A 57,671-nucleotide genomic window follows, 5' to 3' on the forward strand; every position below is an offset into this window, starting at 1 on the left:
TTGGAACCTGTATAGTAGAGTCTTTTTCCATCTTCGGAAAACTTGGGGTTCATATGGCGATATTCATCGTCCACACGCAGATCTTCCAAATCCCCTCCCCGGTTCGGTAACGCATAGAACTGTGTTAATTCATTTCCATCATGATCAAAGCTTGCCAAAATGTATTGTCCATTCGGCTCGTATTTCAGTGCATGACAGCTCTGGTTTTTGAAGGTCATCGGATATGGATAGTTATTGGGTAGATCCATCCCCCATAAATTGTAGTGACCAGTCAGGTTTGTGCTATAGACCAACTGAGTCTCATCAGGGCTTACGGTGAAATCCTGAATATTAAACACTCGAAAAAATTGTTCCACTTCGGGCTTTTTAAAAGCTAGCATAAATGATTCCCCTTTCATAAAAAAATGCTCTCCCCATTTTATTTCGGGACACAAATAAAAATTCCTGCAACCCTTCTGAAGTTTCGACGGTTTTTGCAAAGAAAGGATAACAAAAATAGGGAAAATGTATTATAGTGGAAGATAGATTAGAATAAAAGGGGTCAATATCGTGAAAGCAAAATGGAAAATAGTATTACCAATCCTATTAATCTTACTAATAGGAGGCGCATTTTCAGGACTATTATTAAACCAGTATAATAACTCATCCTCCAAAACGGAGAATGAAGCACCGAAAGAAGTAAAAGCGCATCAGAGTAAGCAAGTGGAAGCTGCGGAAAAATCCTACCGTACAGAAGCTACCATATCCGCTGTTGGAGACCTTCTCATACACAGTACGGTTTACGATGCTGCACAAATCGGGGAAAAAAGCTATGATTTCAACCCAATGCTTGAACGTGTAAAGCAATACTTGCAGGAAACCGACATCTCCATCGCCAATCAGGAGACGATCATAGGAGGAACAGAAATCGGTTTATCCAATTATCCAAGCTTCAACAGCCCGTTTGAAGTGGCAGATGCACTGCAGGACGCTGGCATTGATATTGTAAGTATTGCCAACAACCACACCTTGGATCGCGGAGAGAAGGCAATCATGAATGCCATTAACCACTATGAAACGATTGATATGCAGTATGTGGGCGGATATAAAAGCGAGGAAGACCGTGCCACGCTTCGTACCATTACAGAAAACGGTATCACCTTTTCTTTCCTTTCCTACACATATGGTACAAATGGGATTCCTGTACCAGAAGGCAAAGAGTATTTCGTCAACCTGATCGACCGTGAGAAAATCGAACGCGATGTGAAGGAAGCAAAAGCGAATTCTGATGTAGTGGTAGTAGCCATGCACTGGGGTGTCGAATATATATTACTTCCCAACAGTGAGCAGGAAGACCTTGCTGATTTCCTGGCTGGCTTGAATGTGGACATTGTCATTGGTCATCATCCACATGTATTGCAGCCAATGAAATTCCTGGACCGTCCTGATGGCAAGAAGATGTTTGTTGTGTATTCACTAGGAAACTTCCTCTCTGGCCAAAAGGATGATTATAAGGATATCGGCGGCATTCTTCAGCTGCGAGTAGAGAAATTCGTGGACGGAGCTAAAACAAACATCGATATCAAAGTGGATGACTTTATCCCGACCTATGTTTCCCAGGTCAATCCATCCAAGTATCACGTAGTACCGCTGAAGGATGCTTCAAACTTCGGTTTTCCGAATGGTGCGGCGAAGCATGAAGAAATGATGGAGCATATGTATCAGTGGATTAATGAGGATGCGGGGAATTAATGCAAATACAAAAAAGTCTCAGAGCAGAGGTATGCTCTGAGACTTTTTATCTTGTTTCTGAAATATGCCCCCAGACAACTTAGAGTTCTGTTTGTAAAAGCATATCTACATGAGGGATATTATCTTCTAAATATGTTTCGGTAATAGCTTTGAATCCAAATGATCCATAGAATTTTCTTAGATAATCCTGTGCTTGTATTTTTACAGTATCTTCCTTCAATTCAACATGGATAAAATCGATTCCCCTTCTTAAGAGTTCTTCTGCTAATCCTTGGCCTCTATATTCTTTTTTCACTAACACTCTACCAATTGAAGCTTCCTTATAGGAAACACCTGCAGGCAAGACTCGTAAATATGAGATAATCTCTCCATTCTCCTCTTTAAAAAGGTGATAAGATTGTGGGTCTTTGCCATCAACCTCAGGATAAGGACAATTTTGTTCCACAACAAACACCGAAGTTCTTTCTTTTAATATTTCATATAGCTCCTGATTTGTTAATTCATTAAATCTTTTTAATTTCCATCCCATAGAAAGTGCACCTCATATTATGTAGCGTTGTCAAAAATTATATAACATTTCTACAGCAGTTTCCCCATATAATATTCATCCACAAAATCCCCATCAACCCACAAAGAGTGCTTTTTCACACCCTCTATTTCAAATCCCATCTTTTTGTACAAATTTATTGCAGCTTCATTATTTACCATGACAGTCAGCTCTAATCTGTGGAGGTTTCTATTCTTCGCCCATTCCTCCACCTGGCAGAACAATTCTGTCCCTACCCCTTTACCGCGTGCAGTTTCCGATACCCCGACTACGAGATAAACGGAATGTGCTGTCCTTTGTGTTGTTGTTCCGATTGAAAATAGGTATCCGATCAGTTCTTCCCCATCAACAGCAACAAAGATTGTGGAGGATTGGTCATTTTCCAAAGGTTCAATCCGGTGTCGTCTTAATTGCTCCCCTGTCACTTTTCTTTCACCAGGATTAAAGAGCATAAAGTTTGATTCTTCCACCTTTTTTATGAGATCGGCCAAATTATCAGCATCTTCAGGAAGTACTTTTCTAACAATCATTTCCTATCGCTCCAATTCGATGTACTCGCGGATCAGTTTCCATTCATGGTTTTCTTCCCGCCAAATGAACATGCATTTGGCAGGGTATTCCGCTCCGCTTATCTCTGCTGTTTCACGTCCCATGACAATATATTCTTGTCCATTTTTACGGGAAGAGATGGATTCGATCTCAAAATTTTTCTTCGCATCCTGGTACTGTTTCAATACTGATACTAGGTCATAATGATAATCATACTGCTCTGGCCTTTCCAACCCTGAGTGCGCCCAGTATCCAACAAATTTCACTGACATGAAACGCTTTATTTCCGAAGGATCCTTTGTAATAAATGCCCTATCCCATGCACAAAAATAATTATCCACTACATCTTTGATAGACAACATTCTTCACCATCCAATATTAAAGTCTAGCAATCTTTAAATCTTATAAAAATAAAAATAGTTCTCTTCCTTCTTGAAACCTATTCTCTCATATAGTCGCTGTGCATTAACATTATCTTGCATCGTCTCTAGGAGTACTCCTGCTGCACCTTTGCTGTCCGCAAACTCGATTGCCTTGTTCACCAGCTGCTCCCCAAACCCTTTTCCACGATGCTCCTCGTGTACAAACAGATCATTCAATACCCATGTCCGCTTCATTTGGACGGACGAAAAGGTCGGGTAAAGCTGGGTGAAACCCACTGCCTGCTCTTGATCATAAGCCAGAAAGATGACTGATTCATCATTGGAAATCCTTTCTTGCAGAAAATTGACCGCTCCCTCCATATCTGATTTTTGCTCATAATAAACTCGATAAAGATTGAATAGATGCGCCGCTTCTTTTATATGTTCCAACCTAGCTCTTTTAATGGTCATTTTGTTCTCCCACTCCTTTAAATTTAGCTATTTTACCCCTAGAAAGCTGTAGGGAACACTTCTGGCAATGCTTGGAATACCTATGTACTCTTTCGCTTGAGCAAAATCCATCCATACCACCTCTTCTATTTCATCAGGAAAAGATATCCCGATCTCTCCGCTATTTATCTCTGCATGAAAATAATAGAATACAGCATGGTGGCCTCTTTCCTCAAAAAATGCCTCGGAAACCCCGGCGAGCCCATTTGTCTCTACAATCAGGCCCGTTTCCTCCATGGCTTCCCTTCTGGCAGCCTCCTCCAAGGTTTCCCCGTGCTCCACTGCCCCGCCAGGTAATGTGTAATATGACCCCTTCGTTCCTTTATTCTTCACCATCAGAATTTTCTCCTTGTTCTCGCTAAGGAGAATCACATATGCCACGTCCACCCTTTTCACATTACAGACCTCCAAATTGCGAATTATGCAAAAACTCCCTCAAGAACTTAACCTTTAATAACCAGAACCAACTGGAGCGAAACTTGATTGCTTTTCTGATGATTGAATGATTGATGGGGACAACTTTCTCAATTGATAATCCAATATTTCTCCATCGACCGAATAGGTGAATGCATGCTCTTTTGGGGGTTCCGCTCCTAATATTTCTGGCAAAAAGATAGGCATATTACTTACCACTTGATCTGAAGCTTTGATCCATTCAAGCGTCTTCCATTCCAATCTTCCTTCTGGACCTTCCTGGAGGGTTCCTTCCATCTCCGTCCCGGTAAAGACATACATCCCGCCTTTGTTATTCCAGGATACGATGCCCCGGAAGGTTAGATCTTTAATTAATAAACCTGTCTCCTCAAACGTTTCACGGAAAACGGCATGATATGGGGTTTCACCTTTTTCTATTTTTCCTCCTACACCATTCCATTTTCCCTTGTTCGGAGCTTTGTTACGATGTAGCAATAGAATGGAATCTCCGCGCTGTATAAAGCATATTGTGTATGGCAGTTCCATCGCTTTCCCCCCTAAGTGGTTTCGTTTGGTTCATCTTGTGGAAATTAGTTATAATAAGAAAGTACATAAAAACCATGTATTTTTTCTAATGGAAAACTCCAAAGCCATAAAAAAATTCATGCAATCGATTAATGAGGAGTTGCTCTTATGAAAATGACTATGTCTCAACAGGCAGTAGACTGGTATAAAAATGAACTGGACCTTAAATATGGCGACAATATCCGCTTTCACATCCGTTATGGCGGGTGCAGCACCGTCCAAAAAGGATTTTCATTGGGAATTATACAGGAAAATCCCGATCAGCCAGCTGCAAGCGTCGAACAGGATGGCCTTACATTTTTTGTAGAAAAAAAGGACGAATGGTACTTTGATGGCCATGACCTGCATATAACGATGGACGAAGAATTGAACGAGCCGAAATTCGGTTATGAATGAAAAGAAAGAATTAGGATGAATCTGTCCTAATTCTTTTCTTTTTGAAAAAACCGCTCTATCTGATCCACTTGGTTTTCAGAGATTAAAATCTCCAGCTGTTTGTCGCCAATCAGATCAAAATGAGGGTATTGGTCACGATTATGTATCCACTCTTCCTTCAGGCCGTAGGAATGACCCCATGCGATCAGCTTTTCCAGGTCACTGCAGCCTGCCTTTGTAACAGTCTTAATGCCCTCAAAACGTGGATGGATCCAGTAATGGGTGATGAATGCCATCTTCCCTTTGGAGACTTGCTCCTTCCACTTTTTAAGTTCTTCTCGAGCAATCCCGAAGGCCATTATTATTACTCTCCTTGCTTTTTCGCATTCTCATAAGCCTCATGCCATTCCGGATATTTTTTACGGATAATGATTGGCTTAAAACTTTCCTTCTTCACGCAGACATGTGACGAACTGCCGATAAGTGCGATCTCCTCATCCGGAGTCAATACTTTATATCCATAGACGACCCTGAATCCATCATAGGTTTCGATCCATGTTTGAATCGTCGCCACTTCCCCGTAGCGAAGTGGTTTCTTATAGGTGACATTTATATCAATCACAGGAGAAATCACGCCGTCCTGCTCCATTTGAGCGTAGGAGAAGCCAAGATCTTTGATAAGCTGCGTTCTGCCGAGCTCCATCCATACGAGATAGTTGGCATGGTATACCACACCCATCTGATCCGTTTCTGCGTATCTTACTTCTATTTCTTTCGTTGATACTAACATCCTCTTTCCCCCATTTGCTTAGAAAGTATCCTATTATGATACCATAAATGAATATTTTTCCACATCAAAAAAGATGAGCATTGTTAAATGCCCATCTTTTGTCCTATAGATTACTGAAAGCCGTTTTCACGAGAGCTAGCTTCGTCCTTTATTTCGGAACGGAATGCTGCGATGCTTTCTTCACGACGATGATTTTTTGCCTCGATCTTCTCTCTTTCCTCTGGGCCGGCAAATTGCATGGATTCCTGAGCTTCTTCGATATTTTCAATCGTATTCTGGACCATGCTTTGTAGCTTCTCTACATTGTCACTGCGATCATCCGGGTTTGGACGGTGTTGTTGATTTTCTGCCATTGCTTAACGCCTCCCTGGTATCATGAAGATATACTACAAACTCTAGTTTGTGCAAGTTGAGTGATTTACACACTTGAAAAACTTGGATAGGCTATTCGCCTTTAGTCTGAATGACTTGAGCATGCTTGCCTGAAGTGTCCTGCATCTGCTTCCCCTTATTGCCTCCCGCTTCCTGCGGTTGTGTACCAATATGGTTTGGCATAAAATGCTTTCTGCTTCCTTTTGGATTACTCATAAAAACATCCCTCCTACTTTTACTATCTCTAAGTGGAGGGATAATCATAACAAGAAATATTTGAAAGTTATTCTGCCTTATTCAACATCTTCTCTTCCAGACGGTCTTCAATCTTACGGAGAGCTTCCTCATCTTTTAACAGCAGCTGCTTATTTTCCAATACAAGCTCTTCAAAAGAACGTTTACGGATTCTTCTCATTAATATCACCTTCTCACTTATTATTGTAATAGTATTAATGTCCATAATTCTTTAAAATTATGATAACTTTCCGACAAATTGTGAAATTCTCAGTCTTTGGAGGCTATTCTTGGAGTAATTTTTTTCAAAAGGGGATATTTGTGCCAGTTAATCAAGATATAGCCGTTTTCATCAATACGGAAACTGGTAGATAGAACCAGTCAAAAAACACGAATATACGTTCTTGTCCATTATTATTTCTTAAGATATAGTATAGAAGTGAGAAAATTTCGAAAGGATGTATTCATATGAGTAACTTGAGCCTGAAGAACTACGAGAAGAATAGAAAATATTTTCTATCCCTTCACACTTTACCCGAAGAAAAATTAATGAAAAATACGGAGCACATTAAGTGGAGTATCAGGGAAATTATCGGCCATATTTATTACTGGGACAAATTTTTGCTTGATGTTATGGTACCAGAGATGTATGAAGGTGCTGCTCTTCCTGAATTTCCAGATCATGATACCTATAACGAAAAATCCATGAAGCACATTATTAAATTTACATCCACAAATGAATTGATAAATGAATTTGCCTTAACACGAGAGAATCTGCTTCAAAAAATTGAGGCGATACCAGCGAATACAGCATTTACAATCGGAAAAGGAAAGAGAGCATTTTCGCCAAACACATTTATGGCGATGTTTGTAGAACATGATGATCACCATATCAAGCAGATAGAAGCATTTTTGAAGAGACAAAACAAGAATTCGTGTTAAAATATGGATAAAAGCAAGAATTTTCTTTTTTTCGAGGTGATGCTGTGAAGAAAAAACTTATTTCAATTTTTGCTGTAGTATCAATAGGTCTTATAGCTTTTCTTTTCTTATTTAGAGACGGGATTATTCTTGATCATATAGGCCTCCATGTTGAGTTTCCATTCGGAAATGCTATGGAGGTGCCGGCAGAATTTTCAGAAGTGGATACTAATAGCAATGATATCCCCGATCCACTTGATGTTGTTAGGACAGCTCGTGGCGAAGTCGATCGGCGTACAACATACAAAAGCGTTTATTATGATGGAGGATATCCCCCTGAAGAAGAAGGAGTATGTACGGATGTTATTTGGCGGGGATTGATGGGAGCAGACATCAATCTGAAGGACCTGATGGATAAGGATATAGCGGAAAACACGGGCCTTTATCCCCGAGTCGGAGGAAATCCTGACTCAAATATTGATTTCCGGAGAGTTCCCAATCAGGACGTCTTTTTCCAGCGGTTTGCTGAATCGTTGACAACGGAGTTGATTCGAAACGATGTGGAAAATCTGAAGCAATGGCAGCCAGGGGACATAGTTGTTTTCCTTGGAGGGGACTTTGATCATGTAGGAATAGTTTCCGACAGAAGAGCCAAGGACGGTACGCCCTACCTTATTCACAATACCTACCCATTTGCTGCGGAAGTGAAATTGTCATCCTTTAGATCCCCTATTACAGGTCACTACAGATGGAAATATTAAAAGGAGCAGACCAACAAAACGCGGTCTGCTCTTTTTTATCATCAGTTCATCTTCTTTACTTGCTCTTCCATCAACTCATACGTCATTGGTCCAAGATGCCGGTAGGAGATGATTCCTTCCGTATCAATGAAGAACGTCGTAGGCATGGTCAATACGTCATAATAACGGAACATTTCTTCCTGATCGAGGAGAATAGGGAATGTGTAGCCACCCTCTTCCACGTACTCCTGAATATTATCAATCCCAGGCTCCGAAGTAGTGAGGTTTACGGCCAATATTTCCACATCCTTGTTCTCTTCCGAATACTTCTGCATCTCAGGCATTTCGGCTCGGCATGGGCCACACCAAGTGGCCCAAAAATTGAGGATTACTTTTTTGCCCTGATAATCCGAAAGCTTGGCAGTTTTGCCGTCAAGGGTGGTCAGTTCAAAATCTCTTGCCATTTCTCCCTCTTTAACCCCGACTGCAGGTTCTTTTTCTGCAAAGACCTGGAATATCGCATATCCGCTCAAAGCCACCAAAAAGGCAATAGCAATTATTTTTTTCACAAGATCTCCATCCTTTATATGAAATACATCATTCCATAATAGCTCGCCAACACAATAGCGGCACTTACGATGACTTTTGTTGTCAGTTGTCTAATATGTAAACCTGAGCGATACGCTTTCCAATAGAAAAGGAAAAGCGCTACAATGCTCGCCAGATAAATCCCTTTAGTCCCTCCGGTAAAAAATATTATCCCAAATGGATTGGTCCAGATAATAGACGGTCTAAAGAGAAGAATACTAAATTTAAACACTAAAATCCACCATATGGCCGCACTCATCAGATGTTGCTCCATGATCCTTAATGTCTCAGACTGTTTTCTAAATATGATGGCCATATATAAATATGCAAGGAGCAAAGAGAAAAGAAGGACAAGGATTGATTTTTTGAGAAGCAGCGGTCCTAATTGAATGGCATCCATCGTATTTACCTCGTTTACTTTAATTAAATCATATTCATGTCTTTCCTTTGATTCTTCATGTGTCTATTTTATAACAAATGTGATTGGATGAAAAAAAGCCGGCCCCTCCATCTGGAGGGGCCAGCTTCGTTTTTGCACTATTACGCTTTTAACTTGTCACGTAATACCATTCTTAAGATACCACCATGACGGTAGTAGTCGATTTCCACTTCGCTGTCGAAACGAACAAGTGCTTCAAACTCTTTCTTGTTGCCATCTTCGTCAGTCGCTGTAACTTTTACGAAGTCACGTGGTTTAACTGTCTCATCAACAGCCACTTCAAATGTTTCTGTACCAGTTAAGCCAAGGATTTCAGCATTTTCGCCGTCTTTGAACTGTAAAGGTAATACGCCCATAAGAACAAGGTTGCTGCGGTGGATTCTTTCGAAGCTTTCCGCGATAACAGTCTTGATTCCAAGCAGGTTTGTTCCTTTTGCAGCCCAGTCACGGGAGCTTCCCATACCATAGTCTTTACCAGCGATAACCATTAGGCCAGTTCCGTCCTCTTTGTACTTCATGCAAGCATCATAGATGGACATTACATCGCCAGTTGGCCAGTAAGTCGTCCAGCCGCCTTCAGTACCTGGAGCCACTTGGTTACGGATACGGATGTTCGCAAACGTTCCACGCATCATCACTTCATGGTTACCACGACGGGAACCGTAGGAGTTGAACTCACGTGGAGTAACACCGTTAGCTTGCAAGTATTTACCTGCAGGCGTATCTTTCCCGATGGAACCAGCTGGTGAGATATGGTCAGTTGTTACGGAATCCGCGAATTTACCAACTACACGCAATCCTGAAAGTGGTTCTACAGTTCCTGCTTCAGGAGTCAACCCTTCAAAGAATGGCGGGTTTTGGATGTATGTGGAATCATTATCCCATGTATAAAGAGCTTCATCGGAAGTCTCGATTTGGTTCCAACGCTCGTTGTCATCAAATACTCTTTCATATTCTCTACGGAACAGTTCAGGCGTTACAGTAGCTTTTACTACTTCCTTCACTTCATCTTGGGATGGCCATATGTCCTTGAAGAATACATCGTTGCCGTCTTTGTCCTTGCCTAGTACATCGTTCTGAAGATCCACATCTACATTTCCAGCAAGTGCATAAGCCACAACTAGTGGTGGAGATGCAAGGTAGTTACCTTTTACAAGTGGATGGATACGTCCTTCAAAGTTACGGTTACCGGAAAGTACAGAAGTAACAAGAAGATCATTTTCCGCAACTGCTTCTTCGATTTCATCCGCTAATGGACCGGAGTTACCGATACATGTAGCACAACCATATCCAACGATGTTAAAGCCAAGATCGTTCAGGTAAGGTTGAAGTCCGGAATCATGAAGATAGCCTGTTACTACTTTCGAACCAGGTGCCAAGGAAGTTTTTACATAGCTTGGAACCTTCAATCCTAATTCCACCGCTTTTTTCGCAACAAGACCTGCTGCAATCAATACGTATGGATTAGAAGTATTCGTACAGGAAGTGATGGAAGCAATCGCAATCGATCCTGTTTTCATTGTTGTTTTATCACCGTTTGCAAGCGTAACTTCTACTTCTTTGTTGATATCAGTAGGAGTCATACCATAGCCTTGGTTTCCTTGTGGTGCTACCAATGCATTGCGGAAAGTTTCCTGCATCATGGATAGAGGCACAAGGTCTTGAGGACGTTTAGGTCCGGAAAGGTTTGGTTCAATCTCAGCCAAGTCGATTTCCACTACATCTGTGTAGATAGGATCTGCATCTGGGCTGAAGAACAATCCGTTTGCTTTGCAGTATTCTTCAACAAGCTTGATCTGTTCTTCGTCTCTTCCTGTTAAACGCATGTAGTCTAGGGACTCCTCGTCAACTGGGAAGAAACCACATGTTGCTCCATATTCAGGTGCCATGTTTGCAATCGTTGCACGATCTGCAAGAGGAAGCTCGGAAACTCCAGGACCGAAGAATTCAACAAACTTACCAACTACACCGTGTTTACGAAGAACTTGCGTAACTTTTAATGCCAAGTCAGTAGCGGTAGTTCCGTTTGGTAAAGAACCTGTCAGTTTAACCCCTACAACCTCAGGCACTGGGAAGTATGAAGGCTGCCCAAGCATTCCCGCTTCTGCTTCGATACCACCTACACCCCATCCAAGAACACCGATACCGTTGATCATCGTAGTATGGGAATCTGTTCCTACAAGTGTGTCTGGGAAAGCTAATAACTCACCATTTTCTTCCACACCGTGAACCACGTTTGCCAAGTACTCTAGGTTAACTTGGTGAACGATACCAGTTGCTGGTGGCACTGCACGGTAGTTGTCAAAGGATTTCTTTGCCCAGCTTAGGAACTTATAACGCTCTGCATTACGTTCGAACTCAAGCTTCATGTTGAAATCCAGTGAGTCTGCAGTACCAGCTTTATCAACCTGTACAGAGTGGTCAATAACTAGGTCAACCGGAATCTCAGGATTGATTTTCTGAGGATCTCCACCCACGTCTGCCATTGCTTTACGTAAAGATGCAAGGTCAACAACCGCCGGAACTCCTGTGAAATCTTGAAGAATTACACGAGAAGGCTTGAATGGTACATCCACTTCCTTTTGCTCGTCTGTTCCCCATTTTGCTAAGTTTTCAACGTGTTCTTTTGTGATAACACGGCCGTCTACCTGGCGTAGAACGGATTCTAATAATACTTTAATGGAATATGGTAAGCGTGACACGTTACCAACGTTCGCTTTCTCAAGCGCTTGCAAAGAATAGTAATGATACGTTTTGCCGTTCACATCGAAGGATGCACGTGCATTGAAAACATCTTGCTTCGTCATATGTATTACCCCCTGCTACTCATAGTTTAATAGGACCTCGCTATGAACAATTAATAGGCATTGAAAAACAGGCTCACCTTTGGAAAGCGTTTGCGATTGTTTTTCTTTGAGACAAATTACGATTGATTTCTCCCACCGAATAGTCCTTACGACATTATCTTAATACAACATTCTTCATAAGTAAATATCAATAAAGTTATCAAATCACATAAGTTACACTTATCTTTCATAATATTCGACAAATACATGTGTGGAATTCTGCTGGTAATGATAAATGTAGGAGGTGATGGATAATGGCAAAAAGAAAGGCAAACCACGTTATCGAGGGAATGAATGCAGCCGGAGCTCAAGGCAAAGGCGCAGGGTATAATGAGGAGTTCTCCAATGAACCATTGACGGAAGCACAGAAACAGAATAATAAAAAGCGTAAGAAGAACCAGTAGGGTAAGTAGGATATTTATGGATTGGTTGCGGTCTTCATCAGTGGGATGAAGACCTTTTTAGTGTGACTTGGCGGGCGTGTGGGTCTTCATGGACTGGATGATGGACTTTTCGCTTGGGATTTTAAGGTGAAAGGGCCTTCATAACCCCGATGACGCGTTTTTCACCTGCATTGCTTAGCTAAAAAGCCCTTCATCACCCCGATGACGCGTTTTTCACCTGCATTGCTTAGCTAAAAAGCCCATCATAACCTCGATGACGCGTTTTTCACCTGCATTGCTTAGGCAAAAAAGCCCATCATCACCCCGATGACGCGTTTTTCACCTGCATTGCTTAGGTAAAAAGCCCATCATAACCCTGACGACGCGTTTTTCACCTGCATCCCAAAAACAAGTCCCATCATACACAGCCACCCCTACGCCGCGTCCCCCACTTATACAACAACAAAACCCAAAAAACCGCCCCAGACTCCCAAAGTCCAGAACGGCTCCCTTCTCATTCTTGATTATTTCCTTGCTGCAAAATAGTCTGCAGATCCTGCTGGAATTGCATCAATTGTGGACGCTGTGTTTCAGAAGCCACTTCCAAAGCATTATTGATTTGTTCCATCGCTTCATTCACTTCATTTTCTAGACGTTTGAAATCATGGCCATAATTAGGGTCATTTCTTACAATCGCCTCATATACATCCCTTGCCTGCTCTGTTCCTTGCTGAGCTGCTTGGAAAGCCTGCTGTTTATCTTTATGATATGGCATGCGGGTTCACTCCTCCAGATAGAAAATAAAAGCTCTACCTAGACTGCCCATATGGCAAAAAATTATACCTGAATTCCCTCCGCATAATACACGACAATTATCAAAAACTAAAAGCAAAGGAGGAGATCAAAATGAACAAAAACGACCATAAAGACATGGTAAGAAACCAGCCCAAAGGTAACCAACATTCCGGCCAACCAGAGCCTTTAAGCGGATCACATAAGGTGAAGAACCGCAATCATACCAGACAAAAGCATAATTCTAGTCACGATATGTAAGCCTCTCCATCGCTTTGATCAGATCAGGAAGCTCTCCACGCGTGATGGTTCGGAAGTCGAGTAGGATACTGTCCCCACTTGTTCGGACTATCACGCTTGGAGTCCCTGTTCTTAGCTTATCGGCCAAGGAATGTGCAGCAAGTGCCTCATGATTCAACTTCACGACATAGGTAGGTATCCGTACATCTGGCATCGTCCCTCCCCCTACCATGGAATATTCCCTGATAATTTCAGCCTGAAAACTATTCCACCCGGAAATGGCGTCGCTAAACTCTTCAGCTTTCTCCTTGACCTCCTCCAAAGACTGTAGCATATCTCTCACTGTAGGGATGTCTTTGTGGCGCTGATTCAGATACGCTTTAAAAGTCGCTTCCAAGGCGGCGAAGCTCATCTTATCCACCCGTAGGACTCTGGCCAATTGGTGCTTTTTCAGTTGATCGATATACTTCTTCTTGCCGGCAATAATTCCTGCCTGCGGACCGCCGAGGAGTTTATCACCGCTAAAAGAAACTAGATCTACACCTGTTTCAAGAACCTTATGCACAACCGGCTCTTCCCCAATGCCCTCTTTGGCAAAATCATATAGTACCCCGCTTCCTAAATCCTCATAAACCATAACCTCATCACGAGTCCCTGCAATCTCAACAAGCTCCTCAGTAGAGACCGTCTTGGTGAATCCAATTGTCTTGAAATTGCTCGTGTGAACTTTCAAAAGCATCGCAGTTTCATCATTCAATGCATCAGAATAGTCTTTGACATGTGTTTTGTTGGTCGTTCCTACCTCCACGAGCTTTGCCCCGCTCTCTTCCATGATCGAGGAAATGCGGAACGATCCGCCGATCTCCACCAGTTGCCCCCGGGATACTATTACTTCTTTTCCTTTGGCAAAAGTTTTCAAAATAAAGTAAACGGCTGCCGCATTATTATTGACCACCATTGCCGCTTCTGCTCCAGTAGCCTGTTTGATCAAGTCTTCCACAAGATCATGCCTCGAACCACGAGTCCCTGATTCGATTTCAAACTCCAGATTTGAATAGTTTACGGCAACCTCTGCCACGCGGTTAATCGCTTCCTTGCTTAATCTTGCACGGCCAAGGTTCGTATGTAAAATAGTTCCTGTTCCATTTATTACTCGTTTCAAACGATTTTCATCCGCTTCATTCAGCATCTTTTCAACCGTATTCCAGATGATACCAGTCAAATCCCCGTTGATGACGATTCCGTTCTTAATATCTGAACGCATGCCTTCTAAGGCTTTACGAATATGAACCGTCATTACTTCATCCTGAAGATTGTATTTTTGTCTTAACCGTATAAACATCGCATCCCGTTGCAATTCATGAACCGGGGAATGTCCCGTAGACTTTTATTTATCATCTAATTCACCTGTCTTAAGGATTTTTCCACTATTATAACATGTGCAGGATAGTGGAGCAGAAAATGAAAAGAGAAGGGATATCCCCTTCTCCAGCTCAACCTTTTTCCAATTTTGCAATGACATCTTCCGCTTTTGGGAAGACTCCTGTTTCTTTTTTGGAATGAACCGTCTCTCCATCCACCTTCACTTCAAAAACTCCTCCTGAACTTGGAATGAGTTCCATGGTAGTGATACTTGTACGGAAATGGGTAAAAAGTGATTCCGCGAAACTCGCGGCTTTTGGTGCGTAGTTTCACTGCATGCAGAATTCGATGGATACTTTGAAATTTTTCATGAATTTTCCTCCTAATGCATGATGTACTACAAGTGCTGGCATCTTTGTCAGCGCTTACTTTAATTGTAATACAAGCATCCGTTTTTCGCAAAAGTATGAAAATTATTTAGTGGAAATCATTTTCACTACTGACTATACTTAAACTAGCAGGAGGTGGTCCAAATGAGTGAACACGAAAAGTTCCGTTTAACTTCACTTTCATCAAAAGCAGGCTGAGGATGCAAACTTGGTCCAAGTGACCTCACGCAAGTTTTGCGTGGATTGCCCTCCAATTTAGAGGATCCGAATCTGTTAGTGGGATTCGCCACTTCAGACGATGCTGGAGTATATAAAGTGACAGAAGATATTGCTCTGATTCAGACCGTCGATTATTTTACACCCGTGGTGGATGATCCATATAAGTTCGGACAGATTGCTGCCGCCAATGCACTCAGTGATGTGTACGCAATGGGTGGTGTTCCAAAGACGGCACTAAATATCGTGGGATACCCGATCAAGAAATTGGGTCCTTCCATACTTAATCAGATTTTAGCGGGAGCCTTTGACAAGGTGAAAGAGGCGGGTGCAGTCATTGTTGGTGGACACTCCATCGATGACCAGGAGCCGAAATTCGGCATCTCTGTTACAGGCTTTGTACACCCTGAACGTATCTGGAAAAATGTCGGTGCACGGCCGGGAGATGTGCTTGTCCTGACAAAACCGATCGGAGTGGGCATACTTACCACTGCCATCAAAAGAGGCAAAGCAACAGTTGATCAAATAGAGCTTGTGACAATCGTCATGAGTGAACTCAATAAAGTGGCTGCCGAAGAATTGCAGCACTTCTCCCCACATGCCGTAACAGATGTAACCGGTTTTGGCTTATTGGGACATGCAAGCGAAATGGCCAGAGGAAGCGGTGTTAGTCTACATATTCATATGGACAGCATTCCAGTACTTCCAGGAACATATGAGCTTGCAGCCCAGGGAGTGGTTCCCGGTGGATCCAAGGCTAACCATGAATGGCTCAAGTCCGATGTAAGTTATGCCTCTCTCATTACGGAGGAGCAGCAGCTTGTCCTGTGTGATGCCATCACTTCCGGTGGACTGCTAGTAAGCCTCCCTAAGGATGAGGCGGCACTATATCTGGATTTGCTTGCAAAAAGGAATCTCTCAGCTGCCATTATCGGTGAAGTTGTAGCGCCTGATGAAAAACTTATCCTTATTGATTAAAAAAGAGCAATCCCTCTTAAATTTAAGGGATTGCTCTTTTTCTGCTATAGCCACCTGCGTTTGGTTCCTTCTCTCTCTGTAACCCCAAGGGCATCCATCAGCTCAACGAAAGGAATCAGATATTTTCTGGAAAGCTGCAGCATTTCTTTTATTTCGCTTAATTCAACCTCTTCCACTGTTTGACTTTTCAAATAGTCAACAGCCACATGAAATTCATGTCCATCAATCAGATGTGCATCATCCAAAGGATAAGCTTTCATTTGTCTAAGAAGGAAATATTTCAAGTCATGGGTTTCTTTTTCAGGCAGACCAGCTTTTTCACAGTACTGGATGAACGGCTGTGGAGTTACCTTAGCCGACGCAAGCTCCCGCTCCACCTGTTCCATCCTTTTCTGCCACTGCTTTGGGTAGCTTGGCTCGAATCCGTCCAAATACAATAGATTATCCTTCCTTCGTACACATTTGGAGGTTTCCATTTTTCCCAGAAGAAAATCAAGGAGCTCAATGGAACTGGAATTACTAAATTCAGAAAATAGCTCCGCCTTCGGAATTCCAAGCCTTAAGGGGTTCATGACGTGATATTCACGAATACGGTCAGTCACCTGCCTCTTTTTTTCCTTCAAAATCGGCTCAAAGGCATATATTTGACCTGTGACATTCACAATAAGCCCTTGCTCCTCAAGCAGCACGAGCACGTTATCCACCAATCCCGCTTCCCTTTTCAGATTCTCCATTGAAAGCATGTCTCTTCTAGAAAAAGCCTCTCTTACCCGTTCTTCAGGTGTACCCTGCTTTATTCTTCGCAGAGTATCAACGGTTGCTTGACCAAATTTATAGACAGATCCCTTTGATTGAATGATCCACCCTCCTCCTATGGTCTCCACCGGAGTCGGTCTCCTGAGGATAATTTTATCTCCCCGGCTGCATGTAATGAGCTCGTCTAGACGAAGCTGGCATAGTACCTCTTCTTCTGACTGGCCGTCATATTCATTTCGATCAAAAAAGACGATTTTACCCAGGACTTCCGCAGTACCGGTATGAACCTTTACAAGACTCCTCTGTTTTATTGGAGATTGAAGATTTTCTACCATATGGAGGGATACATCAATGGTATCGGTTGTATCATATGTATTTTCGTGAGCGAGCACATCCCCGCGCTGTATGCTATCCTTGCTTAACCCTGAGAGGTTTACGGCAACCCGCTGACCGGCAACGGCTTGTTCCACCTGCTTGTTATGTACTTGAAGCTGTCTTACTTTTGCGACTTGCCTTCTTGGCAATACTTCAACTGTATCCCCGTTGTTAATCTTACCTTCTGTTATCGTACCCCTGACAATCGTCCCTTGCCCTTTCAATGTAAAAACCTGATCGATTGGTAGTCGGAAATTGCCTGTAACATGTTTTTCCTGTAAAGCTTCCAGCTCTTTTTGGAGTATTTGCTTCAATTCGGGAATTCCTTCCTTTTTCAAGCTGTTCACATATACAACTGGGGCACCTTCAAAAATAGTTCCAGTAAGCTCCTCCACAATTTCCTCTGTCGCAAGCTCAAGGAACTCCTCATCGACTTTGTCTATTTTAGTGAATGCCACGATGCCCTTTTTCACCTGGAGAAATTTCAGGATTTCCAGATGTTCCTTCGTTTGAGGCATGACCCCTTCATCTGCTGCGATGACAAGAATAACAAGATCGATGCCGGAAACCCCTGCAATCATCTGCCTGATAAATCGCTCATGGCCAGGCACATCGACCACAGAAACGATGGATCCATCACCTAAATGCAATGGTGCAAATCCAGGTTCAATGGAAATCTGCCGCTCCTTTTCTTCTTTTAGACGATCCGTGTCCACTCCGGTTAAAGCTTTAGTTAACGTGGTTTTTCCGTGATCGATATGACCGGCCATCCCGATTGTAAAGTGTTTATTCAATATCTTCACCTATTTCATCAATAAACTGGACGTTCTTTTTCCCACATACTTTCACAACACTGACCTTTGTGAATGTTTTGATGTTATTCCCCAAGTTCCCACTGCCGGAACCGGTCACACCAGTCTCTTCAGCAATCGGGCACGCCTTGAAAATGTTTCCGAAATTCACGACACCACCACTCACATTCTCGATGATTACCTTTTTGATAAAACACGCCATTTCTGTCACCCCTTTTTATTTAGGGTATGACAGCATGTTTTTGCTTGTATAGGTGGACGTCCCTGCCCTATTATTTTTTATAAAATTGCCGCAGATACTGCTGCCACTCTTCCTCTGTCCACTTCTTATTTTTACGCTCCTGCAAAAAGCCTTTTTTCCATTGACGTTTCAAATTATCCACTTTATTCGCCTGAATGCTGCTCTGATTTAAGGCTTTCGCACGAACATCTTCCCAAATAGGCTTCTTGGTGGAAGGTTCAAAATATAGAGGCTCGATCAGGTACTTAAAGATGAAAACGCTGAAAATGAAAAATGAGATAATTTTTATTGGTATAGGTAATGGTAGGACTATGTTTGCCACAAATCCTACGGCAATGATGAAGCCGCTTCTATAGGAAAATTTCCTTACTGCCTGTTTGCGCTCATCCATGGAAAGGTCCAGCAGGGATTGGTATCTCTGCTCCATTTCACAGTCGACACAGTATGCTTCTATGAAAGTGCTTTTCTCATCATAGCGCTCTGCCAATCTCTTTTTGTGTTTTGTACAAAATAAATCCAATCTCTTCCTCCAGCATCTTGTCTTAGTAGGTTCATTATATCAATTAATTGGAGAAACGAAAATAAACGCTATGCAGCTCCCATAATACAGAAAAACAGATGCGGATTGCTCAGCATCTGTTTTGTGAATATATTAGCTGTATCTTTGAATAATGCCCATCAGCTTCTGTTCCATATTTGGCAGGTCCTGTTTCGTTACCGTGAAGTTCACATGCGATTCGTCCATTTCCAACGCTTCAGAAAGGAAACTTCCCAATCCTCTTGCTTTACGATCCACCTGCATCCAAACATCCACTTGGTTGTCTGTCTGATTCAGGAACATGAATTCTATTTCATCCAATCGGCCACGGTAAGCACCGGACGTTGGAACAAGTTCGAATTCCTGGACAAAGGGTTGGCGTGTTTTCAAGCGATAAGGTGACGCTTCACATTCCACTTTTCTAAGTCGGAACCCGATATCACTTGCTGCCTTCAGTACTGAAGAAATGATAGTGGAAGGCATCACGTCGATAAAATCTCTGTCTGAGGGATCCACAGCATTCTTAATATCGAGCCCTGTTTGAATCCAGACTTTCGTATTCCCCATCGTGACGGGAGTTTCATAAGGCAGGACAAAGCGGAATGGAAACTCCTTCATTTCATTCGGACCAATTGTAAAAGGGTCCACAAGTTTAATAGATTCGATGGTTGCTTGTTTTTGAACTTTCGTGTCATTGGACTCTTTTATATATGTTGTGACAAGCGATAAATAGATGGTATCAATCTGCTGCTCAGTTGAACCACCTTTGATTTCTACGATGCCTTTTACTTCTTCACCAGGAATCAAACGGTCGTTCACCAATTTGGTATCTACCGTTGCTGCACCTATCCCAATACTCGCCAATGCCTTGTTAAAAAAGGACATTACAATACCCCCTACACCAATTCAAATTAGTTTTTTGGATAACACGGTTAATTTACGAGCAAGTTCTTAAAAGGTTTCATGTTTTTACAGTTTAATAGATGAAAAATTACTTATTTCCATATTAATCTCTACTTAGGAAACTAACAAGAAGAATGTAGCGACAGCTTTTTGTAATCAAACTTTTTCAATACTGATTTTTGACTGTTTCCTCATTGTTGACAATCGTCCCGATAGATTCACCCATACATATCCTGCCCATTGCCCCACTTTCATCAAAGTTGAAGATGTGTACAGGCAGCTTATAATCCCTCGCCAGTAGAAGTGCGGATTGGTCCATCACTTTAATATTATTTTTAATCACATCATTATAATGCAATACCCGATACATTTTTGCATCCTTTGTTGTTTTAGGGTCACTTGTAAAAACTCCGTCTACACCTTGTTTGGCAACAAAGATCGCATCACAGTTGATTTCAATCGCCCGCTGCACACTTGGATAGTCGGTTGTAACAAATGGCTGCCCATTCCCTCCCCCAAAGATGACAATATGGCCCTTTTCCAAATGGTGCATCGCCCTTAACCTGATATAAGGTTCTGCGACAGAAGTAACTGCTATGGATGTCATGACACGGACGTCCTTTTCCGTTTTACTCTTAAGTACTCCCCTCAGCATCAAACTGTTGATGATGGTGCCGAGCGTTCCGATATTATCCGCCTCTACCCGGTCGATGCCCCACGCATCCGCCATGCTTCCACGAAATATATTGCCTCCCCCGATGACAATGGACACCTCTATCCCGTTTTCTACAATGGTAAGTATCTCGTTTGCGATATGTTCCAATCGTTCTGGACAAAAGCTGTTTCCGCTCTGGTCCGCTAGAGCTCCTCCACTTAATTTGATCATGACTCTCTTATACATGCACACACCCCTTTTTCCAAATAAAAAGGACTAAAGGCAAAAACACCTTTAGTCCTTCTAAATATCAAAGAGAAGAATAACGCCTGCATCCGCTTGGTTAGAACGTCTCACCATTACTCTTCCCCCTCTTCATTCTGATTCCTTAAGACAGTTTATACAAGAAAACCATAATCGTCAATGAAATTCATTAAAATTTCAGAAGCTTTTTTCTAGTTCGTCAACTAGATGCCCGACATAGGCGACAGCCTTCTGGATAGGGGCTGGTGTGGACATGTCCACACCGGCGAGTTTCATCATGTCCAATGGCTTCAAGGTACCTCCCGCCTTCAATGCCTCCAACCAGCGATCAACAGCAGGCTGGCCTTCCTCCTGGATGCTTTGTGCAGCAGAAGTAGAAGCAGTAAGTCCTGCAGAGTACGTATATGGATACAGACCCATATAGTAGTGAGGCTGACGCATCCAGGTCAAGCCTGCTCCTTCATCCAGTTCTACCGAGTCTCCCCAGAACTTGGACAGAAGTTCTGTTTTTTGTTCGCAAAGAAGTTTTGCCGTGATCGGCGTCCCCTTATCTGCCAAATCATAGACTCTGCGTTGAAGCTCCCCCTCCAGGATATGTGTGACAAAATTATGATAGTACGTTCCCAGTGATTGCAGGATCACCCAGCGTCTCATGCGCTCATCGCTCGATTTGGCCAGTATATGCTGACTTAATAGCATTTCATTCATCGTGGAAGGTGCCTCGACAAAATATCTGGACGGACGGGTATTCGTCATTGTCTGGTAGCGCCCAGCCAAACTGAAGTGTCCGGCATGTCCAAGCTCATGTGTCAGAGTAAAGGCATTTCTCATGGAATCGTTCCATGTAATCAGGATATAAGGGTGTACGCCATATGGGCTGGAACAGAATGCACCGGAAGCTTTCCCTTCATTGTCCGCCAAATCAACCCAGCGGTCCGAGAGCGCCCTTTCCATAATTTCCATATATTCTTCTCCTATGATCCCCAATGATTCCAAGATAAGCTTGGAGGACTCCTCATAGGTGATCTCCGGGTTATATTCCGGATCAAGAGGTGCTTTCAGGTCACAATAGGTCATCTTGTCCAATCCGATCAGTCGTTTCTTGAGCCTTGCAAATCTCTGCATATGTGGAGCCAATTCATTTTGAATCGTATCAAGCTGGTTATGGTACATCTCCTTTGATACATCCTGATCATGCAAGAGCATGTCCGTTACAGATTCATAGTTTCGCAGACGAGATTCAATGACCTGCTTTTTCACTTCTGTCGCGTAGGTGGCTGCGTAAGTATTCTTATATTGATTCAATGTTTTCGTATAGGAGGCATACGCTTTTCTACGGATTTCGGTATCCGGTGATTCCTCATAAAAAGGATAAGAATTGAAAGTCAATGGATGTTCGGTTCCGTCATCCGTTGTGAAGGATGAGAACTTCATATCCGATGTTTTACTTCGTAGGTAGATCATATAAGGAGCGTTGTTCACTTCACCAAAGGCTGCCAGCACCTCTTCCGCTTCCGGGGATAGTCGATGCGGTTTTGTCGCCATCAGGTCATGCAATGTTTTGCTATAATCCTTTAACCCTGCTTCTTGCTGTATGTATGCTTCTACTGTCTCTTCATCCAACTCAAGAATTTCAGAAAAGAGGAAAGAAGTATTAGATTGTACAACTCCTAACATCGATGCAACCCGTGCAGAATTTGCCTGGTTCACCGGGTTTGTTCCATCCTCCGACTGACGCAGACTTGCAAAAGTCATCACTCTGGTAATCCGTTCAGCTAATGCGTCTTTAGCAAGAAGGCTGTCCAGAAGTGTCTTCGCGCTCTCTCCCACTTTTCCTTTGTATTGCGTAACGGATTGAAGATCCAGTGGAATGGCTGCCAGTTCAGCCTCCCATTCCTTTTCGGTTTCAAACAGGTCTCGAAGGTCCCAAGTATGTTCAACAGGCACTTCACTTCTTGTTAAGGTCTTGTTCATAACTTTCGTCATAAAATCTCTCCCCATCTATCAAAAATATATTTCGCCTTACGAAAAACTTACCCCTATTATATAAGAGTTTGGTATTGATTGAAATGGGATATTTTAATTTTTCTAATTTTTTCGTCAACTCATAAAAGAACGTCCCTTCTCTTCCAAAGCCACTCGAAGTATGCCAACCGCTTTCGGGCCAACTCCATGCAGCTTCAACAGCTCTTTCTCCCGAATTGATGTCAATTCTTCAAGTTGCGTATATCCTGCTGCCTCGAGCGCCCTTGTTGCCGGTTTTCCAATTCCTTTTGGAAAACCGGTTTCTATTGTCTTGCTTTCCTGTTTCATATCAATCGCTCCCTCCTTGTTAGATTATTTCGCTATTATTATTGCAAATCCTTTGTTGAAAAAGTAAAATGAAATATGTCTAAAAAATGGGGCTGATTGCAATGCTGGTGCTTGTCTCGGTCTTCAAAACCGCTTGTGAGGCGCGTGCCGTCTCAGGTGGGTTCGATTCCCACGCAGTCCCGCCAACCCTTATATATCAACGGATTGAAGGTTTTCACTTATTAAATTGTAAGCCTCGATTAAAACCCTTTTCTTGTTTGGGTGCCATCTGGGTGCCGTAAGGGGAACATGACCTATTCGTTATCATTCTTCGTCATCAAATACTTCAATAGCCTGTTCCTGCAAAGATGGTATCACATGACTATATAAATCTAATGTATTTCCAATTTTAGAGTGACCTAAACGTTCGCTGACAATTTTGGGATGGACATTCTTTTGTAGCAAAATGGTTGCGTGAGAATGTCTTAAGTCGTGAAACCGGGCATCTTTTAATCCTGCTCGTTTAATCGCGCTTTTATAAACTCTGTGTAACTCCCTCAGACTAGGATAATTACCATTTGAGTTGAAAAAAACTAAATCGTTGGGATTAAAGCTAGATCCTAATTGGTTCTTTAAATCTTGATACCGATTATAGTGGCTCATTAAATGTTTCATGAGCTTTTTCCCAATCACAATTGTTCGATCTTTACCACTCTTTGTCAGATCCTTGATTTGTACTTTGCCATCTTCATCCACATAAGCAGATTTGGTGATAGCCATCCGTCGGTTCTCAAAATCGATATCTGTCCACGTTAAGGCACGTAACTCACCTAAACGCGCTCCAGTATGACCCGCAGTGTAAATTACTGGATAATAGACCATGCTCGATTTTGCTGCTTCTAAAAGACTGTCCAATTCATCTTTAGAATAGAAAGTCGGTCTAAACTTTTTTGGTTTAGGTGGCTTGGCTTGCTGAACTACATTTCTGTTCACAAATTCCCAATCTACCGCATCATTTATTGCTTTAGATAATAAACGATGATGATGTTTAACTGTCTGAGCAGATAGATCTTCAAGTTTTTCTACATAATAACTCTGTATTTGCAGAGGTCTTAACTCATGTAGCATGATATGTCCAAGCCCGGGCTTTAAATGAACTCGGATTATCTGCTCATAACCTCTATAGGTATTGGGAGAAGTATTTGATTTGGCATACGAATTAAGCCAATAATCTAAATAATTACCTAAGGAAATATCCTCTTTAACCTCCTTGTTATCTTTTTCTTTTTGAAGGTCTGCTATTGCAATATCTAGAGCCGCTTTAGCATCTCTTTTAGTTTTAAAATTCTTTTGAACTTTTCGTTTTCGATTTCCTTTCGTACCAATTTCAATTGTTACATAATAAGTCCCTGTCTTTTTATCCTTTGTTACGCGACCAGTCAAATTCTAATCCTCCTTCTAATGACTGGGCACCTAAACTTAAACACCATTATTAAGTATGGTTTAGTATACATTGTAATAAACCTAAAAGTGTTATGGATAGATGCCCTATTGAAAATTTTATCTTGCAGCTTTGCCAATCAACCATTCTTGCAGAGCAGCTTTTGGAATTAGAATTTTTGTGCCAACCCTTACGGTATGAAATTCACCCGAATGAGCAAGATCATACGCTTTACCTCGACTTATTCCTAAGAATTTCATAAGGTCTTAGACTTTTTGGATGTTGTTTTCTTTGTTTGATTATAAAATTTATCTTGATTGTTTCAGACAGTTCTTTATATTGAATTGATTGTATTTCTTTTCAACTTTTTGAAGAAAGTTCGTTTTAGATATTCACTTCAATATTTTTGAATCATTATATTACCAACATCAGTTTGGTCGGATATATATAACGTTGTTCCTTTTCGAAAGGTTCAATCCTATACACGGAAACTCTATGTGTATTTAGGAAGAATACTGATTCATGAATAATCAAGAATTTTATTGACAAACTAAAAAAAGAATGAATCTTTAGGGGGTATAAAAATGAACGTAAATGAATTAGGTTTCCTTTGGTACTTACAATCAAGTTCAAACATGTTCAATTTATTATTAAAATATCTTAGTGAAACATCTGAGGATACTGATTTAAGGAATATTTTAAATGAAATATATGAAATCTCTACATATCAAGAACAAGAGGCTACTCAATTATTGTCTGACGAAGGTTATAAAGATACACCGTTCTTCAGGGAAGATGATATATATAGTTCAACAACAAAGCTATTTTCAGACCAATTAATTATAGAAATCTTAAAGCATATAACGAGTAATGGATTGCGAGCGCTTGCTGTTCAATATGTTGAATTAACAGATTATAAAGTAAAAAACTTTTATAAAAAACTACTGAATGATGTAATTCAATTAGATTTTTCTTTATTAAAATTGCTTAATGATAAAGATTTATTACAAAATAATTCCTTCTCTTACAAAAAAGCAGATGAAAGGGATGGGAAACTATTCAAAGTTGTATCAACTCAGCAACGACCACTTAATGCGGTAGAATTGGCAAATATGTTCAGTTCCCTTCAATGTAACAATGTTGGAGTTGCTCTTTGTATCGGTTTTTCTGAAGTCGTAGAGGATATGGACACTAAGAAATTTATACTAGAAGGGAAAAAGTTAGCATTTTATCAATCAGCTTCTTTATCCGATATCTATAGAGAAAATGGAATTCCAACAACAACTGGACTAGAGGCTCACGTTAATAAAGTAAAGGAATCACCTTTTTCAGATAAATTAATGGCAAACTTAATAATGTTCCTAAATCCAGTAAGTATAAGCAACCTACAAAATGCAGTGGTATCCAGTTATAAAAAGGATCATATAGATTCTTTAAAGGAACTAATCAAAATGGTTGAAGACTACTCAGAGAAAGGGCTGAAGTTATTAATAAGGAAAAATTGGTTTAATGAACCACCTGTGTCTAATTGGTCACATAAATAGAAACGGTGGCTGGTGCTAATCAAGAAATGGTAACTTCTCGGCACATACTTTAGGGATGGTAACAATCAGAAAAATGGTATTTAACAATATTTGGAGTGTTATTGGGTCCTGTATGGCTCCCAATGTTGTTTGTTTTTCCTGGATTAATATTCGGATTTATTGTTGGAAAAATCTTAAATAAAATTTCTTAAAAACCATCACTTTTAATATTTTGAGGATGGTTTTTTATATTGAATGTGCATGAAAGTTTAGTTAACTAAACTGCTTATGTTAATGGAACAAGAAAAGCCTTACTCCCTTTTTCTTGTGTCCAAATCTGCATGAGTATTCATCGAACCACAAATACATGAAAACACCAGCAATTGCCTAAACTAGCTAAGAATAATACTTGACTGTTTTTATATGGAGGTTTTGGTTCCTTGCGGAATTTCATAAAACAAAAAAACAATTCAATACATGATTTGTTTAAAAAGATTTCTAAATCTGATGATTTTTACCAATTTTCCACTAAAAGCGTCAATGAGTCACCCATATATTTTTCCTATTATAAGAGCCTTATTGATGAAAAAAAAATACATCATCATCTCCTTCCATATATTCAATCTGCAGAGGAAGTATTTACAGAACTTACGGATGTAATGAATGCCATACCTATAGAAGATCGAGAAATCACTTCCGATGCTAAAGTATTCATAAACAAACTGACAAAAGGCTACATTTTTATTCATTTAACAAAAACTCCTGAGAATGGTATTTTGGTTAATCTTTCGAATGGAACGAAGGGTTATAGAGATTTTAATGATGCTGAAAATGAATATAGTGTAATTGGACCAAATGTGGGCTTTGTCGAAGATCTTGATACAAACCTCAGCCTATTGAGAAGGCAAATTACATCCGACGATCTTGTTTTTAAAGAATTAACTAAAGGATCTCTTTCAAATACTCGGGTTATGATTGGATATATTGATGGAATTGCAAATCCACAGCACATTCAAACAATGAAACAACGTATTGAAGATTTAGATATGGATGTTATATTCGATAGTTCAGTTCTAGATCAGATTATTTCTGATAACTCAAATACACCTTTTCCGCTATTTATGTCTACAGAACGTTTGGATCGTACAAAGTTTATGCTTTTAAGTGGACAAGTAATCGTTATTAGTGACGGTTCACCTTATGTTATCGCAGGACCTACCAGTATATTTAACTTTTTTATATCACCAGAGGATTATTACTCACCGTGGCCAGTAGGGTCTTTCTTTCGATTAATACGATTTATAGGTGTCCTTTTTTCAATTTTTGCAACACCATTATATGTCGCAGTATTAACACACCATTATGCAATCATTCCGGAAGATCTGTTAACTCCGTTAATCATGTCAAGGGCAAATGTCCCGTTTCCTCCTTTAGTGGAAGCTTTATTTTTAGAAATTACAATAGAACTCTTGAGAGAAGCAGGAGCCAGACTTCCGACAAAAGTAGGCCAAACTCTGGGAATTGTTGGAGGTATTGTAATTGGGCAAGCTGCTGTTCAAGCTGCACTTACAAGTAACATTTTATTAATCATCGTAGCTCTTTCAGCACTTGCTTCTTTTACTACTCCTACTTTTAAGATGTCTAATACGATTCGGATATTAAGATTCCCACTTATTCTCTTAGCTGCAATATGGGGAGGTTTTGGGGTAACCCTGGGTCTTACTTTTATCCTGTGCCATCTAATAAGGTTAAAATCTCTTGGCACACCCTATTTGGCACCTCTATACCCAATCAGGTACAGAGATCTAAACGATAGTTTTATTCGGTCTTCTTTAAGTGTCACGACTAAACGGTATACCTTCTTTAGACCTCTAAAGTTGCATAGGTACAATGTCAAAAAGCATAAAGATATCGAGGATGACTATAATAACGAATAACTTATTTCTTTTTCAAGAGGTTGTGGGCCATGATGAAATTTTTAAAAATCCTATGTGTCCTGTTGTTAATTGTAGGATGCTCTAGGAATAAAATAGTCGAGGATTTAAAAATAATTGAATCATTAGGCTATGATCTTGAAGATGATAAAATAAAAGGAAGCGCCTCTTTCCATGTTCATTATGAAAAACCAGCAGAGGCACCAGTAAAGCTTCTTACAGCAAAATCCGAAACTGTAAATGGAATATTTACGACGTTTACGCAACAAGTACCACACCCTGTTGCAATAGGAAAAACAAGAACTATATTAATGGGAGAACCTTTTGCAAAAGAAGGCATTAAAGATTTAATGGGTACTCTTGTCAGAGACCCAATGATGGAAAACATTGCAACAGTGGTAATATCAAAGCAGGATGCTGCTGAAGTTCTTAATCTTGCTATGAGATATCCACCTTTTTATCTCTCTGATGTAATTGAACAAAATATAACATACGGAAATACGCCACAAACGAACATTCATACAGTATTAGATCAATACTATGGTGCTGGGCAAGATGTTTACTTGCCGGTCTTAACCATTTATGAATCTGAGAAGATAATGGTTGATGGATTAGGAATATTTAAGGGTGACAAATTGATGATGCTCCTTCAGGATAGGGAAGCGTTCCTCTTTAAGATCATTAAAGACAAAAATATTAGTGGTACTTATGAATTCATCAGCGAACAGAAAGAGAAAATCTTTCTTAAAATTATGTATGGAAAACGAAAAGTCTCCATTAAAAATACTCACCAAAAGCCACAGGTGAAAATTAAACTTGATTTATTTGCTCATATTGAAGATTACCCAAGGTCTCTTGATCTTTCTAAAAAGAAAGATGTAGATAAATTATCTAAAAAGATCGAAAAAGAATTAAGCACAAAAATCGAAAAATTATTGGAAGAGTTTAAAGGGGAACAAGTAGATCCTGTGGGATTTGGAGATTTAGTTAGAAGTGAAAAACGGGATTGGACGCAAGATAGCTTTAATGATCAATACCCAAATTTAGAATTTGAAATTGAAACGAAGGTGAACTTTCTACAGACGGGAGTGGAAGGATAGTGGAGCAAAAAAATAAAGAAAAATATTTAGTTTCTACTTTTTTTGTTTTCTTTTTGATTCACTCCTCTCAAACAGGGATTGGTCTCCTAAGCTTTCAGAATACGATTATTGAAAATGCTGGACATGATTCATGGATTTCAGTTATTATCACTGGTCTAAGCCTTCATATTATATTATGGATGATACTACAAATGGTAAGTAACCCTACCAAAGATTTGTTAAAAATCCATCAAATTTCGTTTGGTGAAAAGACTGGGAATTTTTTATCGGTTATTGTTATAGGATACTTTTTACTTTTGGCTCTTACCGTTTTTCGTATTTATATAGAAGCTATACAGGTATGGGTATTCCCAATGATCAAAACTTGGGAGCTTAGTCTAGGGTTAGCATGTCTAATCATTTATATCATTACCGGAGGATTTCGAACATTAACAGGAATAAGCTTTCTAGGAGTGGTTCTACCTTCAATTCTTCTGGTAACGTTATATTTTCCTTTACAATATGCTGATTTTAGAAACCTAATGCCGGTTTTTAACCATTCTATCTTGGAAATAGCTCAATCCTCTAAAGCATCTTCCCTAATATATATTGGATTTGAGACCTTGTTGATTTACTTCCCATTTATTAAGTACCCTTCTAAATCTGCAAAATGGGCACATGGGGCATTAGCCTATACAACTTTCATATATCTATTGGTTACATTGATAACTTTGGTTTATTTCAGCCAAGGTCAACTTAAGCATACATTATGGCCGACATTGGTAATGACTAAGATTGTTGAAATGCCTTTTATCATGCGGTTTGAATTTATTTTTATCTTTACCTGGCTTTTGGTTATACTTCCTGCCGTCTGTATTCCTATCTGGTGTTGTACGATGATCCTAAAGAAAATTACGAAAATTAAACCAAGGAAATCATTATATACGATTATGCTATTCATATTACTTTGTAGCATCTTTATTGATGACCGTCTGAAAGTAGATGCACTAGGGAAATTCACCTCAGAGGTAGGTTTCTATTTTATATATAGCTACATTCCACTTTTATTTATCATTTATTCCCTACGTAAAAGCAAATTTAAAAGCTCTGAGTATTAAGTTCAATGAAAACCTAGAAAATAGCTACTTTGAAGAATCTGGTGTTTAAGTAATTTAATAGTTTTTTCTATGTTTACTTTTCGCTGTCTGGTAAAAAACTGAACACTGCCGGAACTATGGGTTGTACAGTGGGTTCAAACTTGGCTATTTCATGAATATTATATTAAAAGCTGTCTCTAAAAAATTGTTGCTTTTGAATAAATGGCATACCCATTGATAGTGATTTGCTCCCCAAAAAGTATACAGATCAAATATAAAATCTGTTTACCTGGGGAGTTTTTTACATGGCCAAACAATACTATTCTGTAGAATTCATGCTTAAATATCTTCGCTTGTTATTCGAGATCACAATAGTGTCCTAACCAGCCTCAAACATGTTTCAACAAGTAGGGGGTGAACAGTTTTTCAGAAGGGATCAAATTTCCCATGCCCCCGTACGTTCTACCCCGGCTCCAGATAAAATATAACCTATAAAAAATAGACCAACCAGATATAACTTCTGATTGACCTTATAATACGAAGCCCCCGATTGCCGAATAATTAAATTGCCCTTTCATAAACGTAGAATTCATATTTATATGGGTTCTTCTCGTCTGTTATTCCTCTTTTTACAAACACTTCATTCCATTCACTTAAGTTAACTTCTGAAAAAAACGTATCACCTTCAAATTCTTCGTGGATTTTTGTTATATACATCCTTTCTACCATAGGTAAGAATAACTTATATATTTCTTCTCCACCAAAAATAAAAATATCTTCTTCACCTTTACATAATTCAAAAACCTCTTTTACTGAATTAGTCATTTCACAACCTTCATATGAAAGGTACTTATCTCTTGTCAAAACAATATTTTTTTTTACATACAGTCTTCCCAATTGATTCGAAGTTTCTTCTTCCTAATATAATTGGATGTCCCAAAGTTGTGTTCTATACATATTCCCAATCTTTCGGCTACCTCCAGGGTATATCATTGTCTTTACCTATTACTCGATTTTTGTCCATTGCTACCATTAAAGAAACATTCAAACAGCTCTCACACTTCCCTGTCATTTAACAAAGATTCAAATCGCTTCCTCCAGAAAACTGCCCGATTGTTGAACAACAATTTCTAAATAGCCAATAGGACTTCATAACGTAATAAGTCCTATTTTTCACTTATAGCTTTTGTGTCACTCGTTACAAGGGAGGATAATAAACGACTATCTATTTATGTTTCTAAGAATTCTAGTAACTTTCTTTGATAGATCATAATATTTTATCGCTTCTAAATAGGTAATATTTTCATCTGAAAGATGCCCGTGAACAGCCTTATTACGTAGTTCTCTCAACTCATTTAATGAATTTAAGGTATCAAGATCAATTGTTCCTGCATCCTTAAGTAGTTGAATGTTTTTTAAAGGTGAGTTATAGAGCGGGTAATCTGGAGACACTGCAGTTCTTTTAACTGTATTCATTATTTCTTTTTCAACCATTGACCAAGACATAGTAATTGATGCTGCAGGAGAGATCTGTGCTACTGTTATTATCTCTTTATCGTTGTTATTTAATTGGTTATTACTTTCAGGTAACTGTTTATCTTCAAGTGTTGTTTCAATTTCTTCTAATTTATTATTAAAATCCATTTCTAAATTGTTATAAGTTACCCTGTTTAAGTTAGAAAGGATCTTAACAAGGGGTTGTTTTAAAAAGATTACCATAGTTAGTACAGCACCAGGCCAAGCTAGGGACTTAATAATCGATGAAATAAACTCAAGCTTATTCAAGTTTGATACTCCTCAGTTTAAAATAGTATTGATTTTAATTAGAATTGACGTAAGAATTATTATTGCTTAACCAAAAATAATTGTACTTTTTCACCTCCTAATTAACAGTCTTAGGATAAAATAGTACAGGTACATCTATTTGATTGTACCTGTGTTATTTTATCTAACAGGGCTTATTGAATCATATTCTTTTATCCTTAACTAACCGCCAATAATGATAACCTAATGCAGTTAATTTACATGATTTTGAATTCATGGCTGCAAAATACATATGATCCTCATTGACCGGGACTATTAACCCTACACTTTCGAGTTTTTGTAGAATTTTAAATTTATTAACATTATCCGAATCTGCATACGGTTCAACAACTTTATGTTCCACATCTACGGTATTTGTATCTTCAAATGATGGATCTAAGCTAAATTCATGCTGTGGAGCAGGAAAAAACTCAATAAGCTTTCTTAATATATTTATAGGGACTTGGGATTCTATTGTTCTTAATGAAGTAAACCGAGATATGTTTGTTTTGAATACCGGTCTTTGATCCCATGGTCCTAAAGCTTGATCAATATATGCATAAACACTACCAGGAGTTATATGCCCCCTTAAATCAGCAGCTCCCCCTCGTAAAGCATCTAGTAATAAATTCGTAAATACCCCATGTCCATTAATCTCTAGTGAAGGTTCATGATCCCTACTAGCTGTCAATATAGAAACCCCTTCTACAATTTGTGTAGTTATTCCACCATTTATTTTAGGGGAACCAAAAGCACCGGAATGACAGCAATCAAGAATTATAATCCGGTTTCTCGCCTTTGAATCGTTTGCAATTTTAAGAATTTCATCCATAGATACTCCTAGATCATGTGCTTGATAATCTGGAGTAACAATATAACCACCAACATCGTCTATGTACCCATGTCCAGAAAAGTAGAATAATGATGTTTCGCTGTCACCATTGAACAAATCAACAATTAACCCTTTTAGCTCAGATTTATTTGAAACATCTGTAACTAATTTAACGTCGAAATTCGGTGAACCATCACTGTTACTTTCTATAATACTAGCTATTGCAGAAGCATCATTTATACATCCAGCAAGAGGGGAGGTTGGATAGTTGTTAATTCCTACAACTAATGCCTTTCGCATTTATAGTTCCCCCTATTCATTTTAAAGAATTTATCCAGTTAGCTATGTTATCCCATGTCCAATTAACCACTCTGATACCATTGAGTTCTGAAGGAAGAGTAGCCGGACGATTTTCTTGACTACCCCAAATACCTCTACAAGGGATACCTTCTTCTTTTGCACATTTTATTTCCCAAAGCTGACCATCGGCATTTTTAGAATTCTTGGTAACTATAATTATTACTCCATCACAGCCCTTAATTCTCGTACGACAATTAGTTTTCCAAGAAGAATCCCATGGTTTTTTAACTGACATATCCACAAATTCAAATGGTGAATTGTGGTTTTTCGCTTGTCCTACCAAAAAATCTCTTAACATTTTATCCTCCATTGCAAAACTAATAAAAATTCTCTTTTTAGCCATGAATCTCTCACTCTCTCTTCTTCCTAGAAATATTTGTAATTTATTATGTTGATTTTTAGTCTATTTTGTATAAATATATCAAAAATAACAATATAATTCCATATTCAAGGTATAAAGAAGCTAAACGTTTAATAAAAAAGTACTTTATAATATTAATAATTAATATAAGGGTTAAAACATTTACTAAATTTAACAAATGTATTAAACTAATACAGATCTGATAAAATTTAATTTTTAATTTTTTATCTAAAGGGGGACCTGATGCAATTTTCTGAGCTTACTGTAAGATTACTTTTAATCTTTTTTCCAGGTATTATTTCTGCAATTATTATTGATAATTTAACAATACATAGAGGAAGAGAACTTAAAGTATTTTTATTAAATGCTTTTATATTAGGTCTTGCTTCTTACTTTATATTATTTATCTGGATTTCAATAAATAATTGGATTGTTAAATTGAGAGGATTAGAGCCTACTTGGAAAGTAAATTTTCTTGATTCATTAATAGATAAAACGTCAAATATTGATATTAAAGAAGTTTTAATTGCCACAATGATATCATTTTTACTAGGACTATTAATTTCAGCAGCGATAAACTATAAAATTCTTCATCGATTTGCAAAAAAAATAAAGATAACTAAGAAGTTTGGTCAGTTGGATGTTTGGTCTTATACTTTTGATTCACCTGACATAGGTTGGGTAATAGTTAGAGATCTTGACCAAGATCTTATGTATCAGGGATGGGTCGAGGCCTTTTCTGATACACATGAGATTAATGAGCTCTTATTAAGGGATGTAAATGTTTATCGGAACTCTACTGCTGAAGAATTATATTTTATGCAAGGTCTTTATATCACACGGGATTTGAATAACATAATCATTGAATTTCCTCAAATTGAAAATGATGAAGATCAAAATAATGAGGAGGTACTATAAATGACTGAAAATAAGAAATTAAATGAAGGGTATATAAAAAAAGGAGGGTTAAACCCAAAGCCATCTTCCCCTAGACCCCCGGCTCCACCAGCACAAAAACCTCCAACTACAAGTAATTAACAATAAAAGAAATGGGCAGAACTAATAACTCGCCCATTTCTTTTATTTAACTGCATATTTTAATAAGTTGATCTTCAACAATCTGGCCCGATTGTTGAATAAGTCCATATACAATATCTTAAAGTTTTATAATTCATAAATCTTTATCAACATACTGCCAACACATACATAAATTAAATGCCAGAAAAATTCGATACTATTTGTTGTTTTCTCTCTTCCAAAATGGAAGCCATTAGTCATATTCTAGGTTTATTAATTATTTGTTGGTTGCTATTTATTAAATTTTAAAGTCGTCACCCTAAATAAGAACACATTTAGATCAAAATATTAACTTCTTACAATAAAGTACTATTAACTTAAATCTCCTCTAATTATTGGTGCCAAGTTTGGTGCCCATTTCCGAAAATTTAATGATACTGTGAAAGATTCTATATCATTAAGTCCTTATTTTATAGTACATTAGAGGACTTAATGGTACTAAAAAGTACTCACCACCTAGAACTTCAAAACCGCTTGTGAGTCGCGTGCCGTCCCAGGTGGGTTCGATTCCCACGCAGTCCCGCCAACTACAAGGTTTTAAGAGGTTACTTTATAAGATTGTTTGAATTCGTTGGGGAATAGGAAGGATACTTGTTACGGGCTTAAAAACCACTCCTTCGGAAAATAAAAAGATTCCTCTAAATCCGACTGAATTATTAAATTCATATTACGAATCTGACCACATATATAAATTACAATTATTCATTATTCCCACCAAAATGGGTGTGAACCTCCATAAAGAGGTTCACACCCATTTTTTGGTGGCAGAGATGGCACTCTCGATTCTTTTTAATCATATTAATTGCTCAATCTAATATTCGTCTCTCTGTTTTTCAATAAATGTAGCCCCATTTTTAAACACATATTCTAGGAAACTTATTGTATATGATTCGCCACCTTGATCTTTCCAATTAAACTGTATTAGATTTACTTGTTTAATTCTAACGTCTAATCCATCAGGCATTTTTAAATTTTTTTTTATTCTTAATTCATCCGGATTTTTAATTTTATCAAATTCGACATCTATTTCTCTTGAAAGCTCTAATCTTGCCCTACCCTGATATTCTTCTGTGTATTGATTTTTTATTGATTCTTGATAAAAAAAATAAACAAATACAAATATTATTACAAATAAAATACCTAAAAAGATTCTTCCATATCGCTGATTAAACTTCATCACTTTCCCCTCCTATATGGAGTTTATTACCATTATTTTAGCAACCTACAATATTTTAGTCACTAATTACTTTTCCTAACATCTGGAATTGGAATATATATGAGTATTTTCAAGAGAATTCCATTCGGGACTCTCTTTTTCGTGTTGCACAATATATTTAATCAATTCTTAAAATTTATGGAACTTTATCACATAAGTCACGTCTACTTTTTAAAAGGGGTGATTTTATGGGAAAGAGAATACTTATAGGTTTTGCTTTTATATTACTTTTATTGACAGGATGCAGTGCATCCAATGACTCTAGCGATTCATCCAATGCCATGGACTCCTCTGAACAGAAATCCTATGAAGGTGGCATCGGGGCTGACATGGATGACAGTGCTGGTGTTGAAGAAGATGGAGAGATGGCACCTGAGGGAGTGAATAACGAACGCAAGGTGATGTACAATGCGTCTGTGTCCCTGGAAGTGGATGACATAGGTAAGTCGATCGATGAGGTTGAAAAAAACGTCCGGGATCTAAATGGGTACGTCGTTGAAGTGAATTTCACGTCTAACAATGAGCAGGACTATGGCTCCATTACCCTCCGAATTCCGACTGATTCTCTAACAGCTTTTTTGGATGGCTTGGAAGAGTTTTCTGGAAAAGTGGTAGAGAAAAGAGTGGTCGGTCAGGACGTCACGGAAGAGTATGTGGATCTAACCTCCAGATTGAAAGCGAAAAGAGTGGTGGAGGAACGGCTGCTGGATCTTTTAAGCAAAGCAGAGAAAACCGAGGATCTTCTTAAAATCTCCAATGACTTATCAATTGTACAGGAAGAAATCGAACAGGTTATGGGCAGGATGAAATACTTGGATAATAAAACAGAATTCGCTGAAGTGGAAATGAACTTTATGGATGTCTCCATCCCTATTCCAGATGTGAAAGGCAACGAGGATCTGAAGACAGGCGAAAAGATAAAGAAAACATTTGCCGCTTCCCTTAACTCCATTACGGCATTCTTCTCCGGCCTTGCTGTTTTTCTGATCGGATATTCGCCGATTCTGCTATTATTGGCCGCGGCTTCCTTTATCATCTATATTGGGGTAAGGAGATACTATAAAAAGCGTGAATCCAAATCGGAATAACAGCGAGTAGAATGATACAAAAAAGAAGGTGTCCCTCTTAGCCAAGGACACCTTCTTAATATTTTTATTTACCATTAAAGTTCTCTTCATGCCAAGTCTTGATTTCTCCCGGCCAATTATTACTCGCATACACTTCGGGACTGAATCCCCCTAGTTCGACAAGAACAGTAATTCCATCCACGTTTACAATATAAAAGTCTTGGAATGGAGTAGGATTTATCTCCTGGACATTCCTGTTGCGCTCTGCATAAAATTCTCTTATCTCAGCTTCAGCAGAACCTGTAGTTTCAGTGTAATCTTTATTTTCAGGAAGACTTTTCTCCTCACTATCAACTTGATCATGTCCTAGTGGTTTTATTTTATTATTGATGGATTGTAATAGATTGATCACTTCAGCAAATCCAATAAAAACCATACCGGTTACGAACGTTTCAAAAAATAACGGGACCCCAAGCCCAAAACTCTCTGTTTCAGAAATCACTTTTATTGCCAAGATAAAACCGATAATGATAATACCGAAACCAATAATCCTCAATATTACTCCGACTTTGTTTTCCATCTATCTATCCCCTTGTTATTTATACCACTAAATTCGACACTTTCCATTAAATTCCTCTATAGGTTTGAACATGAAAAAAGAAACTTGATATTTGGGGAGTCTAAGTATGTAGACAATAGGAATTTTATCGTTGGATAACAGAGTTTTTCTGCGGAATAATTATTACCACATGAGTCTTTAAAAAATACCCTATGCTATCGTTCCACAAAAAGTATTGAAAACTCAGTTGATTGTAGTGGAAGGCACGGAGACTCCTCGAAAATGCAAGCATTTTCTTCGTGCGATGTATCGCTGCCGCAGCCTTCCTTGTCCTGCGGGGGGAAGGGACAAGGGAGACCCCACAGACGTGCAAGCGTCGAGGAGGCTCCCGGACCGCCTAAGGATAAGCGCAGTGCCTGGAACGGAAATCAACGGGCTTTATAATACAGGTACACAAAAAAACTGTAGACAACCTCGAATTACTTCGAGTTTGTCTACAGTCTGAGACCCCCGAAACTTTCAGGGGTCTTTCTACTCAAGAACGAGCCACATACCACTTATTCCCCATCCGTCCGATAGCTGCGGCTCCTTTGATTCTCAGGAATCGCCTGAACGATTTGGATGACCCCGAATAAGATGACTCCGAAAATCATCCAAAAGAAGCGATCAGAATAGGATGTGACTCCAAAAAGAAAAAACAATGAAAATACAGCTAGAATGAAAAGGTGAAGAAATTTGTAGTATTTCCCTAAGATTCTTCTCAACAGTGTAAGCACAGTAAGAGATAGAAAAAAGATGGATAATTGTATGATACTTTCAAGAAAAATATTAGTTTTGATTGTACTTCACTATCCTTTGTAACAAATTTACACTATAAATCTATGTATAGTAGATAAGTTGTTATTTTGATACTACCATATTACTACCATTTGAATGATTCTTCCACAATAAGACATGAAATTCCTTCAAAAACCGAATAAAACCGTATCCCATAAAAGAGATACGGCTGCAATTAATTCATCTATTATCTGATTTGTCCATCGCCTGTCATCTGATACTTAACAGTTGTTAATGCCGGCAAGCCCATCGGTCCACGTGCATGAAGCTTCTGGGTGGAAATGCCGATCTCGGCACCAAAGCCCAATGCTCCTCCATCAGTAAACCTTGTAGACGCATTATGGTAGACTGCCGCTGCATCCACCAGCTTCATAAATCTGCTGGCAGCTTCTTTATCCTCTGTGATAATTGCTTCAGAGTGCTTGGTTCCATAGTCATCAATATGGTCGATGGCTTCATCAATCGATTTTACGACCTTCACAGCGATATCTAGACTTAGGTACTCGTTTGTCCAGTCTTCCTCACCGGCTGGAATTGCTCCAGGTATCTCACGTACAGCTTCTTCATCCCCATGAACCGGAATGTTATGGTCTTTAAATAATTCAATCAGTTCTTCTTTATTTTTATCTAACCATTTTTCATGGACAATTAACGTTTCAGCTGCATTACATACGGCAGGTCTGTCGGTTTTGGCATTTACAATGATGGATAAAGCTTTTTCCAAGTCTGCCGCCTTATCAACATAAAGATGACAGTTACCCACACCCGTCTCCAAAACAGGTACCGTTGCATTTTCCACTACTGCTTTAATGAGGGATGCTCCACCTCGTGGAATCAATACATCTATATGCTCCTTCATGGTAAACAACTGCTCTGTTGCCTTCCTGTCCGTACTGGAGATGAATTGAACTGCCTCTTTCGGTATCAATGTCGTCTCCAATGCCTTATGCATGATGTCTACAATGGCCTGATTTGAATGGATGGCAGAAGAACCGCCTTTCAGGACGATGGCGTTCCCTGATTTTAATGCCAATCCCGTTGCGTCGACTGTAACATTGGGACGAGCCTCATAGATCATGCCGATAACGCCAAGTGGCACTCTCACTTTTTCCACCTGCAACCCATTATCCAGCGTCCAGTCAGAAAGAATATCTCCAACAGGATCTTCCAGTTCTGCAACTTCCCTTAATCCATTTGCAAAATCAGCGATTCTCTCAGGAGATAGTGCCAGGCGGTCCATATATGCTTCCGTATAACCTTTTTCACGGCCCTTGGCCAAATCCTGTTCATTTGCTTTAAGAATATAGTCCACATTGCCTTCAAGTGTATTCGCTATTTCCTTCAGTACTGCATTCTTCTGTTCTGTGGTCAGCAAGCTGACCATCTTAGCCGCTCTCTTCGCTTCCTTCGCTTGTGCTTCTACGTTTATGTCCATAACTAAAGACATCCAATTCCTCCTATTTTTTTGACTATCTTATATTCCTACAGGGATTGAATCTTCCAGATGACATACTAAATCATCATGTTTTACCACTTCTTCTGTATAGTTGTTTTCACTCTGGTCATACTCTCTTAATTGTTCGGATGAGTAATTGACAACTCCCAGACCAATACGGTTTCCTTCAAAATCCAGAATTCTCACGACAGATCCTTCCTGGAAATAGCCCTTCACCTTGCTGATACTTGAAGGCAAAAGTCGTTTCTTCCCAAGCATGGATATGTCTGCATTCTCCGCCAACATCACTTCACCTTCCGGACCGGAATTGAATGCAATCCATTGCTTTTTATGATTCAAGTTTATGGTAGTGTCATTGGATTCAAAATACGTACCAACCGCTTGTTTTTCGACTGCCTGAAGCAGGATATTCGGTACACCGGCCTTCCCTAGAAATGCGGGAATGCCTGATGCCATGGCTATCTTGACCGCATCTATTTTGGATTTCATCCCGCCGGTACCAACCGTACTTCCGGAATCGCCGGCAGCTGCTTCAATTGCTGGAGTGATTTCCTCCACTTTTCTGAGCAGTGTGGCATCCGGATCTTTTCGTGGATCTGCATCATACAAGCCATCAATATCAGACATGATAAGAAGCATATCCGCGTCCACAAGGCCCGCCACCTTGGCAGAAAGGGTATCGTTGTCACCGAATTTCAGCCTATTGACCGTAACGGTGTCATTTTCATTGACGATCGGTACAATACCACGCTCTAAAAGGACATTTGCAGTGTTACGCGCGTTATTGTAGCGATTTTCATCCGAAAAATCTTCTCTTGTAATCAAAATTTGAGATGCAACGTATCCGTTTGATAATAGTAGTTCAGAATATGCCTCCATAAGCAACCCTTGTCCGATCGAAGCAGCTGCTTGCTTTTCAGGCAGGGAAGTCGGTCTATTCAAACAACCCAATTTACGATAGCCTGCTGCTACAGCACCTGATGAAACTAGAAGCACCTCATATCCAAGGTCCTTTAATTGTGCGACTTCATCTACCAATCTTTCGAGTTTCCTTCTACTGATTTCACCATGAGAGCTTGTCAGTGAACTGCTCCCAATTTTAATTACCACCCGTTTTGTATCTGTTGCGGGATTCATTGAATCACTCCTGTTACAGTCTTTGTTGCGTATTCAGCTTAACACCAATACTTTTTCATTTTCCGTACTTATTTCCTTCGAGCGTTGTGCAGCACCTTTGATTGCAGCGGAAATAGCCTTGCCGCCTCCATTTTCTCTTAATGCTTCAAGACCTGCTGCTGTCGTGCCATTAGGAGATGTTACCTTCTTTCGTAAGCTTTCGGGTTCTTCATGATTGGTTAAAAGCATTTTTGCCGCTCCCAAAATGGTTTGAGCAACCACATCTCTCGTTACATTTTCATCCAATCCAGCCTCATTTGCCGTCTTCTCCATATGTTCCATTAAATAATAGAAGTAGGCAGGACCGCTCCCTGCAACACCTGTAAATACGTCCATCTGCTCCTCTTCGATGGTATACACTTTCCCAATAGTGCTTAATATGGCCTGAGCATCCATCACATGGTCCATTCCTACGTGCGAACCTGTTGAAATGGCAGTGGCAGATTCCCCAATCATACTGGATGTATTAGGCATTACACGAATAACCGGCTGATTGCCTAACAGACCTTCTTCCATATAATTAGTGGATATTCCAGCTAATACGGAAAGTAGAAGCTGATGAGGCTTTATTTTTTCCTTCAAAAATGAAAGTGCATGGTCGATATCTTTCGGTTTCATTGCTAGAACAATAATATCCAAATCTTCAAAAGGCAGATTATCCTTAGCAACACCGAGTACACCATATTTATCTTGGAGTTCATTTAATCTGTTTTCATTCGATCTATTACTTACAATCACATTTTCTGCAGGAACAATGTCACTTGCAACTATGCCTGAAACCATTGCTTCTGCCATTGATCCCGCTCCGATAAATCCAATCGTTTTTTCGTTAAGCATCTTATCTCTCCTGACTTATCCGTCCGTTTTTAACAACGCATCTATACTAACATGTAGAGAGGCAGTTTCAAGGGGGATTTCCCAATTAGTTGGCATAAGAGCCAGATAGTGAGTGTAAACGCTAACATTCAGAAGCATAAATCGTTAAATCGCAAAAACGGGGGTAAATCACGGAATATCGCGGAATATGCCGTTTTTTGGCGATGCAACCTTACCAATATTATCCTCCTGTTTGCTGTAGAGGTGTTTCTCAACAAAAAACATCGCATTTCCTATAAGAAGGAATATGCGATGTTTACCATCAGCCCGCTTTTTTCAATTCTTTTAAAGTCTTCCGGAGCTCATGGGCCATTTCACGGCATTGTTCATGTTCTTCGTCAGACAGTTTCAGCTCCCCGTATCTCACTTTGGCATACAACTGCATAAACTCCTGTTTTAGAAAAGATTCGCGATTCAACCAATCCTCTAATGTTTCAAAAGGGTATCTACCTCTATTTTTCTTTTTGGCCAGCTTTTCTAGATCATACATCAACCTTCTTACCTGATCCTCTGGAGGTTTTTGATTCTTTTTTGTAAAACGGAAGCCTTCTTTTCTTTTTGTTAAGGAAGTCAGGAAGGTAGCTCGGTCCATATTCTCATCCACATCCTTCTCCACTCGCTTTTTTCGAAGGATCAGAAAAAGGACGGTAATGACCACAATAGCAACTATAGTAAGCACCCAAGGATCATCAAACAGGCTGCCGGGCTCATAAACTACTTCTGTCTCAGGAATTGTGCCATCTCCTAAGATAGCGCTCTGTTCTTCTGGTCCTTTTGGTTTAACAGTCCAGTCATGCAAACCTAACAAATAAATGAACGGTCTCGCAATCAAGCCTGCAATAAAGGATACAGCACTTCCAAACCAGCCGAATGCGCCGCCAAGCAGCCATCTCCCAAAGGTAGAAAACGTCACTGCAACAGCAAGGACCACCCCTACAACAACAGCAGTGGACATCATAACGCTCTTCTGCATCGCAACATTACCCTTTAAGGAGAATAGGGTCTCCCCGGTATATAAGAGCAGGACAAACACCAGCTGACCCGCAAACAATGCAAGTAAGGTGGAACCATAGGGATAACCGACCGCCACTCCTCCAACATAAATGATAGGCATCCAAAAGAAGGAGTGCATCAGCAGGGAAAAGGTGGAAATCCTTCTCTCCTGGATAAAATACATAAATCCACGATAGCTCAAGAATAGTCCCATCAAAATGGAGACCCCTATATGGAAGTTAAGCAGGTATGCCAAAAAGGCGATAACCGGTGCAACAAACATGATGGATACATATGTGTCAGGAAGTCTTTTTGACAACATCATATAAATTCCAATCGTCGCTGCATAGGCCGCTAAAAATCCCGGGATTGATGGAAGAGCTTTTGCGTCCATGTAGAAAAGCAGAATAAAGAAGAAAAACAAATTCAGCTCCAACAGCATGGTAAGACTATTCTTCCAAATGTTAACCATGTAGCACCCCCTGCCTGTGATAGGAACGCCATTGCCTTAAAGTGTAATGCTGGTCTATGCAGTCCAAGATGTACACTTTAGTGGACGTCGGCATTTTCCAGCTGGCTACACGCTCCTGATCCGCACAAATAATGACATATGGTGAAGTCAATGCATGCTGAAAGGTAATTCTTTCGAAAGATTCCATCCCGATGGCCACATTATTGGATTGCAATCTTGCCAGAAACGTTAACGCCATCTGCAATTGCTTTTTCCCTTCACCAGACGGCAATTCAAAGTAGGAAGGTTTTCCCGCTTTTTTTATATTGACCAAAAGAGAGAAAGGAATGTGGTTAGCTGCAGCATGATGGAGCAGATACGTAACAGCCTTCAGTCTTTCTTCAAAGTCTGTAGACCTGATATCCAGGACCATCAACCAGGAAAACTGGGAGCTTCTTTCATGCAGTTTCGTTTGGAGCTTGGCCATTCTGGCGCTTGCTTTCCAATGCACCTTATTGAACGCATCCCCGTTCTGATAATTCCTTGTTCCCACTATGTTTGTCATATCCTCGAAAAGGGAAGATTTCGTGGCATAGGTGCCCTGATTTCGAGGTACAATCCTTTCCATACCTGACACGATTCTTCTATCCGAATACACAACAGTCTCAAATATTTGAAGATCCGTTTTATGACGATATACCTTTCCTTCATCCATGAAATGGCGGATGTCTATGTCTACCTGCCGGATTTTCGCTACACCACGGGAATGGGCCGTAAACGGTACATCAATAAGCAGAACACTTTTCCCCATGAGGGAGAAAGGTATTTTTAAAATACTCATCTGTTTTCTTTCATCTCCAGCCTGAAACTTAAGGTTATTATCAACTGCGAGCACGATATTGCCGAAAAAGATTGGCAATCTGGAGTGTTGTTCAAGTTTAATCGTAAACGTTCCTTCCTCATTGGGGAAAAGTTTAATTTGCTCCTCCACAATTGAAAATTCCAGTTTCCTGCCTACCTTGTCCAAGTACAGATAGCAGGCCAGGAAATAAAACATGTAAAGGCTTCCGATAAAAAAGAAAATGGCATTTCCACTCAGCATACCACCAAACATAAGTACAAAAGCTCCCGCTCGAAGGTATTTATGATGATCCAGATTATCAATTTGTTGACTCCAAGTCCCCATTTCTAATTTGTCGCCTCCACCGGAACCGTCACACGCGATAACACTTCATTCAGGATCTGCTTGTTCGTTTTCTTCAAGGATCCTTCCATAGTAAGAACGATACGGTGGCTCAACACATATGGTGACATCTTTTTAACGTCCTCAGGTAGAACATATTCGCGTCCATTGATATAGGCACTGCCTTGTGCAGCTCTCATCAGCGCCAATGTTCCACGGGGACTGACTCCCACTTCAATTTCCTCATGGCTCCTGGTCGCATGGACAATTTCCAATATGTAATCTTCTACAACCGAAGATACCTTCACTTTTTTAACATCCTGTTGAAAATCTAAAATTTCTTCTTTAGAAAATAAAGCAGTCAAATGCTGGATTGGGTCGTCCTCCCTGTAACGATTCAGGATCTGCTTTTCTTCTTCAAATGTTGGATACCCCATTTCAAGCTGAATAAAGAAACGGTCCATCTGAGCTTCAGGAAGAGGAAAGGTTCCCTGTTGGGATTCGATTGGGTTCTGAGTCGCTACCACCATAAATGGGCCAGGGATTGGAAGCGTCTGTCCATCGATTGTGACCTGGCGTTCCTCCATAACCTCAAGTAGACTCGATTGTGTTCTTGGCGTTGCCCGGTTAATTTCATCCGCCAAAAGGATATTTGTCATAATGGGTCCGGGACGAAGCTCGAAGGTTTGCTCCTTTGGATTGAAGAATTGAATCCCCGTTACGTCACTCGGCAAGACATCTGGAGTAAACTGAATTCGTTTGAAATCTGCCTCCACCGTTTTGGCAAAGCTTTTCGCAATCATTGTTTTTCCAGTACCCGGCACACTTTCAAGAAGTATGTGACCTTTGTTGATTAAGGCATTAAAAAGGAGCTCTACTACTTCTTCTTTTCCAATTATGACATCGGCCATTTTTTGTTTTAACTGTTTTACTGATTCCATTTTCCTAGCACCCCATTTAGTTTTCTATCTATTTAGAATTATTTTACCATTATTTCTTGCAAAAAAAGACAAATTAACAAAAAATAGCCGATAATATTTACCGGCTATTAGTATGATCATATTAATTTGTGAATGCCTGGAATATAGTTTCTGCTATTTCAGGTGCCAGTTCATATTTTTTAGGGTCTGATTCTATCATATAGATGCCTTCATAATATGCTGTTTCCCCTTCCAGCCAACTATTGATCCAAACAGAATATGTTTTCTGTTCCCCATTATCATAATGTATGGTCAGCATTTTTGGTGCGAAATCGGGAGAAAATTCATTGGATGCTTCTTTTTCAGGATTTGCCAAAGCCTCCCCGATCATATTGTTTCTTTCAAAGTCATCTTCCTTATCATAGGAATAACTCAAAGGTCCAGAGACTCCATAAATAGCAGTCACTTCAGTCGCTTCTCCTGCATTGGTGGACGGATCTTCTGTAAGAAGATTTATTATAGTCGGGGCAAGAAGTACACACATAATAGCTGCTGCGGCTAGTAACGTCATATAATATTTATAAGGAATGGCAGATTTCCTTGTAGTTTTTTGTAATTTCACAAAAGTATTGTTGCGATTTGCGTCTGATCTGGTAAAGTTGCCAAGTTCTCTGAAATTCTCGTTTGATAGGTTTCCATCAAGCCATTGTTTGTTCATTTGCAGATCCGCCCTCTCTTCGCTTTACTATTTCGGTTTTCAACGCTGCCAGAGCCCTCAACAAGGTGGATTTCACTTTGCTGACAGACCAGCCCAGCGCCAATGAAGTTTCTTCTATAGATAGTTCTTGTATTTTTCTTAGGATAATTACTTCCTGATAGTTTGTTTTCAATTTTTTCATCGCTTCATATAACTCTCTTATTTCCTCCCCTTTTTGAAGGATTTCATCTGGGGTACGGTAATCTGCCACCGGCTTGCTCGCAGCCAGTGGGATGAAGCGGATAATCCTCTTCTTTCGCCAATGGTCATAGACAATGTGTCTTGCAATCGAGATGATCCATGTATAGTAGCTGGCATCACCCCTGTACTTATCCAGAGAATTTTTGACTCTTAAAAAGGTGTCATGCGTCAAATCCTCTGCAATTTCTTCGTCTCCTACCATCATCATTATAAACTGATACACTCTGTCACTATATTCATAATAAAGTTCTTCCCAATTCACTCTGTCACCCTCTTTAATTTTTTCTAACAGAATAGTCGAATGGAGATTCCAAAAGTTGCATAAAAACTAATTTTTCTCAAAAAAAACTCCACTAAGCTAGCTTAATGGAGTTTAAAAAGGCATATGCTTAATCTTTAAACATGGTCAAATCTTTTGTGCGGTAGCTTTCCGGGGTGACAATGGAAATCAATTGATTTTGGCTCATCTTATTTTTTATTCTGTCAGCTATTCTTTCGCCGTAACGTTTGGTTAAATCACCCGGATGTATATTGGATGTAAAGACGATACTCTTTCCTTGACGCTGATTCAAAATGGAATAGATCGTCTGATCGACCCATTCACTGATACGCTCCACTCCGAGGTCATCTAGAATGAGCACATCCACGTCAGCGATCGCCTTCATGAATCTGCTTTCGGAGTAGCCAGAGTCGTTTTCCCAAGATGCGACAATGGTGTCCATAAGCTTAGGTACATCAAAAAACATGGCCGTAATGTTATTTTGTTTAAAATATTTATACAATCCGACTGCCAGATGAGTTTTACCCCGTCCGGTCCTTCCATAGAAGTACAGGTTCTCTTTTCCGGTAAACTGATCAAAGAAATCAATGGTACTCTCCAACGCTTCCCCTTGACTGGCATATTCCACTTTAAAGTTTTCAAGTGTAGCGCCTTCCAGTTCTCTCGGGACGATACAGAACTGTTCAAAGTATTTATGCTTTCGTCGTTTTTCCGCTTCCATCGTTTCTTGCGCCAAACGGCAATCACATTCATTTTCGAATTCCTGCCATTTCCCTTTGTTCTCGCCGCCAATTATCTGCATGCGAACTCGTTTGACTTCCCTGTTGCATTTCGGACATACTCTAGAAGAGATGATTTCCGTCTTTCCCATATTTCCTATTACAGCTCCAATTTTTTTCAATGCGGCCACCTCCATATAACTGTGGGTATGATATTAAATGTATCGTTCATAGAAATTTAGATAGTATCAGTGTTTTACTAGTGCAATTATAATAGTTTCGGGTATAATAATACAAGAATGTTAACGAGTTCGGAGGGAAAGAACATGTTAACCGGATGGTTTTTATGGTTAATTTTATTTTGGGTAGTGGCGATGGTTGGTTTGTTAGCCATTGGCGGATTTTTCATGTTCCGCAAATTCTTGAAACGTTTGCCAAAAGAGGACGGCTGGTCCGAATTGGATTGGCAGGATTATTATATCAAAGAAACGCGGCACATGTGGCCTGAGGATTTAAAATCCCTATTGGAGGAGCTCGTATCGCCGGTACCTGAACTCTTTCGGGATATCGCCCGACAGAAGATCGCAGGTAAAATAGGTGAGCTTGCCTTTAAAGAAAAAGCTCCCTCCATCACTAGAGAGCATGTAGTCAGAGGGTACATCCTGGCAACTCCTAAACGGGATCACAAATTTCTCGTAAAAAAACTAAGAGATCTGAACATCGACCAAACCCCATATCAGCACCTATTCTAAAACGAAAACCTCGGTTAAACCGAGGTTTTTATCGTTGGCGGAAATCCCGCACTTTCAAGCTTCTTATATTTGATATACATCGCGATTCTCCACGGAACAATCATCCCGAAAGCCAGCAGCCAGAACATGCCGGTCAGTTCGCCGATATCAATGGTTGTGCTTAAAACCAGCTTCATGACGACTCGAATGACTAACAGTCCCAAAAGGATGAAAGCAAATGCTTTAGATCGCTTCAAATAAATATCTGAATCCTTGATTTCAAATTTGGAGGTTTTAATCAGAAAAATGGAAAAAACCGCTCCAACAGAAAGCGCTTCGATAATTTGCAAAGGGCTCACTCGAAATTCTGGAAACAGAAACATTAAGGCTCCAGTGCTCATAAAGATTGGAGGCAGTATTATTTTTTTCACTGATGAAGGCTTTTTAGCTGCTTTCATTCTTACGAAGATGACTAGAAGAGCCATACACACAGCGAAAATCGTAGATAGAATTGTTTGCACTAATATCATCCCTTATTTTCACAACTTTTTCCCTTTACTATTATACCGAAAAAACGAAATAATAAAAGCGATTATAAAAACCCTTTATACATTCATATAAAAAAAAATAAACTGCCATTCAGCAAAAGCTTAAATGACAGTTTAACAGACTATTATCCTAGAACTCTCTTAACTGCTTCCAACACCCTGTTCTCATCGAAAGGCTTTACGATAAAATCCTTGGCACCAGCTTCTATCGCTTCCACTATTAAGCGCTGCTGCCCCATCGCTGAACACATGATGATCTTTGCTTTCGGAAACTGACGCAGGATTTCATGAACCGCATCTATTCCGTTCATTTCTGGCATGGTAATATCCATTGTCACGAGGTCAGGTTGAAAATCACGATAAAGTGAAACAGCCTCTCTTCCATTTTCGGCCTCACCGACAACAGTGTGGTTGGCTTTTGTTAAAATGTTCCTAATTGTTAGCCTCATAAATTTTGCATCATCCACCACTAAAACATTAGCCACCGCAGAAATCCTCCTTATGTCCTATAAAAAAGTTTTTATTTTCCTATATATCCAATTTTACTTTACTCCTTTTAAGAGGATGACGCAACTAAAAACTAAAGTACCTTAAATTAAAAACCTTGGAATCCACCGGTAATTCTCGTAAACCAAGCAATAATTTTTGTCATCCAGTTAAAGAACAGTAGAATACCCATCATAATCATCGCATAACCGCCGATTTTCATGATCAACACATGATTACGTTTAATCCAACCAAGTTTTCCAATGAAAAATGATAGGATGAAGAATGGAATCCCAAAGCCGAGCACATACGCTGTCATGTAGATGACACCTGAAGTCGGATTGGAGGCTGCCAGAGCCATAACACTGATCAGGATCGGACCGGTACAGGGCGTCCAGCCCGCAGCGAATGCCATCCCGATCAAGACGGTCCCAATAAAGCCGGAAGGTCTGTTTTTAAATGAAAACTTCTTGTCCTGCATAAGAAACTTTGGTTGGAATACACCAAGAATGACAAACCCGAAAAAGATAATAAGGATTGCTCCTACTTGTCGGATCAGATTCTGATATTGAGTGAAAAATTCTCCGATGAACGATGTACTGAAGCCTAATGCAATGAAAATAATTGAAAAGCCTATTAGAAAGAACAACGTATGTAAAATGCTTCTCTTTTGCAGCATCCCTTTCTCATCTTTCAGTTCCCCCACCGACACACCAGTAATATAAGATAGAAACGCTGGATATATCGGCAGCGTACATGGTGAGATAAAAGATAAAAATCCTGCACCAAACGCCAATAATAAAGTTATATCTGCTTCCATGCTATCACTACTCCTAAACAATTATATCTTTCTTAATAGTATCAGATTCCCTTGTTGTTAAATGCGTGTTCTTTTAACATTCTATGACGAAAACATGACAATCTTGCACTTATGTCTTTCAATGGTATGACAAACATTAAAGTACCATTAACTTGAAAATATTCTTTGAATTCCCTTTCGGATTCTTGTATAATTATGATACGAATTGGAAGAAGAAAGGAAACCCAACATTGGCTACTAAACAAGAGATTTTACAACTGATCGAGAAAAAACGCATAGAGTTAATAGATATTGTTGCAAAATACGGAATGTCCTCTTCTAAGACTCTAAAGATAAGCCAGGAACTAGATATTCTATTAAATAAGTATAACCATTTAATTGTACCTAAATAAATATAAAGTTACATAGTGAAAAGAACCATCTGCGGATTGATGGTTCTTTTCTTTTTAATTTGTTGATCTATACTATCGGTTGGCTTGCGAGGGGTAAGCAAAATCATTTAGAATGTCCTACTACATCCTCCACTTTATCGGGCTGGCCGTTTTGGAGAAGGTACATTTTATGATAGAGTCCCTCTTGATTCAAAAGCTCCTTGTGTGTTCCCCATTCCACTACCTCTCCCTGATGGAGTACGAGAATCTGTTCAGCGTCCTGTATGGTCGATAGGCGGTGGGCGATTGCGATAGTGGTTCTTCCTTTTCTCATCTTTTCGAGCGCCGATGAAATCGCTTCTTCGGTTTCGGTGTCAATATTGGCGGTCGCTTCATCCAACACGAGGATTTTCGGCTTTGTCGCGATGGTCCTCGCAAACGCGACAAGCTGCCTCTGCCCGCTTGAGAAAGTTGCCCCTCTTTCCACTACCAGCTGCTCATACTGATCCGGCAGCTTCCTGATGAAACTGTCAGCCTGAACAAACTCCGCAGCTTCCACAATCTCATTATCTGTAATACTTGTATCATGTAATCGAATATTATGGTTGATGGTGCCATAAAAAAGGAAGGGATCCTGCAGGACCAATCCCATCTTCTTCCTGAGCTCCTTATCCTCAAAGTTGTTCAGGGACACACCATCCAATAGGATTTCCCCTTTTTCAAGCTGATAGAAACGCATAAGCAGATTGATGATCGAGCTTTTTCCGCTACCAGTATGGCCGACAAGTGCAACTGTCTCCCCGGGCTTCGCTTTAAAGGAAATGTTTTTGAGCACATCCCTTTTCCCATCATAGGAAAAAGTGACATTCCTGAACTCGATCTCCCCTTGACGGATCACAGGCTTTACGTCGGCTGTAAAGGCGGTTGGCGCCAATTCCTTTTCATCAAGCAATGCAAATACACGTGACGCTGAAACGATTGCCTGCTGATACATCGAAAGCCTCATCATCATCTGGTTGACAGGTTCGAAAAAACGCCCCAAGTAATTGACGAATGCATAAAGGACACCAATTTCAATGACGTTTCCGATAGACGAAATCCCAAAATAACTTAACACCAGTATCAAAGAAAGCACATATACAAAATCGATTGCAGGTCGAAGTAATAATCCATCCAGTTTGATGTTTTTGACTCCCGCCTGGTAGTGTGCCTCATTGATTTCTGCAAATTCACGTCTGAGCCTGCGCTCCTGTCTGAAAACCTGGATGATGGACATCCCTTGCAAGGATTCATTAAGCTTTGCGTTAAGCTGGCTTAGCCTTTCTCTCATATCCGAATAAAATCTCGAACTGAAATGGCGATAGGTTGCCATGATTGCAAAAATGATAGGTATGATAAGGAGGCAGAACAATGCAAGTTTCACGTTAAGGAAGAACATGGCAATGAATATCCCGATAAGAAATACACCATTCTGTACAAAGGTTGAAATTACACTGACAAACATATCCTTGATTGCTTCCGTGTCATTAGTCACTCTTGAAACGATGCTCCCCCCAGGAGTCTTATCAAAAAACTTCAAGCCTAGACTTTGCACCTTTGTGAAAATGTCTATTCTTAGTTCCTGTATGATTTTCAGTGAAATTTCCTGAAACTTGAGAAGTTGAAAATAAGTGATGAAAACCTTCAGTACCAGAATGCCTAAATAGAGCGCCGCCAAAAATAGTATTGGACCCCTATCCATCACTTGCGGAGTAAGATGATCATCAATGAATACTTTGATGATCAAAGGGCCGACAATTTCTCCAATTGTAGCCAATACCAATAAAGCAAAAGCAAAAATAAACTGTTTTGTATGAGGCTTAGTGTAGGATAATAACCTTTTCAATACGATTCTTTGCTGTTTAGCTGTTAAAGTTTGATTGTTCATCATTTTTAGCCCCCATGCTCCACTAGGGATTCCAATGCCTGGCGATGGTACATGTCACGATACCAGCCTTCTTCATCCATCAACTCCGAATGTGTCCCGCTTTGAACAATTCTTCCCTCATCCATTACCAGGATCAAGTTGGCATGCCCGATGGCAGATAATCGATGTGAAGTGATGATGGTTGTTTTCCCTTTTCGATTTTCTTTTAATGCGTGCAGAATCCTCTCTTCCGTTTTCGCATCCACCGCAGAAAGGGAGTCATCCAATAACAGAATTTCAGGATCCATCAATAAGGCCCTTGCTATGGATAATCGCTGTTTCTGCCCCCGGACAAAGATACTCCACGCTCACCAACCATCGTTTGATATCCGTCTGTAAATTGGATGATGTCCTCATGGATGTTTGCCAGTTTTGCAGCATGAATGATCTCTTCAAATGATGCCTCTGGAACGGCAAAAGCGATATTATCCGATATTGTAGCCGAAAATAGGAAATGATCCTGTGGTACATAACCGACTGCCTTTCTTAATGCTTCAAGTGAAAAGTCTTGGGTCGAGTATCCGCCTATGGTGATTTCCCCTTCCAATCCGTTGAATTCGCGTATCAATACTTTCAACAAAGTAGTTTTTCCGCTTCCTGTTTTACCCACTATCCCAAGCGTCTCCCCCTGCTTCAATGAAAAATGTATGCCTTTCAGAAGCGGCTCTGTTTCGTTCGGATAGGAGAACGTGTTGACATCATAGATGATATCCCCTGAGGGAAATTCTTTTTTAGGATCAGCTCCATCCTTGATATCCACTTCTTCTTTTAGAAGTGAAGAAACTCTATCATATGAAGCACGGCCACGCTCGACGATATTGAATAGCCATCCAAATGCAAGCATCGGCCAGATCAAAAGCCCCAGGTAGGTGGTGAAAGCTATCAGCTCCCCGATAGTCAGTTCCCCTTGCAGTACATAGTTTGATCCGAATGCCAAAGCAAGAAAAAAGGATATCCCGATTATCAAGCCGATAGTAGGATCAAACAGAGAGTCTATTTTAGCAACCGTCACGTTTTTCTTCACTACATCTTCGGCCTGCTTTTCAAACTCTTCAATATCTTCCATTTCCTGCCCGAATGTTTTAATTACTTTTACGCCATTGACACTTTCCTGCACCTTGTCATTCAGGGAGGAAAAAGCGGCCTGGGACTTATGGAAAGTACGATGCAGCAGCGTTCCGTAATAATTAGTCGATAGCGCCATGAAAGGCAAAGGTATCAAACATATCAGGGTAAGCTTCCAGCTGATGGTGGTGGCCATGGCTATCAGAACGAACCCCCCTGTCATCAAGGAGTCCACCAAGGTCAATACGCCTGCACCGGCAGTCTGCTGAATAGCCTGCAGGTCATTTGTGGAGTGAGCCATCAAGTCCCCAACCCTGCGTCTTTGGTAAAAGCTCGGTGACATTTTCGTAAAATGTTCATACAGATTGTTCCGCAATAATCTTGCCAGCCTCACAGAAGGGCCAAAAATCATGATTCTCCATAAATACCTTAAAATATAGACAATGACTGAAGTGCCTAACAGAATTAGCATCAACTGCCAAATCAAGTCCTTTGTCAGCTCTCCTTCAGCTATATAGTCCACCGTCATCCCGACGATCCGGGGTGGAACGAGCTCCAGCAGGGCAACAAGTGCCAGCATGAATACGCCTGGTATATAGGACTTCTTTTCCAGTTTGAAAAACCACCATAAATCTTTAAATATACTCATCGTACTCCCCCGTTACCATTCTTACTTATCTATATAATCAACTTAGATAGTTTAGCAAAAATTCTAATATTTAGGAAGATTATTTATCTTATTTTAGGCAAAAGATTATCCAAATAAATAGGTGGTTTCCTGTTGGACTCCCTGTTGATTTCCGTTCCATGTGTTCGCTTTCCGCGCAGCCTTGTGCAGAAATCAACAGCGGTGTTTGATAGATTGTAGCCAAAAGAAAAAGCACTCATTTGACTGAGTGCCCTATCGTTTATTTCATTTGTTGGTTGCTCATTGCTTTCATCATTTGGTTAATTTTCTTTTGGGATGGTTTCATTCCCATTTGCATCATCATCACGCGAAGCATTTGCTCGTTAATCGGCGGGTTTTTCTTCAGGTAAGTCATCATGTACTTACGAGCAATGAAAAATCCTAGTGCAACTCCAGCGATAAGTGCCAGAACTACAATCAGAATCCAAATCCAATCTGACATCTAACATTTCCTCCTCTAAACTATGTCTACCAATGTAGTGTACTAAACCAACTATCATTATACAACATTTTCCGCTAATTTCTCTATACCCTAGACATATTTTCTCTGTTTTATCGGCTGCAACCAGCCAAACCGCCCAGATTTGGTATCGATAGCGAGGAAGAAAGGAGCCTGTTTTCTAATTACTTCAAAGAAGATCGCCTCTGCTTCAAAAGACCCAGAGGAGGACAGCTTCAAATATTTTTCAAAAATCGACAATTTGGCGATGCTATCTCTTTTTTCTATTTTGTGCTGATAGGATTGGGACTGGTAACCTTCTATTTTTTTCATGGAAGTTTCTAACGCCTGCTGGAGGGGGAAGGTCGGTATGGGGATGGTGATGTAATCCACCTGCTGCTTCACTACATCCTGAAGTTGATCCTCTCTTTCATACTGCTGAAAGAGCTGAAATAATTTCAATTCATTGCCCGCATAATGGTTCGCAATTTCTTCCTCTATGAGATAGATCATATAATGGCGCAAACAAAACCCTCCTAACATCCTCTTTTTTTTATTATAAGGAATAAAAGAGGAAAGATTTGTCTGTTGATGGCGCGACTATTGACTTCTTTTGTTGAAAGTTGTCGATAATATAAAGTTTTCCAACTTAAACACTCTTTTTCACGAATAAAAAAAGAGCCATGCACAAATGCATAGCCCTTTTCTACTTTATTAGTTATCCAATAGTGCTTTCACTCTAGCAACAACATTCTCAGTAGTGAAGCCATATTCCTTCATGATTCTTTCTCCTGGAGCTGAAGCACCGAACGTGTTGATCGCAAGGATGTCCCCTTCATCTCCAGTGTAGCGTTCCCACCCTAGTGGAGTTGCCATTTCGATTCCAAGACGTTTTTTCACATCTTTTGGCAATACGGAATTCTTGTACTCCTTGGATTGCTGCTCGAAGCGGTCCCATGATGGCATACTTACAACTGAAACATCGATGCCTTCCTGTTGAAGTGCAGCTTGAGCTTCTACAGCCAATCCGACTTCAGAGCCTGTTGCCAATATTAGCGCATCCGGAGTTTCCTTTTGTGCTTTGGAAATCACGTATGCACCTTTTTTCACGCCTTCTAATGCCGTCTCGCTTGTTCCTTTGATCGTAGGAAGATTTTGACGAGTCAATACAAGGGCTGTAGGTGTTTTTTCTGATTCCAATGCCACTTTCCAAGCAGCCGCAGTTTCGTTACCGTCAGCCGGGCGAATCACGGAAAGGTTCGGCATAGCACGCAGTGATGGCAATTGCTCGATTGGCTCATGTGTAGGCCCATCTTCTCCAACCGCAATACTGTCGTGTGTAAATACATATGTTACAGGAAGCTGTTGAAGTGCAGCCAATCGAATAGCTGGACGCAGATAATCAGAGAATACGAAGAAAGTTCCACCGTACACTTTTAATCCACCATGAAGTGCCATACCGTTCAAAGCAGCACCCATTCCGAATTCACGTACACCGAACCAGATATTGCGTCCGCTGTAGTCTTCCGCTGTGAAGTCCGCTTCGTTTTTAATATTTGTTTTATTGGAGCCCGCAAGATCGGCAGAACCTCCAAAGAAATAAGGTACTTTTTTAGCAATTGCATTCAGGACTTCACCGGAGGAAGCACGGGATGCCAAGCTTTTCCCATCTTCGTAAACTGGAATCTCAGAATCCCAGCCTTCAGGCAATTCACCTTTGATTGCCGATTCAAGCTGTTGACCCATTTCAGGGTACTTTGCTTTGTAAGAATCAAATAGTTCATTCCATGCCGCTTCAGCCTGTTGCCCTTTTTCCGCTACCGTTTCACGGAAATGCGCATATACTTCGTCCGGAACATGGAAATCTTGTTCAAACGTCCATTTGTATGCTTCTTTTGTTAGCTTCAGTTCATCCGCTCCAAGTGGTGCTCCGTGAACATCAGACTTTCCTGAAAGATTCGGGGAGCCAAATCCAATCGTCGTTTTCACTTCAATCAATGTAGGTCGATTGAGGTCGCTCTTCGCTTCATCCACTGCCGCCGCAATCTCTTCCAGGTTATTGCCGTCTTCTACACGGATGACCTGCCAACCGTATCCTTTGAAACGAAGTTCTACGCTTTCGGAGAAGGAACGGTCCAGATCACCGTCAAGAGAAATATCATTGGAATCATAAAGAACGATAAAACGGCCAAGCTTCAAGTGGGAAGCAAGGGATGCCGCCTCACCAGAGACACCTTCCATCAAGTCACCGTCTCCACAAATACTGTATGTAAAATGATTGACCAATTCCATATCTTCTTTATTATAGGTTGCTGCAAGATGACGCTCCGCCATTGCCATTCCTACACCCATCGCAATACCCTGTCCGAGTGGACCAGTTGTTGCATCTACTCCTGCAGTGTGACCAAATTCAGGATGTCCCGGAGTTTTACTGCCCCATTGACGAAATTCTTTCAAGTCATCCATGGATAGGTCATATCCGCCTAAGTGCAATAGGCTGTATAACAGCATGGAGCCATGACCAGCGGATAATACAAATCGGTCTCTGTTGAACCAGTTGGGGTTCTTTGGGTTATGGTTCATGAATTTTGTCCAAAGGGAATAGCCCATTGGAGCAGCCCCCATCGGCATACCTGGGTGACCTGAGTTCGCTTTTTCGATTGCATCGATAGATAATGTACGAATTGTGTTAATGGAAAGTTGATCTATATTGTGTGTCATCAATTCCATCCTTTCTTTTTATCTGATTTTTATTGGAAAAATTATATTTTATCATAAATAGTATGTTCCAATGTTCTGAAAAAAAGCGATTAATGCTTTAAATTCTTTTTTGTTTCCTTCAGCTTCTCTGGTGTAACGTCATTTCCTTCCGGATCTACAATGGTGACGGATTGAAGCGTGTTATCCATGGAAGCGCGAAAAGTCTTGATATATTCTTCGCGAAGCTGTTTTTGCTCTGCAGCTTCTTCCATTGAAAGCCCTTCTGCTTTGGATTTTTTCGATAATGCATTAATTCTTGCGATTTTTTCTTTTGATAGCATGTAAAACCCTTCTTTCATCCTAGTAAACATATGCTTTAATCTTACTAGAGGGAATCTTTTTTTACAAGCAAACCGCCGTCCTTCTCATCCATATACTCTTTATAGCGCCTATGGACTGT

The 57,671-nt window shown here is 40.1% G+C and carries 64 protein-coding genes, 1 tRNA gene and 3 pseudogenes (2 of these 68 running past the window's edge); 16 read left to right on the forward strand and 52 right to left on the reverse strand.

Going from position 1 to position 57,671, the window contains the following annotated elements; genetic code table 11:
• Positions 1–380 carry the start of a prolyl oligopeptidase family serine peptidase gene (locus ABN702_RS09355; protein ID WP_417900428.1) on the reverse strand. It extends 1,402 nt beyond the left edge of the window, so only the first 380 of its 1,782 coding nucleotides appear in the window; it begins with the start codon at positions 378–380; its stop codon lies beyond the left edge, outside the window.
• Between the two features lie 169 nt (positions 381–549).
• On the opposite strand from ABN702_RS09355, the gene ABN702_RS09360 reads away from it, so the two are divergent.
• A complete protein-coding gene (locus ABN702_RS09360) occupies positions 550–1,731 on the forward strand; it encodes a CapA family protein (RefSeq protein ID WP_417900429.1) in 1,182 nt (393 codons plus the stop codon).
• A 79-nt stretch (positions 1,732–1,810) separates the two neighbouring features.
• On the opposite strand, the gene ABN702_RS09365 is transcribed toward ABN702_RS09360, so the two are convergent.
• From ABN702_RS09365 to ABN702_RS09390, 6 genes are read right to left on the reverse strand one after another with little or no spacing between them, the layout of a single operon-like run.
• Complete coding sequence (locus tag ABN702_RS09365; protein WP_417900430.1) at positions 1,811–2,260, reverse strand: GNAT family N-acetyltransferase; 450 nt, start codon at positions 2,258–2,260, stop codon at positions 1,811–1,813.
• A 50-nt stretch (positions 2,261–2,310) separates the two neighbouring features.
• Complete coding sequence (locus ABN702_RS09370; protein ID WP_417900431.1) at positions 2,311–2,808, reverse strand: GNAT family N-acetyltransferase; 498 nt, start codon at positions 2,806–2,808, stop codon at positions 2,311–2,313.
• A gap of 3 nt (positions 2,809–2,811) precedes the next feature.
• On the reverse strand, positions 2,812–3,189 hold the full coding sequence (locus ABN702_RS09375; RefSeq protein WP_417900432.1) for a nuclear transport factor 2 family protein: 378 nt from the start codon (positions 3,187–3,189) through the stop codon (positions 2,812–2,814).
• 33 nt (positions 3,190–3,222) lie between these two features.
• Positions 3,223–3,660: a GNAT family N-acetyltransferase gene (locus tag ABN702_RS09380; RefSeq protein WP_417900433.1), complete on the reverse strand. Its 438-nt coding sequence runs from the start codon at positions 3,658–3,660 to the stop codon at positions 3,223–3,225.
• 27 nt (positions 3,661–3,687) lie between these two features.
• On the reverse strand, positions 3,688–4,095 hold the full coding sequence (locus ABN702_RS09385) for an NUDIX hydrolase (protein WP_417900434.1): 408 nt from the start codon (positions 4,093–4,095) through the stop codon (positions 3,688–3,690).
• Positions 4,096–4,149: 54 nt separating this feature from the next.
• Positions 4,150–4,659, reverse strand: coding sequence for an NUDIX hydrolase (locus tag ABN702_RS09390; protein ID WP_417900435.1), 510 nt, complete (start codon positions 4,657–4,659; stop codon positions 4,150–4,152).
• A gap of 147 nt (positions 4,660–4,806) precedes the next feature.
• On the opposite strand from ABN702_RS09390, the gene ABN702_RS09395 reads away from it, so the two are divergent.
• The gene (locus ABN702_RS09395; protein ID WP_417900436.1) at positions 4,807–5,094 is read left to right on the forward strand and encodes a HesB/YadR/YfhF family protein; all 288 of its coding nucleotides are present in this window, start codon (positions 4,807–4,809) and stop codon (positions 5,092–5,094) included.
• Between the two features lie 26 nt (positions 5,095–5,120).
• Here ABN702_RS09395 and ABN702_RS09400 read toward each other — a convergent pair whose 3' ends face one another.
• The 5 genes from ABN702_RS09400 to ABN702_RS09420 form a co-directional block, all read right to left on the reverse strand.
• Positions 5,121–5,432, reverse strand: coding sequence for a hypothetical protein (locus tag ABN702_RS09400; RefSeq protein WP_417900437.1), 312 nt, complete (start codon positions 5,430–5,432; stop codon positions 5,121–5,123).
• A 5-nt stretch (positions 5,433–5,437) separates the two neighbouring features.
• Positions 5,438–5,863 (reverse strand): acyl-CoA thioesterase, encoded by a 426-nt coding sequence (locus ABN702_RS09405; RefSeq protein WP_417900438.1) that lies wholly within the window; start codon positions 5,861–5,863, stop codon positions 5,438–5,440.
• A 110-nt stretch (positions 5,864–5,973) separates the two neighbouring features.
• A complete protein-coding gene (gene tlp, locus ABN702_RS09410) occupies positions 5,974–6,216 on the reverse strand; it encodes a small acid-soluble spore protein Tlp (protein WP_417900439.1) in 243 nt (80 codons plus the stop codon).
• A 91-nt stretch (positions 6,217–6,307) separates the two neighbouring features.
• The gene (locus ABN702_RS09415) at positions 6,308–6,451 is read right to left on the reverse strand and encodes an acid-soluble spore protein N (RefSeq protein WP_010193544.1); all 144 of its coding nucleotides are present in this window, start codon (positions 6,449–6,451) and stop codon (positions 6,308–6,310) included.
• A gap of 67 nt (positions 6,452–6,518) precedes the next feature.
• On the reverse strand, positions 6,519–6,650 hold the full coding sequence (locus ABN702_RS09420) for an FbpB family small basic protein (protein WP_204414686.1): 132 nt from the start codon (positions 6,648–6,650) through the stop codon (positions 6,519–6,521).
• A 287-nt stretch (positions 6,651–6,937) separates the two neighbouring features.
• On the opposite strand from ABN702_RS09420, the gene ABN702_RS09425 reads away from it, so the two are divergent.
• Together ABN702_RS09425 and ABN702_RS09430 are read left to right on the forward strand one after the other, a co-directional pair.
• Positions 6,938–7,411, forward strand: a complete 474-nt coding sequence (locus tag ABN702_RS09425; protein WP_417900440.1) for a DinB family protein — start codon at positions 6,938–6,940, stop codon at positions 7,409–7,411.
• Between the two features lie 44 nt (positions 7,412–7,455).
• Complete coding sequence (locus tag ABN702_RS09430; RefSeq protein WP_417900441.1) at positions 7,456–8,151, forward strand: DUF1287 domain-containing protein; 696 nt, start codon at positions 7,456–7,458, stop codon at positions 8,149–8,151.
• A 41-nt stretch (positions 8,152–8,192) separates the two neighbouring features.
• Here the strand turns inward: ABN702_RS09430 and ABN702_RS09435 are convergent, their stop codons facing one another.
• From ABN702_RS09435 to acnA, 3 genes are all read right to left on the reverse strand, one after another.
• Positions 8,193–8,699 carry a TlpA disulfide reductase family protein gene (locus ABN702_RS09435; RefSeq protein ID WP_417900442.1) on the reverse strand — a complete coding sequence of 169 codons (507 nt, stop codon included), beginning with the start codon at positions 8,697–8,699 and terminating at the stop codon, positions 8,193–8,195.
• A 14-nt stretch (positions 8,700–8,713) separates the two neighbouring features.
• Positions 8,714–9,118 carry a hypothetical protein gene (locus ABN702_RS09440; protein WP_417900443.1) on the reverse strand — a complete coding sequence of 135 codons (405 nt, stop codon included), beginning with the start codon at positions 9,116–9,118 and terminating at the stop codon, positions 8,714–8,716.
• Between the two features lie 140 nt (positions 9,119–9,258).
• The gene (gene acnA, locus ABN702_RS09445) at positions 9,259–11,964 is read right to left on the reverse strand and encodes an aconitate hydratase AcnA (RefSeq protein WP_417900444.1); all 2,706 of its coding nucleotides are present in this window, start codon (positions 11,962–11,964) and stop codon (positions 9,259–9,261) included.
• A gap of 293 nt (positions 11,965–12,257) precedes the next feature.
• Between acnA and sspO the strand changes: the two genes are divergently transcribed.
• On the forward strand, positions 12,258–12,407 hold the full coding sequence (sspO, locus tag ABN702_RS09450; RefSeq protein WP_204413943.1) for a small acid-soluble spore protein O: 150 nt from the start codon (positions 12,258–12,260) through the stop codon (positions 12,405–12,407).
• 493 nt (positions 12,408–12,900) lie between these two features.
• Here sspO and ABN702_RS09455 read toward each other — a convergent pair whose 3' ends face one another.
• Positions 12,901–13,161: a hypothetical protein gene (locus ABN702_RS09455; RefSeq protein WP_417900445.1), complete on the reverse strand. Its 261-nt coding sequence runs from the start codon at positions 13,159–13,161 to the stop codon at positions 12,901–12,903.
• A gap of 131 nt (positions 13,162–13,292) precedes the next feature.
• Here ABN702_RS09455 and ABN702_RS09460 point away from each other — a divergent pair, with 131 nt between their 5' ends.
• Positions 13,293–13,439, forward strand: a complete 147-nt coding sequence (locus ABN702_RS09460; protein ID WP_386637244.1) for a small acid-soluble spore protein P — start codon at positions 13,293–13,295, stop codon at positions 13,437–13,439.
• On the opposite strand, the gene selA is transcribed toward ABN702_RS09460, so the two are convergent.
• Together selA and ABN702_RS09470 are read right to left on the reverse strand one after the other, a co-directional pair.
• On the reverse strand, positions 13,423–14,760 hold the full coding sequence (selA, locus tag ABN702_RS09465) for an L-seryl-tRNA(Sec) selenium transferase (protein ID WP_417900446.1): 1,338 nt from the start codon (positions 14,758–14,760) through the stop codon (positions 13,423–13,425). The genes ABN702_RS09460 and selA overlap by 17 nt on opposite strands.
• 151 nt (positions 14,761–14,911) lie before the next feature.
• A pseudogene (locus ABN702_RS09470) lies at positions 14,912–15,097 on the reverse strand (Rdx family protein); the annotation flags it as partial.
• Between the two features lie 216 nt (positions 15,098–15,313).
• On the opposite strand from ABN702_RS09470, the gene selD reads away from it, so the two are divergent.
• On the forward strand, positions 15,314–16,363 hold the full coding sequence (selD, locus tag ABN702_RS09475) for a selenide, water dikinase SelD (protein WP_417900447.1): 1,050 nt from the start codon (positions 15,314–15,316) through the stop codon (positions 16,361–16,363).
• A 44-nt stretch (positions 16,364–16,407) separates the two neighbouring features.
• Here the strand turns inward: selD and selB are convergent, their stop codons facing one another.
• The 7 genes from selB to ABN702_RS09510 all read right to left on the reverse strand — a co-directional run bounded on the left by selB (position 16,408) and on the right by ABN702_RS09510 (position 23,220).
• Positions 16,408–18,297 (reverse strand): selenocysteine-specific translation elongation factor, encoded by a 1,890-nt coding sequence (selB, locus tag ABN702_RS09480; RefSeq protein ID WP_417900448.1) that lies wholly within the window; start codon positions 18,295–18,297, stop codon positions 16,408–16,410.
• Positions 18,281–18,508, reverse strand: a complete 228-nt coding sequence (locus ABN702_RS09485) for a spore germination protein (RefSeq protein WP_417900449.1) — start codon at positions 18,506–18,508, stop codon at positions 18,281–18,283. Before ABN702_RS09485 ends, selB begins: the two co-directional genes overlap by 17 nt.
• A 70-nt stretch (positions 18,509–18,578) precedes the next feature.
• Positions 18,579–19,067, reverse strand: a complete 489-nt coding sequence (locus tag ABN702_RS09490; protein ID WP_417900450.1) for a hypothetical protein — start codon at positions 19,065–19,067, stop codon at positions 18,579–18,581.
• Positions 19,068–19,199: 132 nt separating this feature from the next.
• Positions 19,200–19,970, reverse strand: a complete 771-nt coding sequence (locus tag ABN702_RS09495; protein WP_417900451.1) for a sporulation protein — start codon at positions 19,968–19,970, stop codon at positions 19,200–19,202.
• 184 nt (positions 19,971–20,154) lie between these two features.
• A complete protein-coding gene (pyrH, locus tag ABN702_RS09500) occupies positions 20,155–20,889 on the reverse strand; it encodes a UMP kinase (RefSeq protein WP_417900452.1) in 735 nt (244 codons plus the stop codon).
• Positions 20,890–21,084: 195 nt separating this feature from the next.
• Complete coding sequence (pepF, locus tag ABN702_RS09505) at positions 21,085–22,893, reverse strand: oligoendopeptidase F (RefSeq protein WP_417900453.1); 1,809 nt, start codon at positions 22,891–22,893, stop codon at positions 21,085–21,087.
• A 114-nt stretch (positions 22,894–23,007) separates the two neighbouring features.
• A complete protein-coding gene (locus ABN702_RS09510; protein ID WP_417900454.1) occupies positions 23,008–23,220 on the reverse strand; it encodes a DNA-binding protein in 213 nt (70 codons plus the stop codon).
• Positions 23,221–23,308: 88 nt separating this feature from the next.
• Here ABN702_RS09510 and ABN702_RS09515 point away from each other — a divergent pair.
• Positions 23,309–23,405, forward strand: a tRNA-Sec gene (locus ABN702_RS09515).
• Between the two features lie 118 nt (positions 23,406–23,523).
• On the opposite strand, the gene ABN702_RS09520 is transcribed toward ABN702_RS09515, so the two are convergent.
• Both ABN702_RS09520 and ABN702_RS09525 read right to left on the reverse strand, forming a co-directional pair.
• Positions 23,524–24,642: a tyrosine-type recombinase/integrase gene (locus tag ABN702_RS09520; protein WP_417900455.1), complete on the reverse strand. Its 1,119-nt coding sequence runs from the start codon at positions 24,640–24,642 to the stop codon at positions 23,524–23,526.
• A gap of 117 nt (positions 24,643–24,759) precedes the next feature.
• Positions 24,760–24,900 (reverse strand): helix-turn-helix domain-containing protein, encoded by a 141-nt coding sequence (locus ABN702_RS09525; RefSeq protein ID WP_417900456.1) that lies wholly within the window; start codon positions 24,898–24,900, stop codon positions 24,760–24,762.
• A gap of 324 nt (positions 24,901–25,224) precedes the next feature.
• Here ABN702_RS09525 and ABN702_RS09530 point away from each other — a divergent pair, with 324 nt between their 5' ends.
• The 4 genes from ABN702_RS09530 to ABN702_RS09545 all read left to right on the forward strand — a co-directional run bounded on the left by ABN702_RS09530 (position 25,225) and on the right by ABN702_RS09545 (position 30,294).
• Positions 25,225–26,184, forward strand: coding sequence for a DUF3231 family protein (locus ABN702_RS09530; protein ID WP_417900457.1), 960 nt, complete (start codon positions 25,225–25,227; stop codon positions 26,182–26,184).
• Positions 26,185–26,603: 419 nt separating this feature from the next.
• Positions 26,604–28,100 carry a spore germination protein gene (locus ABN702_RS09535; RefSeq protein WP_417900458.1) on the forward strand — a complete coding sequence of 499 codons (1,497 nt, stop codon included), beginning with the start codon at positions 26,604–26,606 and terminating at the stop codon, positions 28,098–28,100.
• A gap of 29 nt (positions 28,101–28,129) precedes the next feature.
• On the forward strand, positions 28,130–29,197 hold the full coding sequence (locus ABN702_RS09540; protein WP_417900459.1) for a Ger(x)C family spore germination protein: 1,068 nt from the start codon (positions 28,130–28,132) through the stop codon (positions 29,195–29,197).
• The gene (locus ABN702_RS09545; RefSeq protein WP_417900460.1) at positions 29,197–30,294 is read left to right on the forward strand and encodes a GerAB/ArcD/ProY family transporter; all 1,098 of its coding nucleotides are present in this window, start codon (positions 29,197–29,199) and stop codon (positions 30,292–30,294) included. Before ABN702_RS09540 ends, ABN702_RS09545 begins: the two co-directional genes overlap by 1 nt.
• Positions 30,295–30,834: 540 nt before the next feature.
• Here the strand turns inward: ABN702_RS09545 and ABN702_RS09550 are convergent.
• The 4 genes and pseudogenes from ABN702_RS09550 to ABN702_RS09565 all read right to left on the reverse strand — a co-directional run bounded on the left by ABN702_RS09550 (position 30,835) and on the right by ABN702_RS09565 (position 33,611).
• Positions 30,835–31,321 (reverse strand): annotated as a pseudogene (locus ABN702_RS09550) (dihydrofolate reductase).
• 173 nt (positions 31,322–31,494) lie between these two features.
• A complete protein-coding gene (locus tag ABN702_RS09555) occupies positions 31,495–32,058 on the reverse strand; it encodes a hypothetical protein (protein WP_417900461.1) in 564 nt (187 codons plus the stop codon).
• A gap of 181 nt (positions 32,059–32,239) precedes the next feature.
• On the reverse strand, positions 32,240–33,208 hold the full coding sequence (locus ABN702_RS09560) for a caspase family protein (RefSeq protein ID WP_417900462.1): 969 nt from the start codon (positions 33,206–33,208) through the stop codon (positions 32,240–32,242).
• Between the two features lie 16 nt (positions 33,209–33,224).
• A complete protein-coding gene (locus ABN702_RS09565; protein WP_417900463.1) occupies positions 33,225–33,611 on the reverse strand; it encodes a TIR domain-containing protein in 387 nt (128 codons plus the stop codon).
• Between the two features lie 261 nt (positions 33,612–33,872).
• Between ABN702_RS09565 and ABN702_RS09570 the strand changes: the two genes are divergently transcribed.
• A complete protein-coding gene (locus tag ABN702_RS09570) occupies positions 33,873–34,547 on the forward strand; it encodes a hypothetical protein (RefSeq protein WP_417900464.1) in 675 nt (224 codons plus the stop codon).
• Between the two features lie 970 nt (positions 34,548–35,517).
• On the opposite strand, the gene ABN702_RS09575 is transcribed toward ABN702_RS09570, so the two are convergent.
• Positions 35,518–35,883 (reverse strand): hypothetical protein, encoded by a 366-nt coding sequence (locus ABN702_RS09575; protein ID WP_417900465.1) that lies wholly within the window; start codon positions 35,881–35,883, stop codon positions 35,518–35,520.
• A gap of 227 nt (positions 35,884–36,110) precedes the next feature.
• On the opposite strand from ABN702_RS09575, the gene ABN702_RS09580 reads away from it, so the two are divergent.
• Complete coding sequence (locus tag ABN702_RS09580; protein ID WP_417900466.1) at positions 36,111–37,010, forward strand: DUF4349 domain-containing protein; 900 nt, start codon at positions 36,111–36,113, stop codon at positions 37,008–37,010.
• Positions 37,011–37,074: 64 nt separating this feature from the next.
• Here the strand turns inward: ABN702_RS09580 and ABN702_RS09585 are convergent, their stop codons facing one another.
• The 10 genes from ABN702_RS09585 to ABN702_RS09630 form a co-directional block, all read right to left on the reverse strand.
• Positions 37,075–37,569 (reverse strand): hypothetical protein, encoded by a 495-nt coding sequence (locus ABN702_RS09585; protein WP_417900467.1) that lies wholly within the window; start codon positions 37,567–37,569, stop codon positions 37,075–37,077.
• 1,003 nt (positions 37,570–38,572) lie between these two features.
• Positions 38,573–39,832, reverse strand: a complete 1,260-nt coding sequence (locus tag ABN702_RS09590) for a glutamate-5-semialdehyde dehydrogenase (protein ID WP_417900468.1) — start codon at positions 39,830–39,832, stop codon at positions 38,573–38,575.
• 27 nt (positions 39,833–39,859) lie between these two features.
• Entirely contained in the window at positions 39,860–40,978 is a 1,119-nt protein-coding gene (gene proB, locus ABN702_RS09595; RefSeq protein ID WP_417900469.1) for a glutamate 5-kinase, read from the reverse strand.
• A 33-nt stretch (positions 40,979–41,011) separates the two neighbouring features.
• Complete coding sequence (gene proC / locus ABN702_RS09600; RefSeq protein ID WP_417900470.1) at positions 41,012–41,854, reverse strand: pyrroline-5-carboxylate reductase; 843 nt, start codon at positions 41,852–41,854, stop codon at positions 41,012–41,014.
• Positions 41,855–42,155: 301 nt separating this feature from the next.
• On the reverse strand, positions 42,156–43,358 hold the full coding sequence (locus tag ABN702_RS09605) for a hypothetical protein (protein WP_417900471.1): 1,203 nt from the start codon (positions 43,356–43,358) through the stop codon (positions 42,156–42,158).
• Positions 43,351–44,523, reverse strand: a complete 1,173-nt coding sequence (locus tag ABN702_RS09610; protein WP_417900472.1) for a DUF58 domain-containing protein — start codon at positions 44,521–44,523, stop codon at positions 43,351–43,353. Before ABN702_RS09610 ends, ABN702_RS09605 begins: the two co-directional genes overlap by 8 nt.
• A 2-nt stretch (positions 44,524–44,525) precedes the next feature.
• Positions 44,526–45,461 carry an AAA family ATPase gene (locus tag ABN702_RS09615; protein ID WP_417900473.1) on the reverse strand — a complete coding sequence of 312 codons (936 nt, stop codon included), beginning with the start codon at positions 45,459–45,461 and terminating at the stop codon, positions 44,526–44,528.
• A 121-nt stretch (positions 45,462–45,582) separates the two neighbouring features.
• Positions 45,583–46,158, reverse strand: a complete 576-nt coding sequence (locus ABN702_RS09620; protein WP_417900474.1) for a hypothetical protein — start codon at positions 46,156–46,158, stop codon at positions 45,583–45,585.
• Complete coding sequence (locus tag ABN702_RS09625; protein ID WP_417900870.1) at positions 46,139–46,693, reverse strand: RNA polymerase sigma factor; 555 nt, start codon at positions 46,691–46,693, stop codon at positions 46,139–46,141. The genes ABN702_RS09620 and ABN702_RS09625 overlap by 20 nt, the downstream gene beginning before the upstream one ends.
• Before the next feature lie 94 nt (positions 46,694–46,787).
• Positions 46,788–47,579, reverse strand: a complete 792-nt coding sequence (locus ABN702_RS09630) for an ATP-binding protein (RefSeq protein ID WP_204413903.1) — start codon at positions 47,577–47,579, stop codon at positions 46,788–46,790.
• Positions 47,580–47,723: 144 nt separating this feature from the next.
• On the opposite strand from ABN702_RS09630, the gene ABN702_RS09635 reads away from it, so the two are divergent.
• Entirely contained in the window at positions 47,724–48,149 is a 426-nt protein-coding gene (locus ABN702_RS09635) for a DUF2621 domain-containing protein (protein ID WP_417900475.1), read from the forward strand.
• A gap of 14 nt (positions 48,150–48,163) precedes the next feature.
• Here ABN702_RS09635 and ABN702_RS09640 read toward each other — a convergent pair whose 3' ends face one another.
• From ABN702_RS09640 to ABN702_RS09650, 3 genes are all read right to left on the reverse strand, one after another.
• The gene (locus ABN702_RS09640; protein ID WP_417900476.1) at positions 48,164–48,658 is read right to left on the reverse strand and encodes a CcdC family protein; all 495 of its coding nucleotides are present in this window, start codon (positions 48,656–48,658) and stop codon (positions 48,164–48,166) included.
• Positions 48,659–48,801: 143 nt separating this feature from the next.
• Positions 48,802–49,161, reverse strand: coding sequence for a response regulator (locus ABN702_RS09645; RefSeq protein ID WP_386637323.1), 360 nt, complete (start codon positions 49,159–49,161; stop codon positions 48,802–48,804).
• Between the two features lie 110 nt (positions 49,162–49,271).
• Positions 49,272–49,982: a cytochrome c biogenesis CcdA family protein gene (locus ABN702_RS09650; RefSeq protein ID WP_417900477.1), complete on the reverse strand. Its 711-nt coding sequence runs from the start codon at positions 49,980–49,982 to the stop codon at positions 49,272–49,274.
• Positions 49,983–50,212: 230 nt separating this feature from the next.
• On the opposite strand from ABN702_RS09650, the gene ABN702_RS09655 reads away from it, so the two are divergent.
• Positions 50,213–50,374 carry an aspartyl-phosphate phosphatase Spo0E family protein gene (locus tag ABN702_RS09655; protein WP_263629520.1) on the forward strand — a complete coding sequence of 54 codons (162 nt, stop codon included), beginning with the start codon at positions 50,213–50,215 and terminating at the stop codon, positions 50,372–50,374.
• Positions 50,375–50,477: 103 nt separating this feature from the next.
• On the opposite strand, the gene ABN702_RS09660 is transcribed toward ABN702_RS09655, so the two are convergent.
• From ABN702_RS09660 to ABN702_RS09690, 7 genes and pseudogenes are all read right to left on the reverse strand, one after another.
• Positions 50,478–52,280, reverse strand: a complete 1,803-nt coding sequence (locus ABN702_RS09660; protein WP_417900871.1) for an ABC transporter ATP-binding protein — start codon at positions 52,278–52,280, stop codon at positions 50,478–50,480.
• A 5-nt stretch (positions 52,281–52,285) separates the two neighbouring features.
• A pseudogene (locus tag ABN702_RS09665) lies at positions 52,286–54,033 on the reverse strand (ABC transporter transmembrane domain-containing protein).
• A 259-nt stretch (positions 54,034–54,292) separates the two neighbouring features.
• Positions 54,293–54,514: a YneF family protein gene (locus tag ABN702_RS09670; RefSeq protein ID WP_224840318.1), complete on the reverse strand. Its 222-nt coding sequence runs from the start codon at positions 54,512–54,514 to the stop codon at positions 54,293–54,295.
• 90 nt (positions 54,515–54,604) lie between these two features.
• A complete protein-coding gene (sirA, locus tag ABN702_RS09675; RefSeq protein WP_417900478.1) occupies positions 54,605–55,036 on the reverse strand; it encodes a sporulation inhibitor of replication protein SirA in 432 nt (143 codons plus the stop codon).
• 189 nt (positions 55,037–55,225) lie between these two features.
• Complete coding sequence (tkt, locus tag ABN702_RS09680) at positions 55,226–57,232, reverse strand: transketolase (protein WP_417900479.1); 2,007 nt, start codon at positions 57,230–57,232, stop codon at positions 55,226–55,228.
• Between the two features lie 89 nt (positions 57,233–57,321).
• The gene (locus tag ABN702_RS09685) at positions 57,322–57,552 is read right to left on the reverse strand and encodes a DUF896 domain-containing protein (RefSeq protein ID WP_417900480.1); all 231 of its coding nucleotides are present in this window, start codon (positions 57,550–57,552) and stop codon (positions 57,322–57,324) included.
• A gap of 44 nt (positions 57,553–57,596) precedes the next feature.
• Positions 57,597–57,671 carry the end of a recombinase family protein gene (locus ABN702_RS09690; protein WP_417900481.1) on the reverse strand. The gene runs 600 nt beyond the window's last position, so the window shows 75 of its 675 coding nt (coding positions 601–675); the start codon falls outside the window, past its right edge; its stop codon occupies positions 57,597–57,599.

Origin of the sequence: Bacillus haimaensis (assembly GCF_048270625.1) — a bacterium.
GTDB lineage: Bacteria > Bacillota > Bacilli > Bacillales > Bacillaceae_I > Sutcliffiella_A > Sutcliffiella_A haimaensis.

Coding starts and splice junctions, on each gene's coding strand:
- ABN702_RS09365 (WP_417900430.1), bottom strand. CDS start 2,260: ATGGGATGGAAATTAAAAAGATTTAATGAATTAACAAATCAGGAGCTA.
- ABN702_RS09370 (WP_417900431.1), bottom strand. CDS start 2,808: ATGATTGTTAGAAAAGTACTTCCTGAAGATGCTGATAATTTGGCCGAT.
- ABN702_RS09375 (WP_417900432.1), bottom strand. CDS start 3,189: ATGTTGTCTATCAAAGATGTAGTGGATAATTATTTTTGTGCATGGGAT.
- ABN702_RS09380 (WP_417900433.1), bottom strand. CDS start 3,660: ATGACCATTAAAAGAGCTAGGTTGGAACATATAAAAGAAGCGGCGCAT.
- ABN702_RS09390 (WP_417900435.1), bottom strand. CDS start 4,659: ATGGAACTGCCATACACAATATGCTTTATACAGCGCGGAGATTCCATT.
- ABN702_RS09395 (WP_417900436.1), top strand. CDS start 4,807: ATGAAAATGACTATGTCTCAACAGGCAGTAGACTGGTATAAAAATGAA.
- ABN702_RS09400 (WP_417900437.1), bottom strand. CDS start 5,432: ATGGCCTTCGGGATTGCTCGAGAAGAACTTAAAAAGTGGAAGGAGCAA.
- ABN702_RS09405 (WP_417900438.1), bottom strand. CDS start 5,863: ATGTTAGTATCAACGAAAGAAATAGAAGTAAGATACGCAGAAACGGAT.
- tlp (WP_417900439.1), bottom strand. CDS start 6,216: ATGGCAGAAAATCAACAACACCGTCCAAACCCGGATGATCGCAGTGAC.
- ABN702_RS09415 (WP_010193544.1), bottom strand. CDS start 6,451: ATGAGTAATCCAAAAGGAAGCAGAAAGCATTTTATGCCAAACCATATT.
- ABN702_RS09420 (WP_204414686.1), bottom strand. CDS start 6,650: ATGAGAAGAATCCGTAAACGTTCTTTTGAAGAGCTTGTATTGGAAAAT.
- ABN702_RS09425 (WP_417900440.1), top strand. CDS start 6,938: ATGAGTAACTTGAGCCTGAAGAACTACGAGAAGAATAGAAAATATTTT.
- ABN702_RS09440 (WP_417900443.1), bottom strand. CDS start 9,118: ATGGATGCCATTCAATTAGGACCGCTGCTTCTCAAAAAATCAATCCTT.
- acnA (WP_417900444.1), bottom strand. CDS start 11,964: ATGACGAAGCAAGATGTTTTCAATGCACGTGCATCCTTCGATGTGAAC.
- sspO (WP_204413943.1), top strand. CDS start 12,258: ATGGCAAAAAGAAAGGCAAACCACGTTATCGAGGGAATGAATGCAGCC.
- ABN702_RS09455 (WP_417900445.1), bottom strand. CDS start 13,161: ATGCCATATCATAAAGATAAACAGCAGGCTTTCCAAGCAGCTCAGCAA.
- ABN702_RS09460 (WP_386637244.1), top strand. CDS start 13,293: ATGAACAAAAACGACCATAAAGACATGGTAAGAAACCAGCCCAAAGGT.
- selA (WP_417900446.1), bottom strand. CDS start 14,760: ATGTTTATACGGTTAAGACAAAAATACAATCTTCAGGATGAAGTAATG.
- ABN702_RS09485 (WP_417900449.1), bottom strand. CDS start 18,508: ATGGCGTGTTTTATCAAAAAGGTAATCATCGAGAATGTGAGTGGTGGT.
- ABN702_RS09495 (WP_417900451.1), bottom strand. CDS start 19,970: ATGTCCTTTTTTAACAAGGCATTGGCGAGTATTGGGATAGGTGCAGCA.
- pyrH (WP_417900452.1), bottom strand. CDS start 20,889: ATGTATAAGAGAGTCATGATCAAATTAAGTGGAGGAGCTCTAGCGGAC.
- pepF (WP_417900453.1), bottom strand. CDS start 22,893: ATGACGAAAGTTATGAACAAGACCTTAACAAGAAGTGAAGTGCCTGTT.
- ABN702_RS09510 (WP_417900454.1), bottom strand. CDS start 23,220: ATGAAACAGGAAAGCAAGACAATAGAAACCGGTTTTCCAAAAGGAATT.
- ABN702_RS09525 (WP_417900456.1), bottom strand. CDS start 24,900: ATGAAATTCTTAGGAATAAGTCGAGGTAAAGCGTATGATCTTGCTCAT.
- ABN702_RS09530 (WP_417900457.1), top strand. CDS start 25,225: ATGAACGTAAATGAATTAGGTTTCCTTTGGTACTTACAATCAAGTTCA.
- ABN702_RS09540 (WP_417900459.1), top strand. CDS start 28,130: ATGATGAAATTTTTAAAAATCCTATGTGTCCTGTTGTTAATTGTAGGA.
- ABN702_RS09560 (WP_417900462.1), bottom strand. CDS start 33,208: ATGCGAAAGGCATTAGTTGTAGGAATTAACAACTATCCAACCTCCCCT.
- ABN702_RS09565 (WP_417900463.1), bottom strand. CDS start 33,611: ATGGCTAAAAAGAGAATTTTTATTAGTTTTGCAATGGAGGATAAAATG.
- ABN702_RS09570 (WP_417900464.1), top strand. CDS start 33,873: ATGCAATTTTCTGAGCTTACTGTAAGATTACTTTTAATCTTTTTTCCA.
- ABN702_RS09575 (WP_417900465.1), bottom strand. CDS start 35,883: ATGAAGTTTAATCAGCGATATGGAAGAATCTTTTTAGGTATTTTATTT.
- ABN702_RS09580 (WP_417900466.1), top strand. CDS start 36,111: ATGGGAAAGAGAATACTTATAGGTTTTGCTTTTATATTACTTTTATTG.
- ABN702_RS09585 (WP_417900467.1), bottom strand. CDS start 37,569: ATGGAAAACAAAGTCGGAGTAATATTGAGGATTATTGGTTTCGGTATT.
- ABN702_RS09590 (WP_417900468.1), bottom strand. CDS start 39,832: ATGTCTTTAGTTATGGACATAAACGTAGAAGCACAAGCGAAGGAAGCG.
- proB (WP_417900469.1), bottom strand. CDS start 40,978: ATGAATCCCGCAACAGATACAAAACGGGTGGTAATTAAAATTGGGAGC.
- proC (WP_417900470.1), bottom strand. CDS start 41,854: ATGCTTAACGAAAAAACGATTGGATTTATCGGAGCGGGATCAATGGCA.
- ABN702_RS09605 (WP_417900471.1), bottom strand. CDS start 43,358: ATGGTTAACATTTGGAAGAATAGTCTTACCATGCTGTTGGAGCTGAAT.
- ABN702_RS09610 (WP_417900472.1), bottom strand. CDS start 44,523: ATGGGGACTTGGAGTCAACAAATTGATAATCTGGATCATCATAAATAC.
- ABN702_RS09615 (WP_417900473.1), bottom strand. CDS start 45,461: ATGGAATCAGTAAAACAGTTAAAACAAAAAATGGCCGATGTCATAATT.
- ABN702_RS09620 (WP_417900474.1), bottom strand. CDS start 46,158: ATGAACAAACAATGGCTTGATGGAAACCTATCAAACGAGAATTTCAGA.
- ABN702_RS09635 (WP_417900475.1), top strand. CDS start 47,724: ATGTTAACCGGATGGTTTTTATGGTTAATTTTATTTTGGGTAGTGGCG.
- ABN702_RS09640 (WP_417900476.1), bottom strand. CDS start 48,658: ATGATATTAGTGCAAACAATTCTATCTACGATTTTCGCTGTGTGTATG.
- ABN702_RS09650 (WP_417900477.1), bottom strand. CDS start 49,982: ATGGAAGCAGATATAACTTTATTATTGGCGTTTGGTGCAGGATTTTTA.
- ABN702_RS09660 (WP_417900871.1), bottom strand. CDS start 52,280: ATGAACAATCAAACTTTAACAGCTAAACAGCAAAGAATCGTATTGAAA.
- ABN702_RS09670 (WP_224840318.1), bottom strand. CDS start 54,514: ATGTCAGATTGGATTTGGATTCTGATTGTAGTTCTGGCACTTATCGCT.
- tkt (WP_417900479.1), bottom strand. CDS start 57,232: ATGACACACAATATAGATCAACTTTCCATTAACACAATTCGTACATTA.
- ABN702_RS09685 (WP_417900480.1), bottom strand. CDS start 57,552: ATGCTATCAAAAGAAAAAATCGCAAGAATTAATGCATTATCGAAAAAA.